Source organism: Thiobacillus sp. (assembly GCA_024235835.1).
Classification (GTDB): domain Bacteria; phylum Pseudomonadota; class Gammaproteobacteria; order Burkholderiales; family Thiobacillaceae; genus PFJX01.
In genome coordinates this window covers 285,518-341,642 of sequence record JACKLQ010000002.1, presented here as the reverse complement: position 1 = coordinate 341,642, position 56,125 = coordinate 285,518, and the positions used below count along the sequence as shown (strand labels likewise).

Genomic DNA, 56,125 nt, shown 5'->3' with positions numbered 1-56,125 from the left:
TGGTATCCCGGGAGGCGGTGGAGAACGTGCGCCCCGCCAAGATCGAGGACGTGGGCGGCATCCTTTCCGTCATCGAGCCCTTGGAGAACGAGGGTGTGCTGGTGCGTCGTTCCCGGGAGCGGCTGGAACAGGAAGTGGAACAATTCTTCGTGGATGAACTTGATGGCCGCATCGTGGGCTGCGTGGCCCTTTATCCCTTCCCCGAAACCCAGGCCGCGGAGATGGCCTGCCTGGCGGTCAACCCCGAATTCCGCCGCGCGGGCCGTGGCGACGCCCTGCTGGCCGCGGTGGAAGAGGCTGCCCTGCAACAAGGGCTGAACCAGATCTACGTGCTCACCACGCGCACGGCCCACTGGTTCATCGAGCGCGGCTTCGAGTTGGTCACTCCCGAGGAGTTGCCCACGCCTCGCAAGGCGCTCTACAACTGGCAGCGGCGTTCCAAGGTGCTGGTGAAATCCCTGGCCGAGGAATAAATGGTCCGGGTCTTGCTGATCCTCTGGCTGACTCTGCAGGAAGGCCTTGTCCAGGCCGCCATGGTCATCGGCGTGCCACCGATCCACAGCATGCGCACGCTGGCGGCGCGCTATGAACCCATGCGGGCTTATCTGGAAAGCCGGCTTGGGGAGCCGGTCTACCTGGAAAGCGCCCTGGATTTCGCCGAATACCAGGCCCGTACCCTGCGTGGCGAGTTCGATCTCACCATCACGCCGGCCCACTTTGGCCGGCTGGCCCAGAAGGATCTGGGGTTCCATCCCCTGGTCCAGTTCCAGCCGGACCACGATGCCTTGCTCGTTTACAGCGCGGACCGCCCACTGGATAACCTGTCGCTCATGCAGGGCCAGCAGCTGGCGGTGATCGACCGGCTGGCGGTCACGGTCATGGCCTCGGTGCATTATCTGGACGAAAAGGGCCTGGAGGCGGGGCGCGACTACAGGGTAGTGGAATACCGCAACCACGCCAGCGTAGGCCAGGCCTTGGTCACTGGCCTGGCCATGGCGGGGGTGACCACCAGCCACGGCATGAAGCAGATACCGGAACCCGTCCGCGTAAAGCTGAAGGTCTATGCCCACATGGCCGACATCCCCGCCTTCGTCATGCTGGCCAAGCCTGGCGTTTCCCGGGCGGACAGGGAACGCCTGCAAAGCGCCGTGCTGGCTTTCGGCCAGGGCATCGCCGGCCAGGGGTTCCTCAAGGGTATCGCTTATTCCGCCCTGATCCCGGCGAATGAACGGATGCTGAAACGTGTGGACGGGTACCTGAAGGAGACGCGCAAAGGACTGGCCCCGTGAGTTCTTCACCCTGGCGTTTTTCAAGGTGGCCGCTCTGGGTCAAGCTCACCCTGTCTGGTGTCCTGGTGGGAGCTGCCATGCTGGCCGCCTTGCTGACCTGGATCAGCAGCCAGGCAGCAAGCGAGCTGGAATCCCGTGCCAGGCAGCAGGTGGAAACCTTGATCCCCCTGCTCAACGCGTCCCTCAGCGGTTCCCTGATGCAGCGCGATTATGCGGAGCTGCAGGCCATCCTGGACGAGGCACGCAGTGCCCGGAGCTTTGCGTATCTGTTGCTTCTGGATCGGGATGGCCGGCGGGTCGCCAGTTCAGGGTTGCAGATCAACAGCCCGCTGCCGCTGCTCAACGAAGAATTTGGCGACGATCCCGCCGATCATGTGTACGACACCACCATGGACATCCGCCTGGTGGGAGTGACCTACGGCAGGCTTTATTACGGGATAGATACCACCTTCCTGGCCCAGACCAGGGCGCGGGTCACCCGCATCGGTCTGCTCGTGGGCCTGGGGGTAATGGGATTGACCATACCCTTGTTCGCCCTGCTGGGGTATGGCCTCACCCGGCGCCTCAGCCAGCTGACCGAGGCCAGCCATGCCCTTGCCTCAGGCAACTTCCGGGCGGAACTCCCCACGCCGGGGGATGACGAGGTGGGGCAACTGGCCCACGCTTTCCAGGTGATGTCCCGCCAGCTGCTTTCGCGGCTGTCCGAGCTGCGGGACAGCGAGCAGCGCTTTTATGCCATTGCCAACTACACCTACGACCTGGAACTGTGGATCGATCCGGCGGCCCAGATCATCTGGGTGAACCCCTCCGTCCTGCGCATGACCGGTTACACGTCGGATGAGTGCATGGACATGGCCGCTTTTCCCCTCTGCCTGGTGGCGGAAGCCGACCGGGACATGGCGGAAAAGCGCTTCGCCGAGGCCTTGCGGGGTTCCACGGGGGAGGGATACCAGTTCCGCATGGTGCGCAAGGACGGCAGCCAGTTCTGGGCAGCCGTGAACTGGCACCCCATTTTCAGCAGCGACAACCATTTTCTCGGAGTGCGCGCCAGCATCCGGGATGTCACCGACCTCAAGGCCTCCGAACAACGTGCCCTGGACTACCTGTCCGCCACGGAGGCGGAACAGGCCCGCCTCATGGCCCTCCTCTCCGCCATGAACCTGGGCATCATGTTCGTGGGTGAAAACGGTCGTGTGATCTACTACAACCCGGCCTTCGAACAGATCTGGAACATCCCCTCCAGCGTGACGCTTGCCGGCATGACCGCAGAGGACATCTACTCACGCAGCGACTGCCAGCTGGCCAACCGGGAAGCCTTCATGCAGCACATGAAAGCTGCCGTGTCTTCCCGGGAAGGCATCGCTCCCCTGGAGATACAGATCAAGGACGGGCGGGTGGTCAACCTGTTGAGCTTCCCGGTGTTCGAGCGGGATGAACGCTTCGTCGGCCATCTCTGGATCTTCGAGGACGTGACCAACGAGCGCCAGACGGCCGAGCAGCTCCTCTACCTGGCGGAGCGGGATTCCCTCACCGGCCTCTATAACCGCCACCGGTTCGAAATCGAGCTGGAGCGCATGCTTGCGGAGTCTGTCCGCCACGATCACTCCTCCGCCCTGCTCTATTTCGACCTGGATGAGTTCAAGGCCATCAACGACCATTTCGGCCACAAGGCGGGGGATGCGCTGCTCATCCGTGTGGCCGGCGAAGTTTCCGGCCTCACGCGCCGGCACGAGATGCTGTTCCGGCTGGGTGGCGATGAATTCGCCGTGCTCATGCCCAATTCCGACGCCCAGCAGGCCCAGGCCCTGGCGGAGCGCATCGTGCGGGCCATCGCCCAGATTCCTTTCCGCTTCGAGGGCCAGATCCTGCACATTTCCTCCAGCCTGGGCATCTCGCTGTATCCTTCCCATGCGGCCGACCAGGAACAGTTGGTGGTGCGGGCAGACGCAGCCATGTACCAGGCCAAGCAGGCGGGCAAGAACACCTGGCGCCTATATCGCCAGGACCTGGACAACACCACGGAGATGGTCAACCGGCTGTCCTGGAACGATCGCCTCAACCGTGCCCTGGAACAAAGCTTGTTCGAACTGCATTTCCAGGGCGTGTACCAGGCCGACACCCGGGAACTGGCCCACCTGGAGGCCCTCATCCGCCTGCGCGACGAGGAAAGCGGCGAACTGGTGCCGCCCGGGCGCTTCATCCCCGTGGCGGAGAAGAGCGCCAAGATCCTGGAAATCGACCGCTGGGTCCTGCGCCAGGCCGTGGGCCTGCTGGCGGAAAAGCCCACCGCGCCTCGAATCGCGGTGAACATCTCGGGCCGATCCTTCGACGACCCCGTATTGCCCCACTACATCGTCGACCTGCTGCGGGAATTCGGCGTGGCGCCAGAGCGCCTCATCATCGAGATCACCGAAACCGCCACCGTATCCGACCTGACTGACGCGGAACGCTTCATCGAGGCTCTCAAGCTGGCAGGCTGCGGGGTATGCCTGGATGATTTCGGCGCCGGTTTCGCCTCTTTCGCCTACCTCAAGCATATCCGCGTGGATACAATCAAACTGGATGGCATGTTCATTCGCAACCTGCCCTTTGATCATGACAACCAGGTGTTCGTGCGGGGCATGGTGGAGGTGGCCCGGGGCCTGGGCAAGGCCACGGTGGCGGAGTGCGTGGAAGATGAGGCCACGCTTCGCCTGCTCACTTCCCTGGGGGTGAACAAGGCCCAGGGATTTTTCCTCGACCGGCCCCAGGCCCGCCATCCCGCACTGTTTCCCGGAGGAACAACATGACCGTCCAGGATCATTCCCATGCCGACATCGTCGCCCGGCTCCAGGAGCTGGACCGGGCCCTGGGGGACCACGCCAAGTGGATGGCCCGCCTCAACCGCCAACTCATCTGCGGTGGCGAACCTGACCCCACCGATCTCGCCAAGGACGCCCACGCACGCTGCGACTTCGGGCTCTGGTTCCATGGCCAGGCCAAGGCCCGGCTTGGAACCGAACCAGACTACGAGGCCATCGCGGTGGCACACCAATCCATGCATGGAATCGCCCGCCACCTGCTGCAAAGCAAGGTGGACGGCCGGGAGATCGCGCCCGAGGACTACGACGCCCTCATGGCCATCTCCGCCCGCTTCCGGCAGTTGCTGCGGCAACTGGAACAGCGCCTCATGGAACGGATGGGCGCCGTGGACAAGCTGACCGGTGTGTGGAACCGCCAGGCCGTCCAGCTTCGGCTTGCCGAGGAGGTGGAGCGCATCCAGCGCACCCGTCAGCCATGCACCCTCAGCCATGCGGATCTGGACGACTTCGCCCAGCACAACCAGCGGCTGGGCCAAAAGGGAGGGGACGAGCTGATCCAGGCCGTGGCGGCGTTTTTCAAGGCCCGCCTTAGGGGATACGACACCCTGTTCCGCATCAAGGGCGAGGAATTCCTGCTCTGCCTGCCCAACACGGACCTGGACCAGGCGGCCACCATGATCAACCGCCTGAGGGAGGAACTGGCGGACACCACATTCACCGTGGGCGGCCAGCCGGCGAAGCTCACCGCCTCCTTCGGCGTGGTGTCCCTGGATCCCATCTTTTTCATCGAGGAAGTGCTGGAACAGGCGGAAAGGGCCCAGCTCATCGCCAAGCGGGAAGGCGGCAATGGCATGTGCGTGTGGCGGGAGGGTTCTGCCCAGGAAGTCGGGCTTGATTGACTGGGCCGGCGGCCATTCTCCATTACAGGATATACCTTGGCCTTGATCGACGCGCCTGGTCCCGGACGGGGCGCCTCGGCTAAGGGGCGTCCGCCAGCCTTCTCATTTTCAATTCACCTTGCCTGAAGGCCCTGAAGGTAGTCTGGTACCAGGCGATGGCCTCGTCCACCAAGGCCGGGTCGTTGGCGGCAGGTGTGGTTTCGTATCTTCCGTCCACGCGGAAAGACTCCAACTTTTGCTTGGGGCCCAACACCACCAGATTGTCTCCCTTCCCCGCCTCGCCTTCCTTGAGATAACCCAACTCCTGGTAATTCGAGATGAAGGCCCGTGGGCTGTCACCCGATTGTTCGAACAATGACTTGCCGAAGAAATGGTCATCACCTGGCAGGCCCATCACGTCCAGAATGGTCGGGGGGATGTCGATCTGGCTGACCAGCCGGTCATTGCGGCCGGGCGGCAGCAACGCCGGGGCGTACAGGATCAGCGGAATGTGATAGCCCCGCACAGGCAGCTTGGTCTTGCCGGCGGCGGAGGCGCAATGGTCGGCCACAATGACGAACAGCGTGTCGTGGAACCAGGGCTTGGCACTCGCCTGCTCGATGAAGCGGCCGATGGCGTAGTCCGTGTACTTTACGGCCCCTGCGCGCCCACCCGGCGAGGGCCTGTCGATCCGGCCTTGCGGATAGGTATAGGGCCGGTGGTTGGACGTGGTCATGATGTGGGCAAGAAAGGGCTTGCCCCGGGCATGGGTCTGGTCCAGGGTCGCCAGGGCGTTGTCGAACAGGAACTCGTCCGCTACGCCCCAGACGTTGGAGAAGCCGACCGTTGCCTTGGGAAAATCCGTGCGGTCGATGATCTGATAATCGTTGCCGGCGAAGTAGGCGTTCATGTTGTCGAAATAACCGTAGCCGCCGTAGATGAAGTAGGTCGCATAGCCCTGGCGCTTCAGGATCTCCCCCACCGTAGCCAGATGTTCGTTGCCGGGGCGGCGTACGATGGCCTGGCCGGGAATGGGCGGCGTGCCCAGGGAAAGGGCCTCAAGCCCGCGCACGGTACGCGTGCCGGTGGCGTAAAGACGGGAGAACAGCAAGCCTTCTCCGGCCAGTCTGTCCAGGTTGGGGGTGAGGCCCTGGGTGTTTCCGAAACGGCCCAGGTATTCCGCGGACAGGCTTTCCACGGAGATCAGGACCACGTTGCGCGGGGGGTGGCGGAAAGGGGTGCGTCGCGGATCGAAGGCTTCCTCCTGATCCTTATCCGGATTGAGGGCCGTGGACAGGGGTTCCCGCTCCACGCCCATTTCCGCCAAGAGCCTGTGGGCGCGGTCCGCGGGAAGGGTACGGTAGAAACGGTCGTAGTCCAGCTCGTTGCGGCGCGCCGCGGCGGCGAAGGTCATGAGGCCGTTACCGGTCAGCTCATTGGCGAAGACGTTGGCGGAAAACTGCATTTGATCCGTATCTCCCGTCTGCCAGGCCGCCCAGGGCAGGGCCAGGGCCAGAATCGCATAGGCGAGACGGAGTCCCCGTGAAGGGGACTTGCAGGGTACGGCCAGGATGGCCCTGCGCAGGGTCCATGTCAGCAGGCCTCCCAGCGTGGCGACAGCTCCCAGCAAGGCGCCCACCGGATAGGACTCCATGATGTTGCCCATGACTTCGTGGGTGTAGATGAGATAGTCCACGGCAATGAAGTTGAAGCGCGTGGAAAACTCGTCCCAGAAGATCCATTCCGCCAATGCGCCAAACAGGAGCAGGCTTGCTGCGAGCCAGAACAGCACCAGACGCACAGCTTTTTGCCACGAAGCAAGCTTGCCGCGCCATCGGCCCACGGCCATGAGCAACAGCAGGGGGGCGCAAAGCCAGGCCAGCACCGTCAGGTCGAACCCCAGGCCACGCAGGAACAGTCCGGGCCAGAGGGGTGGCGGCACCAGGCCGGCACCCGTCTTTAGCAGTAGCAGGAGGCGGGTCAGGGTGGCGATCGCGATAAATATCAGGGCCATGGCCAGGGTCGGGCCACGGGTCAGGGCATGCATGAAAGGCCTTGTCGAATGTGGAGGGGGCGCGGCAGAACCCCGCCAAGATGCACAGCCGGGATTAAAGGGGTCTTAAAGGGTAATATTGCGAAGATTTTTTCCGGGTTTTCTCATGCTCACCGTTTCAAACCTCACCATGCAGTTCGGGGCCAAGCCCCTGTTCGAGAACGTCTCCGTCAAGTTCGGCGACGGCAACCGCTATGGCCTCATCGGCGCCAACGGCTGCGGCAAGTCGACTTTCATGAAGATCCTGGCCGGGGCTCTGGAGCCCTCCGCCGGCAACGTCAGCATCGATCCCCACGAGCGCATGGCCTTCCTGCGCCAGGACCAGTTCGCCTTCGAGGACGTGCGGGTGCTGGACGTGGTGCTGATGGGCCACGCCGACCTGTGGGCCTGCATGCGGGAGAAGGACGCCATCTACATGAACCCGGAGGCGACGGAAGACGACTACATGCGCGCCGCCGAGCTGGAGACCCACTTCGGCGAGATGGGAGGTTACGACGCGGAGGCCCGGGCGGGCGAGCTGCTGCTGGGGCTGGACATCCCCCAGGACAAGCACCAGGGCCCCATGCGGGAGGTGGCGCCGGGCTGGAAGCTGCGGGTGCTGCTGGCCCAGGTGCTGTTCGCCGATCCGGACATCCTGCTGCTGGACGAACCCACCAACAACCTGGACATCAACACCATCCGCTGGCTGGAGAACGTGCTCAACGCCCGCAACTCCACCATGATCATCATCTCCCACGACCGCCACTTCCTGAACCAGGTCTGCACCCATATGGCGGACCTGGACTACCGCACCCTCAAGGTCTATCCCGGCAACTACGACGACTACATGGAGGCCTCCTCCCTGGCCCGCGAACGCCAGAGCCAGGCCAACGCCCGTGCCAAGGAGAAGATCGCCGACCTGCAGAACTTCGTGCGCCGTTTTTCCGCCAACGCCTCCAAGGCCAAGCAGGCCACCAGCCGCCTGAAGCTGATCGACAAGCTCAAGCCGGAAGACGTCAAGCCTTCCAGCCGCCAGTACCCCTGGATCCGCTTCGATTACGACGAGAAGGAGAAACTGCACCGCCTGGCGTGCGAAATCGAAGGCCTGACCTTTGCCTATGAGGCAGACAAAGCGTTGATCACCAACCTTTCCTTCCACATCTCGGCGGGCGACCGTGTGGCCATCATCGGCGAGAACGGCGTGGGCAAGACCACCCTGCTCAAGCTGCTGGTGGGCGAGCTCAACGCGCAGAAAGGCCATCTGAAATGGGCGGACAAGGCCAACCTGGGCTATTTCGCCCAGGATCACTCCGCCGACTTTGATTCGGACAAATCCCTGACCGACTGGATCACCGAGTGGGTGCGGGCCGGGGGTTACGAAGGCGGTGACGTGGAGACGCTGATCCGCGGCACCCTGGGCCGCCTGCTGTTCTCCGGCGACGAGATGAAGAAATCGGTGCGCGTCATCTCCGGTGGCGAGCAGGGGCGCATGCTGTTCGGCAAGCTCATGCTCCTGCGTCCCAACGTGCTGGTGATGGACGAGCCCACCAACCACCTGGACATGGAATCCATCGAATCCCTCAACTCGGGCCTGGACAAGTTCACCGGCACCCTGATATTCGTCTCCCACGACCGCGAATTCGTGGATTCCCTGGCCAACAAGATCATCGAGCTCAAGCTGGACGGCAGCCACGTGGTTTACGAAGGCGGCTACGAGGATTACCTGTCCAGCCAGGGTCTGGAGTAAGCCAACCATCAAGAGGAGCATGGCCATGAAGCGCTGGATGTTGCTGTTTCCCCTCCTTCCGCTCCTGGCGGGCTGTTTCCAGGACACGGCCTCCCATTCCCTCGGGGCCCGGGACCATGCCATCACCCTGGTGCGTAACCAGAGCTTTTTCTGGCAGTCCACCATCGACCTCAGCGTGATCATCACCCGCATGCCCGTGTGCAATGGCGGCGGCGGCATCAAGGGTCTGCCGGAGGACTCCTCTTTCGTGCTCTACAAGGCCCCGGACGAGTATCCGGAGCCCCTGATGCTGCTCAAGATCGGGGAGAGGATATTCGCCCTGAGCGACCAGTCCTGCCGCCTGCAGGAATTCGAGCAGGCCCCGGACAGTCTGGGCGAGAAGCTGGGCACCTTCCGGGTCGAGGACGACAAGTTCCAGTTCATCACCGGCGATGGCCCAGCCGTCGGAGAGGGTTGAGTCGATCCCATGCGCTATGCGGACCTGCGTGACTTCATCGCCCAGCTTGAAGCCAGGGGTGAACTGAAGCGCATCACCCGGGAGGTGGACCCGAACCTGGAGATGACGGAGATCGGTGACCGGGTGCTGCGGTCTGGCGGTCCGGCCCTGTTGTTCGAGCGGCCCAAGGGCAGCGATATCCCCGTCCTGGCGAACCTGTTCGGCACGGTGAGGCGGGTGGCCCTGGGCATGGGCGAGGAAGACCCGGCCAAGCTGCGGGAGATCGGCAAACTGCTGGCCTACCTGAAGGAGCCTGAGCCTCCCCGGGGTCTGAAAGACGCCTGGGACAAGTGGCCCGTGCTCAAACAGGTGCTCAACATGTCGCCCAAGGAGGTCCGTTCCCCCGCCTGCCAGGAAATCGTTTGGGAGGGCAAGGACGTGGACCTGTCCCGCCTGCCCATCCAGACCTGCTGGCCCGGCGATGTGGCGCCGCTCATCACCTGGGGGCTGGTCATCACCCAGGGCCCCCACAAGCCGCGCCAGAATCTGGGCATCTACCGGCAGCAGGTGATCGCACCCAACAAGGTCATCATGCGCTGGCTGGCCCATCGCGGCGGCGCCCTTGACTTCCGCGAGTTCCAGGCCGCCCACCCGGGCCGGCCCTTCCCCGTGGCCGTGGCCCTGGGGGCGGACCCGGCCACCATCCTGGGGGCGGTGACCCCGGTGCCGGACAGCCTGTCCGAATATCAGTTCGCCGGCCTGCTGCGGGGCGCCAAGACAGAGGTGGCCAAGGCCCTGGGCAGCGATCTGCGGATCCCGGCCTCCGCCGAGATCGTGCTGGAAGGGGTGATCCATCCTGGCGAAACGGCGCTTGAAGGGCCCTATGGCGACCACACCGGCTACTACAACGAACAGGAAACCTTCCCCGTCTTCACCGTCGAGCGCATCACCCTGAGGCGGGACCCCATCTACCACAGCACCTACACCGGCAAGCCCCCGGACGAGCCCGCCATCCTGGGGGTGGCCCTGAACGAGGTGTTCGTGCCTCTGCTGCAGAAGCAGTTCCCCGAGATCACCGACTTCTACCTGCCGCCGGAGGGTTGCAGCTACCGCATGGCGGTAGTGAGCATGAAGAAGCAGTACCCGGGCCACGCCAAGCGGGTCATGTTCGGCGTCTGGTCCTTCCTGCGGCAGTTCATGTACACCAAGTTCATCCTGGTGACGGACGAGGACGTGAACGTGCGGGATTGGAATGACGTCATGTGGGCCCTCACCACCCGGGTGGACCCCGCCCGGGACACCTTGCTGGTGGAAAATACGCCCATCGACTATCTGGATTTCGCCAGCCCGGTCTCCGGGCTCGGCAGCAAGATGGGGATCGACGCCACCAACAAGTGGCCGGGCGAGACCCAGCGGGAGTGGGGCACCCCCATTCGCATGACCGACGCGGTCAAGCAGCGGGTGGATGCCATGTGGAACGAGTTGGGACTATAAGACTGGGACCATGGCCATGGTGGATGAAGACCCGGGACTGCCAGCCTTGGACAGCATCCAGGTGACGGAGCTGGAGGCGGATGATCCCCAGTGGATGTTGGAGCTGTTGGGCAATCCGGCCTTCGGCCGGGTGCCGGCCAGCCATTACCAGGCCTTGCTGGAACGCTTCTCGCCCCTGGAGGTGAAGGCGGGGCAAGTCCTGATCCGGCAGGGCGAACCGGGGGACGTGTTCTATTTTCTGCGCGCCGGGCGTGCCCAGGTGACCCGCCTAGCGCCCAACGGGAAGATGGTGGTGCTGGCCGTGCTCGGCCCCGGCCAGACTTTCGGCGAGGAGGCCCTTCTGTCCGGCGCCCCGCGCAACGCCACTGTGTCCATGCTGGAGGACGGTCAGGTCATGTGCCTGGGGGGGGCAGACTTCCGCGATCTGCTGGAAAGCAACCTGGTGCACGGGCTGACGCCCCAGGAAGCGGAAGTCTTGGTCAGGCAAGGTGCCCAACTGGTTGACGTAAGGTCCCGGGAGGAGTTTGTCCGGGGCAGCCTCCTGGGCGCTGTCAATATCCCCCTGGAATTGCTGCGGCTCAGAGTGGCCGAACTGGATCGATCCCGACCATGCATCGCGTTCTGCGACGACGGCCGGCGTTCTGCCACCGCCACCTTCCTGCTGGTGCAAAGGGGCTTCAATGCCCACGTGCTGTTCGGCGGTCTGGCGGAACTCGGCTTGCTGGGTTCCCATACGCGAAATAGTTGAGTAGAATGGTCGGGAATCGTTCGTTCCCGGAGTTACCATGACTGCTTCACTTCAAAGCGCCGCTCTGGCCGGCGACATCCAGCAAGTTAACGACCTCATTTCTGGCGGCGCCGACGTCAATGCCGTTGACGCGGAGGGTAATGCCGCCTTGCATCTGGCCGCCAACCAGGGCCACCTGGAGGTGGTGAACGCACTCCTGGCTGCCGGTGCGGATGCCAACGTGCAGGATGCCCAGGGCTGGACCCCAATCTTCAAAGCCGCCTACAACCATGATCTGGATTGCGGCTTCGCCCCCGTGGCCCAGGCTCTGGTGGATGCGGGCGCGGATGTGAACCACCGCATCTTCTACGGCCTCACGCCCCTCATGCTTGCCGCCGGCGCTGGCGAGGCTGCGGTGTGCGAGGTGCTCCTCAACGCCGGGGCCGAGGTGAAGGCCGCCAACGAGGGCGGTCGCACCGCCCTGGCCATGGCCAAGGAGCGTTTCTTCGTCGACGTGATCAACCTGCTGCACGAGGCCGAAGGCTTCGTCATGGAGACGGAAGGGGTTTCCTGCGCCAGCGGCCTGCGCAAGGGGCCGCCCAGCGAGGCCAAGGTGGTCAACTTCATCAAGCGCCCGACTCACTGACCAACGTTGATCCGGCGGTGGGGCGGGGCTCAGGCAGGCGTTCGTCGCTGGGCGGCGCAATAATAAAAAAAGCCCGCCCGACCAAGGGCCGGGCGGGCTTCAAGGAGAGACAATCGTTGCTTAAGCGGCAGCCTTGATGTTCAGGCTGGTGGCTTCGGCCATCTGTTCCTGGGCCTGCTTGACGCCTTCCTGGGTCATGGTGCTGTACTCGGTGACGGTCTCGTTGGCGAAAGCCATGCTTTCGCGCACCGCGGTGACGCAGCGCTCGCCGTACTCACGCATGATGGCGATCTGGCCGGCCATCAGGTCCTGGTAGCCCTTGGCCTTGGTGAACAGTTCCATGGAACGGGCGCTGGCGTCCATGTAGAAGGCCGCGAAATCGGCCTGCTGCTGGAACAGCTTGTCAAAGGTGCGCAGGTTCAGCTCACTCACCTTGCGGGAAGCTTCCATGGCGGACGCGGTGGTTTTCCCGAACATCTCGATGACATCTTTTTGCATGATCAATCTCCGACTTGGTTGAAGGGGTCAATTGTGCATTGCAGCAATTGTTGCGCTGCACAATATCCAGGGTCGGAGGGATTGTCAACAGGGGGAAAGATAGTTTTTTGTGCGACGCACAAATCGAGGTGACTACGCCTCGTCCTTTTCATCCTTGGGGGCGTTGGCGCCCATGGCTTTCTGGAAGTTGCTTTCCATCTCTTTCCACAAGCCCATGTTTTGCTGGCCGAGTTTCATCCAGAAATCCATGGGATTGCTGGTCCAGGGGCCCTGCATGTGCTCATTGATGGCGTGCTGCTGCTTCAGGAACATGTCCAGGCTCATGTCCAGGAAACTCGTTAGCGCGGCCTGGGTGGCGTCGCCGTAGAATCGGATGAATCGTTCCAGCATGGCCACGGTGAACAGGGGCCGTCCGCCGGATTCCTGCTCCATGATGATTTGCAGCAGGATGGAGCGGGTCAGGTCCGCTTCGGTCTGGGAATCTACCACCCGGAACGGTATGGATGCCATGACCAGCTTTTTCACTTCCTCCAGGGTGATGTAGCGACTTTCTGAAGTGTCGTAGAGGCGGCGGTTCGGGTATTTCTTGATCAGGCGATCATCGGTCATGGCGGTTCCATTAGCGGCGGGCGCCAAGCCCGCCGTATGACACTAATGGCCAAGGTTACATCATGTGCTGGCCACCGTTGGCGGCGATGTTGGCGCCGGTGATGAAGGCGGCGTCCTCGCTGGCCAGAAAGGTCACCAGCGCGGCGATCTCCTCGGGCCTGCCCAGACGGCCGATGGGAATCTGGGCCACGATCTGGTTGCGCACGTCCTCCGGGATCGCCATCACCATCTCCGTGCCGATGTAGCCGGGAGAGATGGAATTGACGGTGATGCCCTTCCGGGCGGTTTCCTGGGCCAGGGCCATGGTGAAGCCATGCATGCCCGCCTTGGCGGCGGAGTAGTTGGTCTGTCCGAACTGGCCCTTCTGGCCGTTGATGGATGAGATGTTGATGACCCGGCCCCAGCCCTTGTTCAACATGCCGTCGATGAACTGCCTGGTCACGTTGAATACCGAGTCCAGGTTGACGCTCAGCACGGCGTTCCACTGGTCGGCGGCCATCTTGCGGAAGGTGCCGTCCTTGGTGATGCCCGCGTTGTTGACCAGGATGTCCACGCCGCCGAAGTCCGCATTCAACTTCTCGCCCATGGACTTGCAGTCGTCGAAGCTGGAAACATCGCACTTCACGATGGCGAAGTCATAGCCTTCGCCAGCCATCCTGGCCTGCCATTCCCTGGCGTGGGCCTCGTCCAGGTAGTTCGCCACCACCTTGCAGCCGGCATCGGCCAGCTTCTTGCAGATGGCGGTGCCGATGCCACCCACTCCCCCGGTAACCAGGGCTACTTTTCCATTCGTTTCGCTCATTCTCAGATCCTTTCCACAGCCAATGCCACACCCTGACCGCCGCCGATGCACAGCGTGGCCAGGCCCTTGTTCGCGCCGGTACGTTTCATGCCATGGAGCAGGGTCACCAGCACCCGGGCACCGGAGGCGCCGATGGGATGGCCGATGGCGATGGCACCCCCGCTGATGTTCACCTTGCTCAGGTCAAACCCCAGTTCCTTGTTGACGGACATGGCCTGGGCAGCGAAGGCCTCGTTGGCCTCGATCAGGTCCAGGTCCTGGACGCTCCAGCCGGCCCGGTCCAGGCACTTGCGCACGGCGGGGATGGGGCCCGTGCCCATGATGGCGGGATCCACGCCGGCGGAACCGAAGCTCACCACCCGGGCGATGGGGGTAAGGCCCAGATCCTTCGCCCGGGCCGCGGACATCACCATGACCGCGGCTGCCCCGTCGTTGATGCCGGAAGCATTGCCGGCGGTCACGGAGCCGTCCTTCTTGAAGGCAGGTCGCAGCTTGGACAGCGTTTCCGCGGTAGTACCGGCACGTGGGAACTCGTCCCGGGCAAACACGATGGGGTCGCCCTTGCGCTGGGGGATTTCCACCGGAATGATTTCCTCATCGAAGACGCCGGCGTTCTGGGCCGCCTCGGTGCGCTGCTGGCTGGTGGCGGCGAACAGGTCCTGCTCGGCCCGGGAGAAGCCGTACTTGTCCGCGATGTTCTCCGCCGTGATGCCCATGTGGCAGTCGTTGAAGGCACACCACAGGCCGTCCTTGATCATGGTGTCCACCAACTCCCAATTGCCCATGCGCTGGCCGTCCCGGGAGCGGGGCAGGATGTGGGGGGAGGCGCTCATGTTTTCCTGGCCCCCGGCAATGACGATGCCGGAGTCGCCACACTGGACCGCCTGGGCGGCCAGGTGCACGGCCTTGAGGCCGCTGCCGCAGACCTTGTTGATGGTCAGGGCGGAAACCTCCTGGGGAAGCCCGGCGGACAACGCGGCCTGGCGCGCGGGGTTCTGGCCGACGCCCGCCTGGAGCACCTGGCCCATGATGACTTCGTCGATCATTTCAGGTGCCAGGCCGCCGGCCCGGGCCATGAGTCCCTTGATGACCCTGGCGCCCAATTCACTGGCGGGTATGCCCGAAAGACTGCCGCCGAACGTCCCCAGCGCAGTACGTCCCGCGGCTACGATGACCACATCGTTGAACATGCATCTCTCCTTTGCGTGGATAGGTTGACCCGCCCCGGGCCGAATTCTAAATCCACGTATTGTGCAGTGCACATATAAAACTTGACTAGATATTGTGCGTTGCACAAAATCCGCCCACCGTGGATGAACCAGGAGGAGATCGTGGCGGATACGAACTGGATGGACGGCTGGATGAATGCCCAGCAGAGCTACTGGAAGGCTTGGACCGATCTGGCGCAGCAAGGCATGAAAGCGCCGGAAGTGCCCAGGAACCCCATGGTGGATGGCCTGAACAAATGGTGGCAGGCCGTATCACCCATGACTCCGCCCGACGGCCGGGACGTGTTCGAAAAGCTCATGGAAGTGAGCCGGGGATACTACTCCCTGGTGGAACGGTTCATGGGGAGCACCCAGGATGCCAAGGGGGCCGAAACCGCCATCAATGGCTGGCTGGATGGGATGCAGAAGATGTGGGGGGAATGGATGCAGGGCGGCCTGCCCCGTTCCTTCACCGACGTGGGCCAGCAGTTCAAGGGCCTTTCCACCTTCTGGGACCTGCCCATGGACACCTGGCAGCGGCTGGCGGCCAATGCCATGCCCATGCCTGGGGACTTCACTAATGCGTTCCATCCGGAAGGTGGCGTGCACGAACAGGTGAACCGATTCCTCTCCATTCCCGCCGTGGGCTATACCCGGGAATCCCAGGAGCAGTTCCAGATCCTGGCCCAGCGCCACATGGACTACGCCATGGCGACCCAGGCCTACCAGATGGCCTTCGGCAAGCTGGCCATGAACACGTCCCAGCAGTTCCAGCAGGCCCTGCGCGAGCGGGGCGAGGAGCGCAAGCCCATCACCAGCCTGCGGGAGTTGTACGACCAGTGGGTGGAGATGAGCGAGGCGGCCTATGCCGACTTCGTCATGACCGAGGAATACCAGGACCTTTACGGCCGCCTGGTGAACACCCTCCTGGCCCTCAAGCACCAGATGGCGCGCATGGTGGACCAGACCCTCGAGGCGCTGCACATGCCTACCCATGCGGAGATCAGCACCCTGCAGTGCCGCCAGCAGGAGATTCGCCGGGAGAACCTGCGCCTGCGCAAGGAACAGAAGGCGATGCAGGCCCAGATAGACGAGTTGCGGGATGCAGTGCTTCGGGCCGCCGTCGAGGAACCCGCTGCCGAGCGGGCCCCGGCGGCCAGGCCGGCCCCGCGCAAGGCGGCCGACGCGAAGCCTGCTGCGAAGAAGCCGGAGGCCAAGGCCGCCCCGGCCAGCCGGGCAACGACACGCATCAAGAAACCTTCGGCCAAATAACCAGGAGAGACGATCATGCTGCCCTTCGACATGCGCCCCGATGCCGTAATGCAGGAAATCACCGCCTACGGCCAGAAGCTCTCCCATGGCATCAAGAACCTGATGGAGGTGGGCGAGATCACCTCCGGCGTCACACCCAAGAATGCCGTCTACCGCGAGGACAAGCTCACCCTGTTCCGCTTCGAGAATCCGGACAAGGCGGCGGTGCCCAACAAGGTGCCCCTGCTCATCGTCTATGCCCTGGTGAACCGGCCCTACATGACGGACATCCAGGAGAACCGCTCCACCGTGAAGGCCCTCATGGATGCGGGCCAGGACGTCTACCTGGTGGACTGGGGCTATCCGGACCGGGCCGACCGCTACCTCACCCTGGACGACTACCTGAACGGCTACCTGGACCGCTGCGTGGACGTGATCCGGGAGCGCCACCGCATCGACAAGATCAACCTGCTGGGCATATGCCAGGGGGGCGCCTTTTCCCTGTGCTACGCCTCCATGCACCCGGACAAGGTCAAGAACCTGGTCACCATGGTCACCCCCGTTGATTTCCAGACTCCGGACAACATGCTGTCCCACTGGGTGCAGAAGGTGGATGCGGACCTGGTGGTGGACACCCTGGGCAACGTGCCCGGCGAGATGCTGAACTGGACCTTCCTCAACCTGAAGCCCTACCAGCTCATGGGCCAGAAGTACCTGGGCCTGCTGGACACCCTGGACGACCCGGAAGCACTGAAGAATTTCCTGCGCATGGAAAAGTGGATCTTCGACAGCCCCGACCAGGCCGGAGAAGCCTTCCGCCAGTTCATCAAGGACTTCTACCAGCAGAACAAGCTGCTGAAGGGGGGATTGATGATCGGCGACGAGGAGGTAAAGCTGAAGAACGTCACCATGCCGGTGCTGAACGTCTTCGCCGAGCAGGACCATCTGGTGCCGCCGGATGCTTCCCGGGCCCTGCGCGGCAAGGTGGGCACCAAGGACTACACCGAGCTGGCCTTCCCCGGCGGGCATATCGGCATCTACGTCAGCGGCAAGGCGCAGAAGACGGTGCCACCCGCCATCGGAAAATGGCTGGACGAACGCAGCTGAAATATTCTCCGGTCCGGCAAAAAGCCCCGCCTGATTGCGGGGCTTTTTCCTTTGGGGCCTCAGAAGAACTGAAAGCCGGAACCGGTGGCGGGAGCCCAGGGGCCAGAAGGCTTGTCCCCGGCGGGAGGTGGATTGGGGGCCTGTGGTGGTGGCGGCGGGTCGGGCTTGTCCACCTGGGGCGGAGGTGGTGCGGGCGGCGGTTCCTTGGCGGGTTCTGGTTCCGTGGGCGCTACAGCCGGGCCGGTTTGTGGCTTGGCGGCGGGGAGCGCGGGCCTGGCCTTCCTGGGCTCCGGTTTGGCGGCCTTGCCCGGGGCGGGCGCGGCAGAGGAGGGCGGCGTGGCCGCCTCCGCACCCGGTGCCGGCAGGGGCGAAGCCAGCGGTGGCTTGTCGCCGCTCCCAGCCTCCGCCTCGAACTCCTGCACCAGGTCCGCCCAGTCGGGTTCCGCCTTGTCGCCGCCCAGGACCAGGGGCCGCAGGGCGGGCTCCATGTCCTTGACGATCTGCACCGCCAGGCCGCTGGTGAAGTGGTAGTCGCCCGCCGCCTCACCGGTCACGAACACGGTCATGACGCCGAAAAAGCGGCTGCCCAGGTAGAAGGCAAATGTGGCGGTACGGTTCATGACCTTGGATTCCAGCACCGTGCCGTTGGCGGCGTAGACCTCGAAGCGGTGGTCGCCGGTGCCCGTCTTGCCGCCAATGGCCAGAAACTTTTCGTCCCCCAGTGGAAAGGTGCCCCGCAGGCGTCGGGCCGTGCCTTCCTGCACCACGTTGGCCAGGGCCTCCTTCACCACCACGGCGATCTCCTGGGGGAAGATGCGCTCGGCCGTGGGGCGGCGGCGCTTCAGGATGGTGTGGTAGGGGGTGTCGGCGGCGAACTCCAGCCCCGTCAGGGTGATGGGGGGCAACTTCACGCCATCGTTGACGATGACGCCCATGAGTTCGGCCAGGGCCGCCGGCCGGTCCGCCGATGAACCGATGGCCGTGGCGTAGGAAGGCACCAGGCTGCCGAAGGGATAGCCCAGGTGGCGCCAACGCTTGTGCACCTCCTGGAAGGCCTCGATCTCCAGCAGGGACAGGATGCGGATGTCCTGGGCATTCTTGTGGCTGGTGTTGATCAGCCAGTCATAGACTTCCACCCGCTCCTTGCGGCTGGCCTTGACGATGTCCTCCCACCCTGCGCCCGGGTGGGCCCGCAGGTAGGCCACGAGCCAAAGCTCCAGGGGGTGTACCTGGGTGATGTAGCCCCGGTCCGAGAGGCTGAATTTCTCCGGGCCGTAGGTTTCGTACAGGTATTTGAAATCTCCCTCGTTGTAGGCGGAGGGATTGCTCAGGCGGTCCCTGAGAAACAGGGTGAACCTGGCGATGTCGGCCTGGGGCTCCAGGTAGCGGTAAACGGCAGCCAGTCGCTTGGGGTTGGCGGTCAGGTGGTTCAGCAGGGCGGCCGTGGCCTCCTCGGGCTTGAGTCCCTTGTATTTCTTGTTGAAGCGGGCCAGGTAGGCCTTGCCCTCCTGGTCAGCGAAACGCTTCAGGTATTCGTCCCGGCGGGGGTCTTCCGTGTTCGCCAGTATCTGGGCGGCGCCCTTGGGATCCCTGTACATGAAGTGCCGCACGATATCCCGCATGAGACGGATGAAGGGCAGGTTCACCGAGTTGCGTGTGGCCTCCCACAGGTCCATCACCTTCTGGTCGTCGTCGCGGTGGAAGTTGGCGAACCGATGCACGCCACCGCCGGTGAAGAAGCTTTCCGCCGGACTGGCGGAATACTGGCGCCCCATGGCCGCCCGCAGCATGGCGTCCAGGCTCTTGTCCTTCGAACTGACCAGGAAGCCCAGGGCCCATTGCAGCAGCAGGTCCTTCTCGGCGGTCTTGACCTTGAGAAGTTCTGATCGGGCCATGGCGCCGTACTGGCGGTGCAGTTCCGCCACCACCTGCAGGTAGGTGAGGAGGGTGCGCAACTTGGAGGAGGAGCCCATGTCCAGCTTGGCCCCCTTGTTGATGTCGAAGGGCTGGTTCAGGTTGTCCGCCTGTACCCGCAGCAGGGCGCCGTCCACAGTGTTCTCGTACAGGGTGAAGCTGTAGATGGGCTTGGTGAGATCGTCGTCCGGTTCCAGCAGGTAGTGGCCGTAAAGCCCGGCGGCATCCACCACGATGGGGTCGGAAAGCCGTTGCAGGAAGTTGGACACGGCGTACTGGGTGGGGCCGTGCAGCGTGGCCCGGGCGGTCAGGTCAAGGCGGTCCAGTTCATATAGCCGCGGAACGCCCAGGCGGCCCATCAATTCCACCCGCAGGGCATTGGCGGCCTTCCTGTCGGCGAAGCTGCCGTTTTCCCGCTTCTTCGAGCCGGTACTGAAAACGATGTGTTCCTTCAGGGCCGCGTCCCGGAAGGCAGGGGAGATGACATTGGCCTGGGCCAGCAGGCGCAGGTGGGCGTCGGCCTGGGCGTCAAGCTGGGCACGTCCTCCCAGCAGGTAGTAGGACGGCTTGCGCTGGGAGATGAGCAGGCCCAGCACGTGCTTGTAGGCCCGGGCGGCCTCCGGCGTGGGCACCGGGCTGCGCAGCATCCGGTTGACCTGCTCGAAGTCCAGGCCGAACCAGGCCACCAGGGCATCGCCGATACCGTTGACCTCGCCGAATCCCGGGGCCGCGGCCAGGGGCACGGTGTTGAGGTAATCCAGCACGATGCGGCGCCGGGTGGCCAGGGTGTCCTGCCCTTCCAGGTAGGCCCGCAGGGAGGCGGACGTCATCTGGCGCAGCTTGTCGCCGGCGGTGAGGGTGAGGCCGTCGGGGGAGTGGCGGTACTTCTCTATCTGGGTGGCCAGGGTGGAGCCCCCCGGCACGTTGCGGGAAGGGTCGATGGTCTGGAGGAATTTCTCCAGTATCGCCGCCCCCAGGCGGTCCCATTCCACTGCAGGGTTGCGCTGGGGGTGGTTGGGATCCAGCAATTCCCGGTTCTCGATGAACAGCAGGGTGTTGGCGACGACCGCCGGCACGGCGTTGAAATCGGTGTAGGTATGGGTGGGAAAACGCAATGTCTTCAGCGGCTGCTGGCCGCAGTCCAGCAGGGTCAGGCCGGCCACGGACTTTTCCCGGTAGGGCATGAACAGGCCGAAGTCGCCGATGCGCGCCATGTCGGGGGAGACGCGGGCCTGGCGGGTGACCTCGAAGCCCTGCCCCTGGAGCCGTTTGATGTAGTCGGGCAGGAAGGGATAGCCCAGGCGCACGTCATAGGGTCCCTGGGGCGATGCCACGGGATCGGCGCTGCCCCCGTCCTCCATGCGGAATGTCAGGCGCTTGCCATAGCCCGCCAGCATCATGGCCTGGAAGGGCGAGGCGATGAGCTCGTAGGCGGCGATGACCGCTCCCGTCAGCAGCAGGAGGAGGATCAGCGGCCATAGCCAGAGGCGGCGCAGGCGGCGCTGTACGATGTCGGCGCTGCTCATTCAGCGGGGGTGTCGAGGTTCAGCCAGTCGCGGGGCCTGAGAAAATCGGAGTAAAGACGGGCCTCCTCGCTGCCCGCTTCCGGGTGCCAGTCATAGCGCCACTTCACCAGGGGCGGCATGGACATGAGGATGGATTCCGTGCGGCCGCCGGACTGGAGCCCGAACAGGGTGCCCCGGTCGTAGACCAGGTTGAATTCCACGTACCGGCCCCGGCGGTAGAGCTGGAAGTCCCGCTCCCGTTCGCCATAGGGCATGTCCGCCCTGGCTTCCACGATGGGCACGTAGGCCGGCAGGTAGTGGTCGCCCACGCTCTCGAGCAAGTTGAAACAGTGCTCGAAATCGCCGGTATCGGATTGTGCCACCGGCGCAGGCATCCTGCGTGAGCCGCCCCCCGTGGGGGCCAGGTCAATCCTGGGGCTGCCCGGCGATTGACCTGAGAGGTCGTCGAAAAAGATGCCGCCGATGCCCCGGGGCTCGTTGCGGTGCTTGAGGAAGAAGTACTCGTCGCACCATTTCTTGAAGCGGGGGTAGTAGTCCTGGCCGAAGGGGTCCAGGGACTTGCGGCACACTGCGTGGAAGTGGGCCGCGTCCTCCTCGAAGCCATAGTAGGGAGTCATGTCCATGCCGCCGCCGAACCACCACACCGGTGCCTCGCCGTCCTTTTCCGCCACGAAGAAGCGCACGTTCATGTGGGAGGTGGGAGCGTAGGGGTTGCGGGGGTGCATGACCAGGGACACGCCCATGGCCTCCCAGCGTCGGCCGGCCAGTTCCGGGCGGTGGGCCGAGGCGGAAGGTGGCAGCCTGTCGCCCATGACATGGGAGAAGTTCACGCCGCCCCGCTCCAGCACATTGCCTTCCTCGATGAGCCGGGAGATGCCGCCTCCTCCCTCGGGCCTTGTCCACGCGTCCTGGCGAAAGGGCTTGCCATCCACCTGCTCCAGGCGTTGCACGATGAGTTCCTGGAGTCCCAGGAGGAATTCCTTGACGCGGCTCGTATCCATGTTTGATCTCGATGTGTGTCGCAATTTTATCGTGTACGCCCTGCCCGTTAACCGGGCTTCACGGGCGCGCCACGCACCCGCTGTATGGATCCAGGATGGTGGAGGGGCGCTTGCGCTTGCCGATGCGCCCCGGCAGAACCCAGACCTTGTCACCGAAGGCCAGGCGGCAGGCCCGCCAGGTCTTCAGTGGTTTCTGCCTGGAACGGTTTGCGCTGGTGGATACCAGGGCCATGCCCAGGGCATGGCAGAGGCGGGCGGCGTCCGGGTGGGCCGTCACCCGCACCGCCAGGGTGCGGTGGTGGCCTTTCAGCCAGGGCGGGCAGCGGCGGGAGACGGGCAACATCAGGGTGTTGGGCCCTGGCCACCATTCCCCCAGGCGGTCCGCCAGGGACTCCGGCAGGGGGGCCAGGAAGCGGCGGAATTGGGCGAAGTCGTTGCCGATGAGGATCAGTCCCTTTGCACGGGGACGCCGCTTAAGCCAGAGCAGGCGTCTAACCGCCCTGGCGTTGCGGGGATCGCAGCCCAGGCCGAAGCAGGATTCCGTGGCGTAGGCGATGATGCCGCCCCGCGCCAGGAAGGCGCGCAGGCGGCGGGTAGGGGGGAGGGGGACTATTTCTTGTTCCTGCGCTTGATGGCGCGCCAGCCGATGTCGGTCCGCATCTGGCGGCCGGCGAACTCGATGCCTTCCGCCACTTCGTAGGCCCGGGCCTGGGCGATCTTCACCGTGTCCCCCAGGGTGGTGACGCACAGCACCCGGCCGCCGGCAGTGACCACCTGGTCCCCATCCACCTTGGTGCCGGCGTGGAAAACATGGAAGTCCTCGCCGCTCACCCCGAGGCCCGTGATGGCGTCGCCCTTGCGGGGCGACTCGGGGTAGCCCGCGGCCGCCAGCACCACGCCAAGGGCGCAGCGGCGGTCCCATTCCGCTTCCACCTGGTCCAGTTTGCCTTCGATGGCGGCCTCGATGAGGGCGGAGAAGTCGGACTTGAGGCGCAGCATGATGGGCTGGGTCTCCGGGTCGCCGAAACGACAGTTGAATTCCAGCACGCCCAGGCCGCCATCCGGGGCGATCATCAGGCCGGCATAGAGGAAGCCGGTATAGGGCGTGCCTTCCGCCTTCATGCCCTGAACCACGGGGCGGATCACCTCCCGCATGGCCCTGGCGTGGATCTCCGGGGTTACGACGGGGGCGGGGGAATAGGCCCCCATGCCGCCAGTGTTGGGGCCCTTGTCGCCGTCCAGCAGGCGCTTGTGATCCTGGCTGGTGGCCATGGGCAGGATGTTTTCCCCGTCCACCATGACGATGAAACTGGCCTCCTCGCCCACCAGGCATTCCTCGATCACCACCCGGTGGCCCGCGTCCCCCATGCTATTGCCTGAGAGCATGGCCTCCACGGCGGCATGGGCTTCCTCGGTGGTGGTGGCCACCACCACGCCCTTGCCTGCCGCCAGGCCGTCGGCCTTCACCACGATGGGAGCGCCGTTGGCGTCGATGTAGGCATGGGCGGCGCCGGCGTCGGTGAAGGTGCCGAACCTGGCAGTGGGGATGTGGTGGCGGGCCATGAACTGCTTGGCGAAGTCCTTGGAAGACTCCAACTGGGCGGCGGCCTGGACCGGGCCGAAGATCCTCAGGCCGGCGGCCTTGAAGGCGTCCACCACGCCCTCCGCCAGGGGGGCCTCGGGGCCCACCACGGTGAAGGAGATACCTTCCTTCCGGGCGAAATCGATGAGGCCGGGAAAGTCGGTGATGGCCAGGTTTTCCAGACCCTCCTCGATGGCGGTGCCGCCATTGCCTGGGGCCACGTACACCTTGTGGATGCGGGGGGACTGGGCCAGGCGCCAGGCCAGGGCGTGTTCACGTCCGCCGGAACCGATGACGAGTAGTTTCATTACAACACCGTGAAATGTGAAATGTGAAACGTGAAACGTGGGGCATGCCGCGACTTATCACCCTTCACGCTTCACCTTTCACGTTTAGTGCCGGAAATGCCGCACGCCGGTGAAGACCATGGCGATGCCGTGCTCGTTGGCGGCGGCGATGACCTCATCGTCCCGCATGGAACCGCCGGGCTGGATCACCGCCGTGATACCCGCCTGAGCGGCGTTGTCCAGGCCGTCGCGGAAGGGGAAGAAGGCGTCGGAGGCCATCACCGAACCGGGCACCACCAGACCGGCATGCTCGGCCTTGATGGCGGCGATGCGGGCGGAGTTGACCCGGCTCATCTGGCCTGCGCCCACGCCGATGGTCATCCTGTCCTTGGCGTAGACGATGGCGTTGGATTTCACGAACTTGGCCACACGCCAGGCGAACAGCAGGTCTTCCATTTCCTTCTCGGAGGGGGCGCGGCTGGTGACCACTTTCAACTCGCCGTGCAGCAGGATGTCCGCATCCTGCACCAGCAGGCCGCCGGCCACCCGCTTCATGTCCATCTGGGCCACGCCGCTGGTCATACCCGGCGCCGGGCCGCCCCAAGCCGGGTATTGCACCCCCTCGGGGGGGAGCGAAGCGATGGGGGGCCACCATTTCCCGCATTCCAGCAGGCGCACGTTCTTCTTGGCGGCCACGGCTTCGCTGGCCTCCGGGCTCACCTCGGGGGCGATGATCACCTCCACGAACTGGCGCTCGACGATGGTCTTCGCCGTCTCGCCGTCCAGGCGGCCGTTGAAGGCGATGATGCCGCCGAAGGCGGATTCGGGATCGGTCTGGTAGGCCCGGTTGTAGGCCTCCAGCAGGTTGGCGCCGTAGGCCACGCCGCAGGGGTTGGCGTGCTTGACGATGACGCAGGACGGCGCGGCGTCGAACAGCTTCACGCACTCCAGGGCCGCGTCGGTATCGGCGATGTTGTTGTAGGACAGTTCCTTGCCCTGGATCTGGCGGGCGGTGGAGATGGTGCCGGCCGGGGCATTGGCCTCCACGTAGAAGGCGCCGTTCTGGTGGGGGTTCTCGCCGTAGCGGCAGGTCTGGGCCCGGCTGAACTGCAGGGTCAGCTTCTCGCCGAACTGGTCCTTGCCGCCGTCGGCATTCAGGGAAGTCAGGTAGTTGCTGATGTGGCCGTCGTACTGGGCGGTGTGGGTGAAGGCCTTCTTCGCCAGGTCGAAGCGGGTGGCATCGGAGAGACTGCCGCCGTTGGCCTTCATCTCCTCGACCAGGGCGGCGTAGTCGGCCGGGTCGGTGACGATGGCCACGTGCTTATGGTTCTTGGCGGAGGAGCGCACCATGGCCGGGCCGCCGATGTCGATGTTCTCGATGGCGTCTTCCAGGGTGTGGAGCTTGGACACGGTCTGCACGAAGGGGTAGAGGTTCACGCACACCAGGTCGATGTAGCCCAGGCCGTGCTCGTTCATGGTGGCCACGTGGGCCGGGTTGTCCCGCACGGACAGGATGCCGGCATGGACCTTGGGGTGCAGGGTCTTGACGCGCCCGTCCAGCATCTCCGGGAAACCGGTGAATTCCGACACGTCCTTCACCGCCAGGCCGGCGTCCCGGATGGCCTTGGCGGTGCCGCCGGTGGAGAGGAGTTCCACGCCCTGGCTGGAGATGGCGCGGGCGAAGTCGATGAGGCCGGTCTTGTCGGATACGGAGAGGAGGGCGCGTTTGATCATGATTTGTCCGTGAAATGTGAAATGTGAAATGTGAAATGTGGGAAAGACTGCGTTTCACCTGAGCCGCGAAGCGGCGAGTCACATTTCACGTTTCACGCCTTACTTGATGCCGTGCTGCTGCATCTTCTTGCGCAGGGTGTTGCGGTTGATGCCCAGCCATTCGGCGGCCCGGCTCTGGTTGCTGCCTGCCCGGTCCAGGATCATCTGCAGCACGGGCTTCTCCACGCAGTTCACCACCATGTCGTAGATGCCGGACGGATGTTCTCCATCGAGATCCTTGAAATACTGGTCCAGCTCCCTGCGAACGCATGCGGCCAGTTCGCTTTCATCGATGTGTTGCTCCATCCTGCTTCCTTGTTGTCGTGTATTCAGGCCGCTTGGCGCTGCGAATCCATCGCATGTGCTTGGGCGTCCAGATAAACCAGCCGGCTCCCGCGTTCCCGCGTGCGCCAGAAAAAATCGTTCACGGCTTCCAGTTGCGTCTCGGGGGTTTCCAACTGGTTCATGGCATGGCGGAACTGGGCGGAATCCGCCAGTCCCCGGGTGTACCAGGCGATGTGCTTGCGCGCCATGCGCAGGCCCGCGGGCTGGCCGTAGAAGCTGTACAGGTCGTCCAGGTGGGCCAATAGCACCTCGTGGATCTCCGCCACCTCGGGCGCCTGAAGCTTTTCACCCGTGGCCAGGTAATGGCCGATCTCCCGGAACAGCCAGGGCCGGCCCTGGGCGGCGCGGCCGATCATGACGGCGTCGGCAAGCGTGTAGTCCAGCACGTGCCTGGCCTTCTCCGGCGTGGTGATGTCGCCATTGGCGATGACGGGAATGCGGGCCTCGGCCTTCACCACCTTGATGGTGTCGTACTCCGCGTCGCCGCTGTAGCCGCAGGCCCGGGTACGGCCGTGGATGGCCAGGGCCTGGATGCCGGACTCCTGGGCGATGCGCAGGATGTTCAGGGCATTCTTGTGCTCCCGGTCCCAGCCGGTGCGGATCTTCAGGGTGACGGGCGTGCCAGGCACCGCGTTCACCACCGCCTCCAGGATGCGGCCCACCAGGGGCTCGTCCTGCAGCAGGGCGGAGCCGGCCATGACGTTGCACACTTTCTTGGCGGGGCACCCCATGTTGATGTCGATGATCTGGGCGCCGCTGTCGGCGTTGTAGCGGGCCGCCTCGGCCATCATCCCGGGCACGCTGCCGGCGATCTGCACGGAGACAGGCTCCACCTCGCCCTCGTGGTTGGCCCGGCGCCGGGTCTTGGCGGAGCCGTAGAGCAGGGAGTTGGAGGTGACCATCTCGCTCACCGCCATGCCCGCGCCCATCTTTTTGCACAACTGGCGGAACGGCCGATCGGTCACGCCCGCCATGGGGGCGACGATCAGGTTGTTCTTGAGCGTGTGGGGGCCGATCTGCATGGGGGGAAGGGCTGGGGGGTACCGGGGAAGGCTGCGCATTTTATACGCAAAGGGGGGGATGAAAAAGCTAAACGATTTGATTGGACTCGGCCCCCTTTTGGTGCGCTCCGGGGCCCCGCCAGTGCCACTCGCCTGGGTGGCTTAGGGCCGACCCGGGCCCCGGAGCGCGCGTCGACCCCGGCCCAGGTGGCGCGTGTTTCAGGCGGCTTCCAGGTAGCCGTTACCGTGGAGTTCGAAGCCCTCTGCGTAGGCGGCCGCGTCGCTGCCGTCCCACATCCGGCCATCCATGAGCAGGGCGCCGCGCATGTCCGACGTCGGCACGGCTACGCTTACCTGGGCGGCGGCTTCCCTGTAGAGGTCGACGCGGTTCACCTGGCGGGCAACGGCCTGGTAGTCGGGATGTCCGCTCAGCATGCCCCAGCGGTAGTGCTGGGTGAGGAACCACATGCCGTCGGACAGCCAGGGGAAGTTGACCTGGCCGTCGTCGAAGAAGCGCATGGCGTGGTTGTCCTGCCAGGCGCGGCCCAGGCCGTCCTGGTATTGTCCGTGCAGGCGGCCCTCGATGAGGTCCACGGGCACGTTGATGAAATCCGGCCCCGCCAGGAGTTGGGCCGCCTCGCCGCGGCCCTGGGGCGTGTCCAGGTAACGGGCGGCCTCCAGCACGGCCATCACCAGGGCCCGGGCCTGGTCGGGCCGGGATTCCGTGAAGCTCCGGCCGCAGGCCAGCACCTTTTCCGGGTGGTCCGGCCAGATGTCCTGGCTGGTGGCCACGGTGAATCCCACCCGTTCCTTGATGGCCAGTGCGTTCCAGGGCTCGCCGGCGCAGAAGCCGTCCAGGTTGCCCACCGCCAGGTGGCCCGCCATCTGGGGGGGCGGCACCACCACGTTGTTGATGTCCCGGAAGGGATGCACGCCATGGCTGGCCAGCCAGTAATACAGCCACATGGCATGGGTGCCCGTGGGAAAGGTCTGGGCGAAGGTGTGGCGGCGGTTGCTTTCGGCAATGTGACGGGCCAGGTCGGCACCGCTGCGGACGCCCAGGTCATGCAGGCGGTTGGCCAGGGTGATGGCCTGGCCGTTGCGGTTCAGGGTCATGAGCACGTTCATGTCCTGGCGCGGGCCGCCGATGCCCATCTGCACGCCGTACACCAGGCCGTAGAGGGCGTGGGCCGCATCCAGCGCGCCGGTGAGGAGCTTGTCCCGCACCGCCGCCCAGGAGGATTCCCGTGACAGCACCAGTTTGATGCCGTGTTTGCGGTCGAAGCCCTTGGCCGCCGCCACCACCAGGGGAGCGCAATCGGTCAGGGGGATGAAGCCCACGTGGATGACATGCCCCCTGGACCGGGCCTTCGGTTTCTCTGCTGTATTCATGACTCCCCTCTGTCCCCTTGCATGCACCATCCTGTCCTGGATTCAACCCACCCTGGCTGACCGGGCCTCCGGTTTCCCGGCTACCCGATCACGCGACTTTTTTGCCGCGCTGAAGTCCTCCACCTTGCGTTGCCGCTCGTAGAGGAAGGCTAGCACTTCATGGCGGAAGTGGTTGTAGCGTGCATCGCCGGCCAGTTCCACCCGGTTGCGGGGCCGGGGCAGGTCGATCTCCAGGATCTCGCCGATGGTGGCGGCGGGGCCGTTGGTCATCATGACGATGCGGTCCGACAGCAGCACCGCCTCGTCCACGTCGTGGGTGATCATGATCACCGTGTTGCCCAGGTCGGCGTGGATCTCCATCACCGAATCCTGCAGGTGGGCCCGGGTCAGGGCGTCCAGGGCGCCGAAGGGCTCGTCCATGAGCAGCACCTTGGGTTCCATGGCCAGGGCCCGGGCGATGCCCACCCGCTGCTTCATGCCGCCGGAGATCTCCTCCGGGCGCTTGTCCATGGCGTGGCCCATGTGCACCAGTTCCAGGTTGTGCACGATCCAGTCCCGCATCTCGGCCTTGGACTTGGTGCCCTTGAACACCTGCTTTACGGCCAGTTCCACGTTCTCGTAGGCGCTGAGCCAGGGCAGCAGTGAATGGTTCTGGAACACCACCGCCCGCTCGGGGCCCGGGGCGTTCACTTCCTTGTCCTCCAGCAGCACGCCGCCCTCGGTGGCCTGGTAGAGGCCGGCGACGATGTTCAGCACCGTGGACTTGCCGCAGCCGGAGTGGCCGATGAGGCTGACGAACTCGCCCTTGGCGATGTTCAGGTTCACCTTGTCCAGGGCGCGGAAGGGGCCCTTGGGGGTGGGGAAGTCGATGCAGACTTCGCTCAGGTTCAGATAGCTATGCATGGTGTGTACTCCTGGATATCGATTGCGTGGTCACCGCAGTACCGCGTTCTTGTCCCAGCTCACCGTGCGCTGCAGCAGCAGCATGGAGCGGTCCAGCAGGAAGCCGATGAAGCCGATCACCAGCACGGCCACCATGATGCGGGAGAGGGAATTGGAGCTGCCGTTCTGGAACTCGTCCCAGACGAATTTCCCCAGGCCCGGGTTCTGGGCCAGCATCTCGGCGGCGATGAGCACCATCCAGGCGATGCCCAGGGACAGGCGCAGGCCGGTGAACATCAGGGGCAGGGCGGAGGGCACGACGATCTTGAACGTATGGGTGAGGGGGGGCAGGCTCAGCACCTTGCTCACGTTGAGCAGGTCCTTGCTCACGTTGGCCACGCCCACCGCCGTGTTCACCACCGTGGGCCACAGGCAGCACAACAGCACCGTGAACATGGAGTTGAGGAAGGACTTGGAGAACATGGGGTCGTTGGTGACGTACACCGCGCTCACCACCATGGTCACCAGGGGCAACCAGGCCAGGGGCGACACGGGCTTGAACAGTTGGATGAGGGGGTTGAAGGCGGCATAGACCGCCTCGTTCAGGCCGATGAGGATGCCCAGGGGAATGGCGATCATGGAGGCCAGGATGAAGCCCGCCATCACCGTGTATAGGCTGGTGAAGATCTGGTCCAGGAAGGTGCGCTTGCCGGTATAGGGCCGGATGGTGACTTCCGCGTCGGGGTCGGCCGCCAGGGTCTCGGCATTGCGTACCTCCTGGCGTTCGTAGAACTCTTCCGCCCGCTGGCGTTCCTCGTTGTGTTCGGCCACCAGGTTGGTGGTCTGCTCCCACACCTGGGTGGGGCCGGGGAACTTGCCCAGGGAGGTGTCGATGAGCTGGGCGACGTTGTGCCAGATGAACAGGAACATGACGATGCCGATGAGGGGCAGCGTGAGGCCCATGGCGAACTGTCTGGCCTGGGCCGCGCTGGGAATCAGGCTCGCGGGGTTCTGGCGGATGCTGGTCAGGGTGGCGATCATGGTGCTTCCTTTACGACTGTTTTTGATCCGCCGCTCCCGCGCAGGCGGGAGCCCAGGTTGCTTCTGGATTCCCGCCTGCGCGGGAATGACGGTATTCAGTTACGGCTTGGCCTTGCCCTTCAGGCCGATCCTGAATTGGTTCAGATAGGCGTTGGGTTTCTTGCCGTCATAGGTGATGCCGTCGATGAACTCCTTCTGGGGCGGCTTGAAGCCGCTTTCCCTGGTGAAGTCGGGGAAATCGCTGGCCTTCATCTTGCCTTCGGCGATGAGTTCCTTGGCCGCCGTGGCGTAGATGTCGGGGCGATAGACCTTCCTGGCGACATCCATGTACCAGCTGTCGGGCTTGTAATCGGCGATCTGGCCCCAGCGGCGCATCTGGGTCAGGTACCAGACGGCGTCCGAGTAGTAGGGATAGGTGGCGTTGTAGCGGAAGAACACGTTGAAGTCCGGCACCGGGCGCTTGTCGCCCTTCTCGTACTCGAAGGTCCCGGTCATGGAGTTGTCGATGACGTCCACGTCGGCGCCCACGTAGTTGGGCTTGGAAAGGATCCGCGATGCCGCGGCGCGGTTGGCGTTGTTGTTCTCATCCAGCCACTTGGCGGCGCGGATCATGGCCTTCACCGTGCGGATGTGGGTGTTGGGGTACTTCTCCGCCCAGGTCCTGCTCACGCCGAAGACCTTCTCCGGGTTGTTCTTCCAGATTTCGTAGTCGGTGATCACCGGCACGCCGATGCCCTTGAAAACGGCCTGCTGGTTCCAGGGCTCGCCCACGCAGTAGCCGTTGATGGTGCCGGCCTCCAGGGTGGCGGGCATCTGGGGCGGCGGGGTCACGGAAAGGAAGGCGTCGGCCTTGATCTGGCCGCTGGTATCGCCCTTGTCCGGCGCGTAGTAGCCCGGGTGGATACCGCCGGCGGCCAGCCAGTAGCGCAGCTCGTAGTTGTGGGTGGAAACGGGGAACACCATGCCCATGTTGAAGCGCTTGCCCTGCTTCCTGTAGGCCTCCACCACCGGCTTCAGGGCGTCCGCCTTGATGGGGTGGACGGGCTTGCCATCCGCGCCCTTGGGTATGTGCTTCTTCATCTCTGCCCACACCGGCTTGGAGACGGTGATGCCGTTGCCGTTCAGGTCCATGGAGAAGGCGGTGATGATGTCCGCCTTGGTACCGAAGCCGATGGTGGCCCCCAGGGGCTGGCCCGCCAGCATGTGGGCGCCGTCCAGTTCGCCGGTGATGACCCGGTCCAGCAGCACCTTCCAGTTGGCCTGGGCCTCCAGGGTGACGTACAGGCCCTCGTCCTCGAAGAAGCGCTTTTCGTAGGCGATGGCCAGGGGGGCCATGTCGGTGAGCTTGATGAAGCCGAACTTCAGATCGGGCTTCTCGGCGGCGCCCACCGCCGCGTGGGCCGCATTGATGCCGCCGGCCAGGGCCAGTGCCAGGGCCAGGGGGGTCAGCAGGGCGGTCTTCAATACTTGTCTACGTTTCATTTCGCTTCTCCTGAAGTTGAGCTACTCGTTACAAATCCGTCCGGAGCACAGTCAAAAAAAAGCGTCCGACCGATGCGCGTTAACGCACGGAGGGACGCCGTTGTCCGAAAGCACCAACCTTGGCGCCGCATGGCGATGGCCCGATCATTGATCGTTTCAGTTACCTTCTAAGCATGAGGTGTGCCAAGGCTAATTGATGAGCTGGAACCCTTGATTTCTCGGTGTTTGCCCGAAATGGCCCGGGTGCGGCTCAGGTAACATGCCCGGTCGTGGTGCGGTGCATGTGGGACATGCACTTCATTTGTGAGGGACTTGGGATGCTCAGCAAAAAAAGCCCTAGCCAGCTTCCTACATCACCGTGGCCAGGGTCGTGTAGGCCTCGGTCCAGGCCGCCCTGGCATCAGGCGTGAAATCGGAACCCAGGCCCTGCTCCAGGGTCCACAGGATGGCGGCGCCCACGGTGTCGTGGTGTCTGGGTTCCTCGGCGTAGCCCGCATGGCGCCTTCCCATCTCCCGGATGCCGTTCACCACCATGTTGAGCGACATCATGAGCTTGCGGCCCTGTTCCTTCATGTCGCCCTTGAACAGGGGTTTCACCTCCGGATCCAGCTCGAACAGCTTGTTGTAGAAAAGCTCGGCGGCGATTTCCCGAATGGGAGCCACCTTGGCTCAGGACGATTGGATACGGGCGATTTTCGTGGGGGTCATGGATTTCCTTCATGGTTGAGTGAGTCTCGGGTCCGGGTAGGTTCATTTCGTGCCTGTTTGCCCGGGGCCGGAGAGGCATGCCCGCCACTCCGGCGCCAGGGATTTATTGTCCGGCGGGGAAAACCCCTGGGGCAGACCCGGACAATTGGTTATCGTGGCCCACGGCACCATCCTCTCCGTTCTATTCCAGCGCCCATGAAACTGATATCTATCCTGCTTGGCGGTCTGCTCATCGCCTACCTTGGTTGTGTGCAGGCCCAGGCTGCCATCGTCTCGGCCAAGCCGAAGCCGCGTAGCGCCAAGGTGGCAAAGCGTTTCGCCGTGCCGGCCCGGGCACCGGTGCCCGCCAGCGTGGCCCCCCAGGGGCTGGCCCTGGCCCTGAGCGTCAGCCTGCGGGACTTGCCCGCAGCACCCGAATCCCCGCCGCCCGCAAGGGTGTCCCAGGCGCGTGCAGCAATGCCCGCCATGGTGGCGCTCATCTCCTACGCGCCTTACCAGGCCCGCAGCTACGTTCCAGGAGGTGACAATCCCTACCTGGCCAAGCCTGCCATTGCACCGGCCCAGGTGTTCGCGCCCATCCAGGTTGTGCCTGAGGTGAAGGACACCGAGCCGGGTAGCCTGTTCGGCGCCCTGAGCCAGGCCATTCCTATCCTCCCGGGCAGCGGCCAGAGCATCCTGCCCAGCATCAAGAAAGTCTATCCTACGGGGGAAAAGCCCCTGGTGGTGGTCTCCTTCAAATGCCCCACCGAGGTCCTGGGGGTGACTCCCCCCACCATCAAGCTGCTGCATAACCTGGTGGACCTGGGTATGGAGGGCATCAACAAGACGGACCTGCTCTCCTTCAACCTGCAGCAGGTCTGCCAGTAGCCCCTAGTCCGGAGGATTCACCTCCTCCGGACTAGGGGCTGGAAGCGGTCTTGCCCGTGTCCGCCGCCGCCAGGGTATGGCGCAGGTGTTCCAGCAGGCCCAGGGAAGGATGCCCGTCCACGGGAAGGCCGGCCTGGCGTTGATAGCCACGGATCGCGGCCTTGGTCCTGGACCCCAGCACCCCATCCGCCTGGCCCGTATAGAGTCCCAGCTGGATCAACTGTTCCTGCATGGCCTGGGCCTCTTCCCTGGGAATGGGACGGTTGTCGGCATCGCGGCCGTTCCGCAACGCCGGCAGGCCCAGGAGGCGATCCGACAGATAGCCTACGGCCAGGGCGTAATTGATGGAGCGGTTCCAGGTCAGGATGGCGTCGAAGTTCCGGTATACCAGGAAGGCGGGGCCGGCGTGGCCCTGGGGCAGCAAGATGGTGCCGGTGATGTTGCCCAGCTTCGGCAGGCGCCTGCCGTCCGCCTGGGTGACGCCCAGGGCTCGCCAGGCGGCCACGTTCTTCTTGACGTCCGGACCTGTCAGGCTCCAGTCGAAGTCCCGTGGCAGCTTTACCTCCCGGCCCCAGATCTCGCCGCCGCGCCAGCCCAGTTCGTTCAGGTAGTTGGCGGCGGAGGAGAAGGCGTCGGGCAGGGAACCCCAGAGGTCCTTGCGGCCGTCCCCATCCCCGTCCACGGCGTAGGCCCGATAGGTGGAGGGCATGAACTGCACGTGGCCCATGGCGCCAGCCCAGGAACCCACCATGGCCTCTGGCGCCACGTTGCCAGCCTGGAGGATGTCCAGGGCATCCAGCAGCTGGCGGCGGAAGAAATCGGCACGGCGATTGTCGTAGGCCAGGGTGGCCAGGGCCGCCGGTACCGGATAGGGCCCCAGGAATTTGCCGTAGTGGGTCTCCAGGCCCCAGAAGGCCACCAGCACGTTGGCGGGGATGCCGTACTGCCGCGAGGCCCGCTTCAGCAGCCTGCCGTGCTTGCGCAGCAGCTTGCGCCCTTCCTCCACCCGCGCGTCGGTGACTCTGCGGTCCAGGTAGTTCAGGAAGGTGTCGGTGAACTCCGGCTGGCGCTGGTCCAGTTCCAGCACCCGGGGGATGGGTTCCAGGCCACCCAGGGCCGTGTCCAGGATGGCCTGGTCCACGCCTCGGGACCGGGCCTCCTGGCGCACGCCTTCGAGCCAGGTCTGGAAACTGCCGGGGGGCTCCGACCCGGCGCCCAGGGCCGGGGTGGCCAGCAGGGACAGGGTGAGCAGGCAGACGCGCGAGAAATGTAAGCGTGGGGAAGTGATAAGCCGGTCTCCTATGGATGTGTGACGGGTTCGCCAGGGTAATGGATACAACAAAATCCCAGGCGTTCCCGGCATGCGGAATATTACGGAACCTTGAGGGCGACATTCACGCGAGGCCCGGGTTTGAATTCTGTCGATACCACTCTTACGGGCTTGGCTTCTGCCCCGGGAAGTCCGGGGCTGCCGGCTGGTCAGAGCAGGTGGGAGGCGGCGATGAGCGTCTCCGCGACCTCGCCCAGGGTCTTGCCCGTCTGCATGGCCAGGTTGCGCATTTCCTTGAAGGCTGCGTCCTCGCTCATGCCCCGGCGCTTCATGAGCAGGCCCTTGGCCTTTTCCACGTTCTTGCGTTCCGCCAGCTGGCGTTCCATGTCCGCCAGGCGGCTGGCCAGTTCCTGGTGGGCCTCGAAACGGGCGCAGGCCACGTCCAGGATGGAACGGATGCGGTCCGGCGCCAGGCCGTCCACCACGTAGGCGGAGACGCCCGCCTTCACCGCCGCGCGGATGCTCTCGCTGTCCCCGTCCTGGGTGAACATGACCACGGGCCGGGGGGCGTTGCGGGTGGTGACGCTGATGTGTTCCAGGGTGTCCCGGTCCGGGGAGTCGGCGGCGACGATGACGATGTGGGGCTTCAAACCCTGCACCGCGTCGGGCAGGGCCAGGGACTCCTTCAGCTCTGCCACCACGTGGTAGCCCGCCAGGGTGAGGGCGCCCCGCAGGTTGCGGCTGCGCTCCACGTCCCCGTCCACCACCATGACGCGGACTTCGGGCTGGTCATCGTTGGCGGTGGGGTCGGACATGGCGGCTAGGGGTACGGCGAAGAGGGCGCTGTCAGCGCCCCATGCTGGAAACGTTGGCGTGGAACAGGGCCTTGTGCACGTCCCCCAGGGACACCATGCCTTCCAGCTGGTCGCCCGTGGCCACGGGGATGCGGCGGAAGTTGTGGCGCGCCATGATGGCGGCGGCCTGGAGGGCGTGCATGTCCGGACGCACGGAGATGACCCGGGAAGACATGATGTCGGCGGTCTTCAGGTTCATGACCTCCTTGTACTGGGACTCCATGGAGGAGTAGTCCACGGTGGCCATGCCTTCCATGAGGTCGCTCAGGCTGGGGAACAGGCGGGACAGCACGTCCTTTTCCGCCACGAAACCCTTCAGCTTGCCGTCCTGCACCACGGGCAGGCCCGAGAGGCGGTACAGGCACATGATGGAGGAGACCTCCAGCAGGGGCGTGTCGGGCTGCACGGTGCGGATGCTGCGGATCATGATGTCTTTCACCAGCATGGGGAGCTCCTCTCTGCTTGAACGGATATTGAACCTGCCGACCGGCTCGGGTCAGCGAGGCTGAAGACGATAGCGGGATGCACGGCCCAGTGCCAGCCGCGTGCCGGGAAATTTTGCGCCATGAGCGAGGGAAGGCTTCACCTGGAACATCTCATCCCGCCTGCAACAGGGCCTTGAGTTCCGGAATGCAGGAGCCGCAGTTGGTGCCCGCCTTGAGCTGGATGCCCAGGGCCTCCACCGACTTGGCGCCGGCGGCGATGGCCCTATCCAGGTCGTTCTCGCCCACGCCGAAGCAGGCGCAGACAATGCGTCCGCAGTCCGGCGCGGACTTGCCCGGGCGGCCCATGAGCAGGGCGGTGCGCTCCTCGCCGCTGATGCTGTCCTTGTCCAGCAGGGCCTCCAGCCAGTGGCGGGGCGGCAGGGCGGCCGCGTCCCGTTCGAAGAAGCACACCATCTCCAGGCGGCCGTCCCTTAGCAGGGCGGCGCGGTAGCGGTTCACGGCGGCATCCCGCAGCTCGATCCAGTCGCCGCTGGCGGCGCTGTCCTCGCCGAACACGTTCCGCACCTGCTCCGGCCAGGGGCAGGCGCCCTCCGGCCCTGCCAGTTCATGGCGCCAGCCGCCCTTGGCCCGCACCCGGGTCCAGTAGCCGTCCATGTCCCGGGCCAGGGGCCGGCGTGAGATCACGAAGCCGTGCCAGCCGGCCGCATAGGGAGCCACCGCCACGGGGGCATGCTTGAACTCGGGCTGGCCGGAAATCCCGTCCACCACGGCGTTCACCAGCACCCCCACCCGGGCCCGGCCGCTGAACTGGCCGTTCCAGTGGATGGGGGAGAACACGGCGCCGGGCCGCTGGCCCTGGCTTTCCATCACCCGCGCCACCATCTCGCCGTGGGCGTTGTGGACGCGGGCCAGGCCGCCATCCGCCACGCCCGCCTTGCGCGCGTCGGCTGGGTGCATTTCCACGAAGGGCTCGGCGATGTGGGCCAGCAGCTTGGCCGTCTTGCCCGTGCGGGTCATGGTGTGCCACTGGTCGCGGATGCGGCCGGTGTTGAAGACGAAGGGATGGTCAGCGTCCGGCGCGTGGGCCGGCGGGCGCGGGGTGATGGCGATCATCCGGGCCTTGCCGGAGGGCGTGTGGAAGTGGCCGTCGGCGAACAGGCGGGGCGTGCCGCCGCCGGACGTGACGGGCCATTGGATGGGCAGGAGGGTGTCATAGGCCTCCGCATGGAAACCACGCGGCTCCCCCCTTTGATAAAGGGGGGGTGGGGGGGATTCCAGCAGCGGTTCCACGGGCACACTCGAATCCCCCCTGCCACCCATTTGGAAAGGGGGGTAAAGGCTCAGCAAACCGCTGATGTCGAAGTCCCTGGAGCCTTCGTTTTCAAACCCCGACAACGCCGCGTGCTCGGCAAAGATCTCCGCCGTCCCCGCGTAGTCGAATTGCTGCCGGTAGCCCAGGCGTTTGGCCACTTCATCCACGATCCACCAGTCCGGCCTGGCTTCGCCGGGCAGGGGCATGAAGGCCCGCTGGCGGGAGATGCGGCGCTCGGAATTGGTGACGGTGCCGTCCTTCTCGCCCCAGGCGGCGGCGGGCAGGCGTACGTGGGCGTGAATACTGGTGTCCGTGCGGGCCGCCACCTCGGAGACCACCACGAACTCGCATTGCTTCAGGGCGGCCACGGCCCGGTCCGCCTGGGGCAGGCTCACCGCCGGGTTGGTGGCCATGATCCACACCGCCTTGATGCGGCCCTCCCTGACCGCTTCGAACATGTCCACCGCCTTCAGGCCCGGCTTGCTGGCCACCCGGTGGCTGTTCCAGAAACGTCCCACCCGGGCCACGTCCGCCGGATCGAAATCCATGTGGGCCGCCAGCTGGTTGGCCAGGCCGCCCACCTCCCGGCCCCCCATGGCGTTGGGCTGGCCGGTGATGGAGAAGGGGCTGGCGCCGGGCTTGCCCACCCGGCCCGAGGCCAGGTGCGCATTGATGATGCTGTTGGCCTTGTCCACGCCGGAAGAGGACTGGTTGGTGCCCTGGGAAAACACCGTCACGGCCTTGGGCATGGTGGTGAACAGGCGGTAGAACTCGGCCACCTCGGCTTCCGCCAGGCCGCATTGGGCGGCCACCTGGGGGATGTTCAGTCCGTCCACCGCATCCAGGGCGCTGCCGAAGCCTTCAACGTGGCTTTCCAGGTAGGACCAGTCGATGCCGCCTTCCCGACGCAGATGATTGAGCAGGCCGTTGAACAGCCAGGCATCGGCGCCGGGCGCGATGGCCAGATGCAGATCCGCGATGTCGCAGGTGGCCGTGCGGCGGGGGTCGATGACCACCACCTTCATCCCCGGCCGGGCCTTCCTGGCGGCGACGATGCGCTGGAAGGCCACGGGATGGGCCCAGGCGGCGTTGGAACCCACCAGGGTCACCAGGTCGGCGATCTCCAGGTCCTCGTAGCAGGCGGGCACCGTGTCCGTGCCGAAGGCACGCTTGTGGCCCGCCACGGCGGATGACATGCACAGGCGGGAATTGGTGTCGATGTTGCCGGAGCCGATGAAACCCTTCATCAGCTTGTTGGCCACGTAGTAGTCCTCGGTGAGCAACTGGCCGGAGACGTAGAAGGCCACCGCGTCGGGGCCGTGCTGCTCGATGATATTGCGGAAGTGGTGGGCCACCGTGTCCAGGGCCTGGTCCCAGCCCACCTGTTTGCCCGCCACCTCCGGGACCAGCAGGCGGTCCTCCAGGCCCAGGGTCTCCGCCAGGGCCGCGCCCTTGGAGCACAGCCGTCCCAGGTTGGCCGGGTGGCCCGGGTCGCCGCGCACGGAGAAGCGAGGGGGGGAGTCATCGGGCTCCCGGCTCACCAGGATGCCGCAGCCCACGCCGCAATAGGGGCAGGTGGTGTGGATTGGAGTGGGGTTGTCTGCCATGGGATGGGACATGTTCAACTCAGCGTGCCGTCGCGTACGGAGAAGCGAGGTCTTTCCCCCCCCTTTCCCAAAGGGGGGAGTCATCGGGCTCCCGGCTCACCAGGATGCCGCAGCCCACGCCGCAATAGGGACAGGTGGTGCGGATGGGTGGTTGTGTCGTCTGCCATGGGATGGGACATGTTCAACTCAGCGTGCCGTCGCGCACGGAGAAGCGAGGTCTTCCCCCCCTTTGGGAAAGGGGGGAGTCATCGGGCTCCAGGCCCACCAGCACGCCGCAGTCAACGCCGTAACAGGGGTAGATGGTGCGGATGGGGATTGGGATGTCTGCCATGAGAGGGAGCATGTTCAAGTCACCGCCTCACCCCGGCGAAAGCCGGGGCCCAGTTTCTATTCCTGGATTCCGGCCTGCGTCGGAATGACGGACTCATCATGTTTGATCAGTGGTTCGGGCAGCCTTCGTCCGGCGCCAGGCACAGGCTCACCAGGCCATCGCTCACCTTCACCGGGAAGCGGGCGGCGCAGCCCTCGTCCGGGGCCACGGCGATGCCGGTGTCCAGGCTGATCTTCCAGTCGTGCAGGGGGCAGGCCACCCGCTTGCCGGAGACGATGCCCTGGGACAGGGGGCCGCCCTTGTGGGGGCACTTGTCCTGCAGGGCGAAGACCTCGCCCTCCACGGTGCGGAAGAGGGCGATATTGCCGGCGGCGGTCTTCACCACCCGGGAGCCCTGGCGGGGGATGTCTTCCACGGGGCCGATTTCAATCCAGTGTTCGTTCATGTTCATGTCCTTAGCCTTTTCCTGATCCTTCGTTCTAAGCCCCTCGCCCTTGAGGGGGCGAGAGGGGAATTCGGTAAGCACTGCTTACCGCCCTCGCAGCCGGCTGGCGATGCAACGCCAGCCGTGGGGCGCGGAGCGGGGGTTGGGGAGAGGGTGGGCTTTTGCGTTCATCTGAATGAAATCAGCCCTACGCTTCACCCTCTCCCCGGCCCTCCCCCCTCAATGGGGAGGGGGAAAACCGTGTTGGCTCACGCCCCCAAAAAACCTCAAGCCAGCACGGCGATAGGCGTGAATTCCCGGGTCAGCTCGCCTTCGGTACGTTCCTTCCACGGGTCCACCTGGGCCGGCTTCTGGGAGACGGCGAAGCGTTCCGCCAACGCCTTGCGGCTGGCCTCGTCCTCCACCACCTTCGCCTTGATGTGGGCCAGGCCCACCCGCTCCACCCAGGGGGCGGTGCGTTCCAGGTAATGGGCCTCTTCCCGGTAGAGCTGGGCGAAGGCGGCGGTGTACTCCAGCACCTGGGCCTCGGTTTCCACCTTGGTGAGCAGGTCGGTGACGCGCACCTTTATGCCGCCGTTGCCGCCCACGTGCAGCTCGTAGCCGCTTTCCACGCACACCACGCCGAAGTCCTTGATGGTGGCCTCGGCGCAGTTGCGCGGGCAGCCGGACACGGCCAGCTTGTACTTGTGGGGCATCCAGGAACCCCAGGTCAGCTCCTCCAGCTTCACGCCCAGGCCGGTGGAATCCTGGGTGCCGAAGCGGCACCACTTGGCGCCCACGCAGGTCTTCACCGTGCGCAGGGCCTTGCCGTAGGCGTGGCCGGAAACGAAGCCCGCGTCGGACAAATCCTTCCACATGGCCGGCAGGTCTTCCTTCTTCACGCCGAACAGGTCGATGCGCTGGCCGCCGGTGACCTTCATCTCCGGCACCTGGAACTTGTCCGCCACGTCGGCGATGGCGCGCAGGTCGGACGGGGTGCACAGGCCGCCGAACATGCGGGGCACCACGGAGAAGCTGCCGTCCTTCTGGATGTTGCCGTGGGCCCGCTCGTTGATGTAGCGGGACTGGGCGTCGTCCACGTATTCCGTGGGCCAGGCGCACAGCAGGTAGTAGTTCAACGCCGGGCGGCACTTGTTGCAGCCGTCCGGGGTCTTCCACTCCAGGAAGCGCATGGCATCCGGCATGCTCTTCAGGCCCTGCTCGGCGATGGCGGCGCGGATTTCGTCATGGGTGTGGTCCGTGCAGCCGCACAGGGGCTTCCTGGAAGGCGCGGTGGAATAGTCGCCGCCCACCGTGGCCGCCAGGATGGTTTCCACCAGGCCGGTGCAGGAACCGCAGGAGGCGGAAGCCTTGGTGTGGGCCCGGACCTCATCCAGGGTGAACAGCTTGTTGGCGCGGATGCTGGCGATGATGTCGCCCTTGCACACGCCGTTGCAGCCGCAGATTTCCGCCGTGTCCGGCAGGGACATGACGCGGCTCTTCTCGTCGCCGCCGCCGGCCCCGGAGTCGCCGATGTGATGGCGGCCGAACAGCAGCTTGTCCCGGTAGTCGGACACGTCGTTGCCGTCCCGCATCAGCTCGAAGTACCAGGCCCCGTCCAGGGTGTCGCCGTAGAGCACGGCCCCCGCCAGCTTGTTGTCCTTCAGCACCAGCTTCTTGTAGGCGCCCCGGCCCGGGTCCTGGAACACGATCTCCTCCGTGCCCTCGCCGCCCATGAAATTGCCGGCGGAGAACAGGTCGATGCCCGTCACCTTCAGCTTGGTGGAGGTCATGGAGCCCTGGTAGCGGGCCACGCCGTGCTCCGCCAGGTGGTTGGCGCACACCTTGGCCTGCTCGAACAGGGGCGCCACCAGGCCGTAGGCAATGCCCCGGTGGCTGACGCACTCGCCCACGGCATAGATGCGCGGGTCGAAGGTCTGCATGGTGTCGTTGACCACGATGCCGCGGTGGCAATGCAGCCCGGCGGACTCCGCCAGAGCCGTGTTGGGGCGAATGCCCACGGCCATCACCACCAGGTCGGCGGGGATTTCAGAGCCGTCCTTGAAGCGCACGGCGCCCACGCGGGGCTTGGAGGAATCCCCCCCGTCCCCCCTTTGGGAAAGGGGGGAGTCAAAACCAGCTCCATCCATCCCCCCCTTTTGTAAAGGGGGGCTAGGGGGGATTCCAGGGGTGATTCCAGCAGCCGGCAAAATCTCCGCCGTCTGCTTCTCCAGCAGGAACTTCAAACCTTTTTCTTCCAGGCTCTGCTGCAACAGTGCAGAGGCTGGCTTGTCCATCTGCCGCTCCAGCAGCCAGGGCGCGATGTGCACCACGGACACGTCCATGCCCCGCACCTTCAGGCCGTTGGCCGCCTCCAGGCCCAGCAGGCCGCCGCCGATGACCACCGCATGCTTGAACCGGGACGAGGCGCGGATCATGGCGTCCACGTCCGCAATGTCCCTGAAGCCCACCACGCCTTCCAGGTCCGCGCCGGGAACGGGCAGGATGAAGGGCTTGGAGCCCGTGGCCAGCAACAGCCGGTCGTAGGGGGCCTGGGTGCCGTCGTCCGCCTCCACGAAGCGGTTCTTGCGGTCGATCTTCACCACCTTCTTGCCCGTGTGCAGGGTGATGCCGTGGGTGTCGTACCACTCCCGGCTGTTGAGCACGATCTGCTCCACCGTCTGCTCTCCCGCCAGCACGGGGGAAAGCATGATGCGGTTGTAGTTGGGGTGGGGCTCGTCGCCGAACACCGTAATGTCGTACTGCTCCGGCGCGGCCTTCAGCAGTTCTTCCAGGGTGCGCACACCCGCCATGCCGTTGCCCACCAGTACCAATTTCATCCTTGCCATGCTTCTGTCCCTCTAGGCAAAAAAAACGGCATCCGACCCCGAAGGGAAGGACGCCGTTGTCCAAGATCGCTTAGGCTGTAATGACCTGGTTAGCTAATAGCAATGGCTGTGCCAGGGAATGTTGGCTATATAAATCAAGGGGATGGCTTGTGGAGGAATAAGGTTGCGCACTGCGGCGGGGCGTGGTGCACTGGATTTGAGCGGAGGGATTGGGGCGCCGGAGCACTGATTTCAGAGTCATCAATGTGCCACAGACTGGTACACAATGTGTATCATGAAAACCTACCCGGTCATATTGAGGCGACCCATGCATACCCCCGTTAATACCGAATCCGTTACCCGCCCCGTGAACCTCCGCGTGCGCGAGGAAATCCGTGACCTCATTGATCAAGCCGCGCGCAGCCAGGGCAAGTCCCGGTCGGAATTCATGATTGACGCAGCCCGACGTGCCGCCGAGGAAACCCTGCTCGACCAAACCCTGGTGCGTGTGGACCGGAAGACCTACGACCACTTTCTGGCCGTGCTCGACCAGCCGCCGGGGGGTGAGGGCTATGCGCGGTTGATGAACGCCAAACAGCCTTGGAAGGCCTGATGCTCCAGGCCCCGGCGCCACTGGGTGACGCCCATGTCCTGGATGGATTTTCCTGCGGTGTAACCAATCTGGATGACTGGCTGAAACGCAGGGCGCGCGCCAACCAGGCATCCGGTGCATCCCGCACCTACGTGGTGGCGGACGAAGCGCAACGGGTGATGGGCTATTACTGTCTGGCATCCGGCGCCCTGGCCCTGAACGAATCGCCTTCCGGACTGCGCCGCAATATGCCCGACCCCATTCCCATGGCCCTGCTGGGCAGACTGGCGGTGGATGGGACGATGCAGGGACAGGGTCTGGGTGTTGCGCTGTTGCGCGATGCGGTGGAGCGCACCCAGGCCGCGGCCGGGATTCTCGGGATTCGTGGCTTGCTTGTGCACGCCTTGTCGGAAGAGGCCAAAGCGTTTTACGAGCGATATGGGTTCGTGGCATCGCCGGTCAGGCCAATGATGTTGGTGATGTCTTTGAGGGTGGGGTAATGAAGTAAAGGCGCCCTTCCATGCCCGAAATTCATTTCGTCGTTGAGGAAGCCCCCGAGGGTGGCTTTGTCGCCCGGGCCATGGGCGTGGACATATTCACCGAGGCGGATGACCTTCATGCCCTGCACGCCCAGGTAAGGGATGCCGTGCGCTGCCACTTTGACGAAGCGGATAGACCCAGGCTCATCCGCTTGCACATTACCCGCGAAGAATTGCTGAAAACCTCGTTGGGATAAAAAGCGGAGGCCTTTCGGTATCTGGGCATTGAAGCCGGCGGCAAATGGCCGTCTCCATGTCTTCGACCGACTTGCTCGGCCCCTTGTAGCCGGTACAGCCGATGACCTCGTTCAGGGTTGACTGCCCAAAGTCCTTGGCAGTCACCGGGGTCAGCCTGGATTGGTTTTTCCGGATCATGAATCTACTCCCTGATCTCTGTCACCCGTTTCAATTTCACCTGTGTAGATCGACGGCCATTCAGACTGCGACTCGGTGCTCGGGCTCCACGGACAGTTTCATGCCCACGGCCTTGAGTACGGCCAGGATGGTCTTGAGGGTTGGGTTGCCCTTGGGTGAAAGGGCTCGGTACAAGGATTCCCGGCTCAGGCCGGCTTCCGCGGCCACGGCCCCCAGACCTCCGTAGGCCTCGGCGATGGTGCGCAGCGCCAGCAGGCCCGCCGCCCGGTCATCGGGATCGTCCAGGGACTCCATGGCGGTCTTGAGATAGGCGACAGCCAGTTCCCTATCGGAGCGCAGTTCTTCTACCTCGCGATCATGGTGGGATACGGCACCCTCTAGCTTCTTGCTCATACCTGCCTCCGTTTCCAATCTGCCCAATATTCCTTCGCTGTCCTGATGTCCGCTGCCTGGCTCTTCTTCGATCCTCCGCAAAGGAGGATTACGACTGTCTGGCCATGGCGCCCGAAATAGACCCGGTAGCCAGCGCCCAGGTGCTCCTTCAATTCGAGAACGCCTTCGCCCACCGGCTCGCTATCACCGAATATGCCTGCTTCCAGACGCTTGAGACGCAACCGGATTTTGGCTTGCGCCTGTTTCTCCCGCAGGGACAGGAGCCAGTCGGTCATGGGCTCCTTGCCATCCTCGGTCTGATAACGGCGAACGCAGATCATGGGGATTATTGTAGCCTATAAGCTACGTAATGGGCCTCAGCCGATATGCTCGTGCAGCCGTCCTGAATACTCGATGTTCCAGCGGAACTGGTCCAGTAGGGCCTGGCGAATCCGCTCCATGTCCAGGTTGTAGATGTCGTCGGGGAAGAGGAACTCGGCCACGCCGGAATCGAAGATGCGCTTCACCTCGTATTCCTCATGGGCGTTTCAAAACTGCGGGCAGGCCTATAGTGGAAAGGAGGTGATGGCCATGGCTGCGCGTCACCTCCATAACAATGAACCGCCAGTTGCGAGATTTGCTTTGGGCCGGGCTTTTACTGATCCTGACGACAGTAGGTGGTGGCCTGTACGCCGGTCCTACTCCCCAACCAGACCGGTTTCCCCCGTCTTCGCCTTTTGCCGAGCCTCCCTTGGCCCTCCAGTTGAACGTGGCGGCGGCCCAGGGAGATGTGGCCCGGGTGGTGGACCTGCTCGGCGCCGGCGTGTCACCTGATGCCGTTATGGCGGATACGGGCATGACGGCCCTGATGGTGGTGGCCGATGCCCGGGTGGCGCGGGTGCTGATCCGGGCGGGTGCGGATGTACGCCGGACGGATACCCAGGGGTGGGCGCCGCTGCACCATGCCGTGACCCGGCCTGGCAGCGCGGGCCTGGTAGCGGTTTTGCTCCATGCCGGCGCCGACGCCGGAAAACGGGATGAGCGGGGTGAAACGCCCCTGCTGCGGGCGGGCCTGTTGTTCACCGAGGCCATCGACCGGTCCGGCGGAGTGTCGGTCCTCAACTTGCTGGTGCAGCAGGGCAGGTCAGATATCAATGCCTGTGACCGGGACGGCTGGACGCTGCTGCACCAGGCCGCCAGCAATGACGAGCCGGCCCTGGCGGGGGTTTGTCTGGCCCTGGGGGCGGGCCCGGATATCCGTACACCCTTGCGGGAAACCCCTTTTGAGATGGCGAAGCGGCTTCACGCCCATGGCTTCCTTGAGGCCCTGGGGCGGTTCCGCGGTGGAAAGGAGAAATGACATGGCAACGCGGTGGATGCGGATTATGCGGTGGATGAAGCGGTTGGTGCCGCTGGCGGCCCTGGTGCTGGCGGGCCTCTCCACCAGCCTGGCGGCGGAGAGCCGGGCCAGTGTGGCTCAGGCGTTCTGGCAGAACGAGGCGAGGATCGAGGCCTATGAGCGGCAGGCCACGGGCACGGATCACATCAACGTGTATGCCGGCCTGTTGCTGGCCGTGGCCGACCCCAACTGGGATAGGCGGGGCACGGGCATGATCGCCACCGACGACGTGCTGATGTTGCCTATGGCTCGGCTGCCGGAAGTGGCACTGGACATCGCCCTGGATAACCAACGCCAGGTGAGCGATGTCACCCGGGATCTGCTGCGGATGGACAAGGAATATCGACTGCACCTGCAGAACGAGGTGTTGCCCGCCCTGCGGGAGAAGAGCCACCGACTGCTGCAGCGCTTGGCTGAACTGACCCCGGTGCCTGCGGGGCGCCGGCCCCCTGGACCCACGAGCCTGAACCCGAACGAGATGATGGTGTGGTCAGGAAATCTGGATGACGGCGCGTTGACCCAGGCCCGCCAGAAGGTGGAGAGCAGAGGCTTCACCAGGCTGCGGGACTACAGGGCGGAGAGTGTTACCTTGCACTTGTACCCGAACGGACGCATCGAGCTGGTGAGACCGCCCACCTGCACCGTGGTGACGTGGACCCCCACCAGCGACCGCCGGGATGCCATTACCACCACCACACGCACGACCTACCAGGTGACCCCGGGGACCAAGCTGAGCGGCGAGCGGTTCAGGGTCCGGGCCAGCGTGCAACGGGATGCCAACTCGGATAGCAAGGTGGTGCGGCAGTCCTTCATGAATACCTCCGACAAGGACGCCAGGCTGGTGAACGTCGAAAACGGCAGGCAAAAGCTGCTGTACCTGTACAACGGCCAGGATTCGGTGCCCCTGGTGCCCTGGCGGCTATTTCCGGAGCTTTTGAGATGATCGTGGTGGGAATCTTGTCCCTGGCCCTGGCGGTGATGATGATGATCCTGGCGGTGACCTATCAGCGGCGGGACATCACCCCCGGCCGGGGCGGCACGATGGGCGGCGAGATGACGGCCGGCCTCATCTGGCTGGTCGCATCCGCGCTCTGTGCCCTTGCGGCCCTGGTGCTCCTGCGCTGGTATTGGGCCGTGCTGGCCTTCGTCCTGACGCTCGGCCTGTCCTTCATGGTCAGGATTCTGCTGGCTCGCATCGGTTGAGCCGGGAGGCGGCCGACGTCTCAGCCAATATGCTCGTGCAACCTTCCTGAATACTCGATGTTTCAGCGGAACTGGTACAGCAGGGCCCGGCGAATCCGCTCCATGTCCGGGGTGTATATGTCGCCGGGGAAGAGGAATTTGGCCACGCCGGAATCGAAGATGCGCTTCATCTTGTATTCCTCGTGGGTGATCTCCCGCTGGTCGATGGCGCCCGCCAGGTTCATGAGCATCAGCTTGCACTTCGCCTCGAAGCGGACCTTCTTGTGGGAGCAGTCATCGGACACGTGCGGCAACGGGCCCACCGGGTCATGGGTGGTCTCGATCTCGTCGTTGGTTTCCACATAGGAGGCATAGGGGCTCAGCAGCTTGTCCCGCAGCAGATTGATGACGGCGTAGGCGGTTTGGGCGTATACCCTCACCAGCCCCTGCAGCTCTTGATCTGCTGGGCAGGCCCGCCGCCGGCATGGACGTTTTCGGTATGCTGCCAGTGCATTTCTGGCCTTGATGGCCCCCTCCAGCACGAACAGGGAGCGATGGCAGTGTATGAACAGGAGGGCGAGTTCTCCGACCTGGCGGGCTTCCGCACTCACTTGTCTGCCCGGGATCATGGGGCCAAGCCATGAGAAGGCATTCAGGGGGTGCGTTTTGCACGGGGTTCACTAGTATGCTGGGTGTGTTCTATCCGTCAGACCGGAGCCCGCCATGACCGACCAGCTTTCCCCGCTTGCCCGTTTCCAGAACATTGTCCTTTCCACCGACGGTACCGACGTGAGCGCGGGTGCCGTCCGCGTGGCCCTTAAGCTGGGCAAGCAGTGCGGCTCCAGGCTCACGGTCATGCACATGGCGCGCACCTATCCGGGTTATGCGATGTTCAATCCGGGGGGGGTGAGCGATGAGGAGAACCGGGCCCAGGAGGTGCTGAAGGGGGTGGAGCAGCAGGCGGGAACCGAGTGCGTCAACTGCGTGCCGGTGATGCGCTATGGCGAGGAACCGGTGCGGGAAATCGTCAGCCAGGTGGAGGAAAGCGACGCGGACCTGCTCATCATGGGGCGGCGGGGCGTGCACTGGCTGGAAAGACTGGTTCTGGGCGAGGCAGCGGCCCGGGTGATTGGCCACGTGAGCCGCAGCGTACTGGTGGTGCCCAAGGAAGCGGACATGTGGAGCAAGGGCATCATGATTGCCGTGGACGGCTCCCGTCATGCCGATGCGGCGGCTTTTTCAGCGGGTTTCCTTGCCAAGTGCACGGGCTTGCCGGTGACGGTGGTGACCGTTTGCGCCAGCGACGACCTGAGCTGCGACATCATCAAGCCCATCGCCGACCGGGTGCGTGACCTGCTCATCGCCGACGGGATTACCGCCAGGAGCGTGGTGCTGGAAGGCCGGCCCGCCGACCAGATCGTACAGGCGGCGCGGGACAATGACTGCGACCTCATCGTGGTGGGCTGCCAGGGCCGCACGGGCCTGGACCGGCTGCTCATGGGCAGCGTGTCCCAGCAGGTGGTGGTGCAGGCCACCTGCCCGGTGCTGGTGGTGAAGGAAAGCTGAGTCGGCGCGGCGCTCTCAGTCGCCGGTCAGTACATCTTGTAGGGCAGGAACTTGCCGCTCATGACGATGTGCACCCGGTCGCCGTTGGGGTTCGGTTCGCGACTGATGTCCATGGAGAAGTCGATGGCGCTCATGATGCCGTCGCCGAATTCCTCGTGGATCAGTTCCTTGATGCTGGTGCCGTACACATTGATCAGTTCGTAGAAGCGGTAGATGAGCGGGTCGGTGGGCACGGCGGTGGGCAGGGAACCCTTGTAGGGCACCACATGCAGCATCTCCACGGCCTCGGTGGGCAGGTCCAGCAGGGCACCCACCTTGCCGGCCTGTTCGGCGGTGAGGGTCATCTGGCCCATGAGGGCGGCGGTCGTCCATTCCTTGCTCTGGCCGGTGGCTTCGGCCAGTTGGCGCCACTTGACCTGCTTCTTGCGCTTGGCGGTGAGGATGAGCTGGGTGACTTCGTCGCGGGTCATGGTGATCTCCTTGGAGTGGACGGGATGGGTTACGTGAGGGTGTGCAGTTTGTAGAGCGCCACGGCCAGGGCGGCGGCCAGGATGAAGGACACGGTCTTCCAGAAGGCCAGGGGGCTGCGCTCCATGAGGGGCGGCCGGGTCTTGCTGAGAAAGGCCTGGTTGGGGTGGGAGAGGTCATAGACGAACTCGGAGAGTTCCTCGTAGCGCTTGTACGGGTCCGGGTGCACGGCCTTGGCGATGGCCTCGTCCACCCAGGCGGGGATGGGGCGCTCGTCCGTGCGGGCGGGTTCGTAATACAGCTTGCGCTGGGCCGCCCGGGTGCGGGCGCGGGGTACCTGGACGCCGTAGGGCAGCTTGCCGGTCAGCATCTGGTAGGCGATGACGCCCAGGGAGAAGAGGTCCGAGCGGGCATCGCCGTTTTCCCCCAGGAAGTATTCGGGGGCGGAGTATTGCTCCGTGCCCAGGATGGGGGCGTCGGCATTTGTGTTGCCGTCCCCGTCCTCCAGTTCCGCCAGGCCGGCGACCCGGGTGGAGCCGAAGTCGATGATCTTCACCGTGCCGGTGCCGTCGATCATGACGTTTTCCGGGCGCAGGTCCTGGTGCAGCATTTCCAGGCGGTGGAAGGCCTGGAGCCCCTTGGCGATCTGTTCGACGATGTTGCGCACGGCCTTCAGGTCCGGCTTGGGGTGGTCGCGCATCCATTGGGCCAGGGTCTGGCCCTCGATGAACTCCATGGCGATGTACTGGAAGTTGCGCCGGCGGGTGATGGCGCGGGGCTTCATCACATGGGGGTTGTTGATGCGCCGGGCGATCCATTCCTCCAGGAGGAAGCGTTCCATGTAGGCCGGGTCGTCCCGGTGTTCCGTGGACGGCACCTTGATGACCACCTGTTCGCCGCTGGCGTTGTCCACGGCCAGGAAGGCGTGGCTGCGGTGGCTGGCGTGCAGGGGCCGGACGATGCGGTAGCCGTCGAACTCCATGCGCGCGTCCAGGTCCGGCGCGAAGGGTAGCTCGGTGAGATGTCGGGTGATGGCATGGGCGTCCTGGCTGGGCAGGGCGTCGATGCGCACGATCTGGAGGGTGAGGTTGTCGCCGCTGCCCTGGGCCAGGGCTTCTGCAACGATGAATTTGGCGGCGGCATCCAGGTCGCCCGGGTGGGCGTGGACGGTCTGGACGATGAATTGGGACGAGGCATGCTCGTACACGCCGTCGGTGGCCAGGACGTAGATGTCGCCCGGCTCGACAGTCTGGGTCTGGTAGTCGATGTCGAGATGCTGGTTGATGCCCAGGGCCCGGGCCAGGTAGCTCTGCTCGCTGGACACCCGGTAGCGGTGGTCCTCGGTGAGCTGTTCCAGGTCGTGGCCCCGCAGGCGGTAGATGCGGGAGTCGCCCACGTGGAACAGGTGGGCGGTGTGGGACTTGAGGACGATGGCGCTGAAGGTGCAGACGTAGCCCTTGTCCTTTTCATAGCGGTAGTGGCTTTGCCGCGTCTGGGCATGGAGCCAGGAATTGGTGGCGCTCAGTACGCGCTGGGCGGATTGCTTGACCGACCAGGCTTCCGAGGTGCAGTAGTAGTCCGCCAGGAAGCCGTTGACGGCGCTCTGGCTGGCGATCTGGCTGACATCGCTGCTGCTGATGCCGTCCGCCAGGGCGATGGCGATGCCCTTGGAACTGAGTTGGGGTTCCTGGGGTATGTGGATGCCGTGGTGATCCTGGTTGGCCTCTTTGCGGCCCTTGTCGGAATGTTGCCCGACGGCGATCTGTAGTGAACTGGACATGGTCATGAAAAGGCCCCAGCCCCTTGCGGAGCCGGGGCCCTTGCCATTGTCGCCGATCAGGCGGTGGCGGGCTTGGTGCTAAGGGTGCGCTTGGCCGCGGTACGCACGTGGGTGGCGTACAGGGTCAGGCCGGTGAAGGCCAGGCCGCCCACCAGGTTGCCCAGGGCGGTGGGGATCTCGTTCCAGATGAAGTAGTCCATGATGGAGAAGTCGCCGCCCATGATCATGGCGAAGGGGAACAGGAACATGTTCACCACGGAGTGCTCGAAGCCCATGAAGAAGAACAGCATGATGGGCATCCACATGGCGATGACCTTGCCGCTGACGTGGGTGGAGATCATGGCGCCGACCACGCCCATGGACACCATCCAGTTGCACAGCATGCCGCGGATGAAGATGGTGAACCAGCCTGACAGGCCGTACTGGGCGTAACCCAGGGTACGGGCCTCGCCGATGCCGGACACCTTGGTGGCCACGTCACCGCCGGGGGTGTTGAAGCCGTAGGTGAAGACGAAGGCCATCATGATGGCCACGGTCAATGCGCCGGCGAAGTTGCCCAGGAACACCAGGCCCCAGTTGCGCAGGATCTGGTTCCAGGTGACGCCGGGGCGCTTGTCCAGCCAGGCCAGGGGCGTGAGCATGAACACGCCGGTGAGCAGGTCGAAGCCCATCAGGTACAGCATGACGAAGCCCACCGGGAACAGGATGGAGCCCACCAGGTGGGAGCCGGTGGCGACGCCCACGGTGACCGCGAACACGGCGGCCAGGGCCAGGGTGGCGCCGGCCATGTAGGCGCGCACCACGGTGTCCCGGGTGGACATGTAGATCTTGGATTCACCGGCATCCACCATCTTGGTGGCAAATTCGGAAGGCAGCAGGTAGGCCATGACGATTCCCCTCAGTTACGAAAAAAAACCAAAAAAAATGGCGTCCATCCCCGCGCCTCGAAAAAACGTGAGACGCGGAAATGAACGCCGTTGTCCATTTGTCTGTGTGGCGGCGAGTTCATCGCCGCGCTTCCACCAGGCCGCCGTTAGCCTGGCGACCCTTGTTTAGCACGTGCCGTGCCAAAGATTAAAACGCCCTGTTCATGCGGGTTTGCGGGGATTGCTTGTTTTGGGCAGGAGGTTGTTTGCGCCAGGATGGTGCGTTTTTGTCCGCGGCTTGCACGCCATGGTGCAAGGCCGGATGCCCGTCCGGCATCAATCCGGGGATGACATAAACGACTTACCTGAGAGGGGTGCGACTTGTATCCGTGACGCAGGATGGGTTGCCAAGGTGGTCAGCACTAATACGGTGCGTCATGCACCGGGTGCTTGCGCACCAAGCCCGTGCCTGGCCAGTCGCTATTTCCAGGTGGGGCGCCCGGAAGCCCCATGGACAAGGCTCTGCCGGTGCCCATGGACACATTTGGGGCAGCGGGCGGCGAGCTGGCATGAGTTCTGCGTTACACAAATACATGACATGCCAATCCTGAACCATGAAACTTGCCGCCAAAGCCTACGCCCTCAGCCAGTCCTACGATGAGCTGATCGATCCCGAGGGAGTGCCCAGGCCCGCGGCGCGGCCCTTGTTCCAGTATCTGGACTCCCTGGGGCCGGGCACCCTGGAGTCCCGCCGCCAGGCGGTGGACGCGGCCATCATGGCCATGGGCATCACCTTCACCGTGTACAGCGACGGCACCAACATCGACCGGGCGTGGCCCTTCGACGTGATTCCCCGCATCATGGCCCGGGACGAGTGGGAGCACATCGAGGCGGGCCTGAAGCAGCGCCTGACGGCCCTGAACCTGTTCATCAACGACCTTTACAACGAGCAGAGGATCGTCAGGGACGGGGTGTTCCCCATCGAGGTGCTGGCGGGCTCCAAGAACTTCCGCGAGCAGTGCCGGGGCATCACGCCGCGCTTCGGGGTGTGGGCCCATGTGTGCGGCACCGACCTGGTGCGGGACCGGGACGGCACGGTCTACGTGCTGGAGGACAACCTGCGGGTGCCTTCGGGCGTGTCCTACATGCTGGAGAACCGCCAGCTCATGAAGCGCATGTTCCCGGAGATGTTCCAGGCCACCCGCATCCTGCCGGTGGACGATTACCCCACCCGCCTGTACGACACCCTGGCGGCCCTGTCGCCCCGGGAGAACGAGCGCCCCAGCATCGCCGTGCTGACGCCGGGTATCTTCAACTCCGCCTATTTCGAGCACAGCTACCTGGCCCAGCAGATGGGCGCGGATCTGGTGGAGGGCTCTGACCTGGTGGTGAAGGACGACGACTGCGTCTACATGAAGACCATCTCCGGCCTGCGCCGGGTGGATGTGATCTACCGCCGCATCGACGACGATTTCCTGGACCCGGAGGCCTTCCGGCCCGATTCCGCCCTGGGGGTGAAGGGCCTGATGCGGGCCTGGCGCAACGGCAAGGTGGGCATCGCCAACGCGCCGGGGGCAGGGGTAGCGGACGACAAGGTGGTCTATACCTTCGTGCCCCGGATCATCAAGTACTACCTGGACCAGGACGCCATCATCCCCAACGTGCCCAGCTGGCTGTGCATGGTCGAGGACCAGCGGGACTACGTGCTGGCCAACCTGGACAAGCTGGTGGTGAAGCCGGCCAACGAGTCCGGCGGCTACGGCATGATCATTGGCCCCCGGGCCAGCCAGGCGGAGCGGGACAGGTTCGCCAGCCTGATCCGGGAGAACCCCCGCAACTACATGGCCCAGCCCACCCTGGACATTTCCACCGCGCCCACCCTGGTAAACGACGAGCTGGCGCCGCGACACCTGGATCTGCGTCCCTTCGTGCTCCAGTCCGACAAGCTCTACGCCACCACCGGCGGCCTGACCCGGGTGGCCATGGTGGAGGGTTCCCTGGTGGTGAACTCTTCCCAGGGCGGTGGCAGCAAGGACACGTGGATCGTCGATGTGGACAAGGACGCGGACAAGGGGTCCGACAAAGAATCGGACAAGGAGTAAGCCATGCTGTCCCGAGTCGCCGAGAACCTTTACTGGATGGCCCGCTACCTGGAGCGGGCCGAGAACACCGCCCGCCTGATCAACAGCACCACCCAGGTGCTGCTGGACCTGCCCCGGGGCGCCACCTTCGGCTGGGACGTGATGCTGCGGGTGGCGGGCCTGGATGCCCTGTACAGCAAGCATTATGGCCAGCCCAACGAGGCGGACATCATGCGCTTCCTCATCCAGGACGAGGACAACCCCAGCTCCATCGTGTCCTGCGTGCATGACGCGCGGGAAAACACCCGCACGTTCCGGGAGGTGCTGCCCATGGAGCTGTGGGAACGCATCAACAGCATGCACCTGTTTGTGAAGGCCAACGCCGCCCGGGCCACCCTGGGGCGCAGCCAGCGCTACGAGGTGCTGAGCGGGGTGATCGAACGGCGCCAGTCGGTGGTGGGCCTGCTCATGGGGTCCATGAGCCACGACATCGCCTACCAGTTCATCAAGCTGGGCCGCAACATCGAGCGGGCGGACATGACCACCCGCATCGTGGACGTGAACTCGGCGGTGCTGCTGCCTAGGGATACCGCCGCTTCCCACGCCACCCTGGAGCGCCTGTGGATGAGCACCCTGAACGCCTTGTCCGCCTACCAGATGTACCGGCGCCACGTGGGGGTGCACGTGAACGGCGCCTCGGTGGTGCACTTTCTGCTGAACAACCCCCATTTCCCCCGCAGCGTGGTGCATTGCCTGGGCGAGATCGAGACCTGCCTGGCCGTGCTGCCCGGTTTCGGCCAACCCATCAAGTCCGTGCGCCGGGCCTGGAAGCGGCTGGAGGGCATGCGCTTTCACGACCTGCCGCCGGTGGTGCTGCATGAGTACCTGGACCAGATCCAGGCGGACCTGGGGGACCTGCACGAGACCTTGTCGCGGCAGTACTTTCACCTGCACCACGAGCACGCGCCCGAGATGGCGGCGTCACAACAGGAATGACCATGGGTAACTCCCTGAGCTTTCCCCGTTACGGGGACAAACAGAATTCACCGTTCTTCGAGGAGTTCCTGATCAAGTTGCTGGAAGAGCGGGACCGGGTGGGCCTGACGGAATCCATCCGCCAGATCGACGCCCTGATGATCACCGTGGAGCCGGGCAACTCCCTGGCCTACGTGGGCGAGCTGTGCCTGATGACGCCATACAATTATCTGGTGACCCTGGAGTCAGAGAGCCACGACACCCATGTCCTGCGCATCGACATGAGCGCGCCGGACATCCTGGTGCGGGAGGTGAAGGACCCCAACACCCGGGGCATCTTCCGCAGCCTGAACGAGGTCTATCCCATCGGCGCCCACAAGCCCAACTCCCGCTACATGGGGGAGATCTTCCGGGTGCGGAACCTGCACGACGTGGTGGAGACCCAGAAGGCCCGGGACGTGCGCTTCTTCAACCAGGACCAGGTGCGCAGGCTGGAACTGCCGGGCAACATGGCCATCGTCAAACCCAGCCCCTACACCCACAACATCGTCGGCTACTGGGAACGGCCGGAGTCGGACATCCGGGTCTACGCCCTGGGCTGGAGCGTGATCCGGGAGGACGTGAACGCCGCCTACCAACGGGCCAAGGAGACCCAGGCCAAGCTGGGCCTGGACAAGATGCTGCTGCCCATCGACCATCTGGCCACCCGGGTGTATTCGCAAAACCGGGAGGCGGCCATCCTGGAGTACCTGTCCCTCACCAGTTATTACTACTGGGGCTCCTACGACATCGCCGACCAGAACTCGTCCACCAACGTGACCAAGAGCGTGCACCACGCCAACGAGCTGGAATGCCCGGCCAAGGTGTTCACCGCCGCGAATCATCCCTACTTCGTCAACCACCTGCTGAAGCTGCCCAGCCCCACCGAGCAGTTCGTGCGCAACTTCGGCCCCCGCCTGCACCACGTGGCCGTGGCCGTGGCGGACGGGGAGGTCAATGGCAAACCCCATATCGACTACGTGGTGGAAAGCCTGCGCGATTGCGGCCAGGACTTCCTGCTGGACGTGATCGGCTCCAAGGAGGAGGGCCTGAAGCAGATCTTCTCCAGCGCCTCGGAATACTCCAGCCTCATCGTCGAATACGTGCAGCGCTTCGGCGACTTCCAGGGCTTCTTCACCAAGGACAACGTGGCGGAACTGACCCACGCGGCCGGGGTGGAGGAAAGCCTGCGGGCCATGGACGAAGCGGCCCGCAAGGCGGATACGCCGGCCTGACCAGGGCCGCACACTACGGGGGCGGAAATAAGCCTCAGCGCCGCATCCTGGCCCACATCCAAGGACATGATCCGAGGGGCTGGCAGGGATGCGGGTATCACCCTGGACCTGGCCTATACCTCGGTGTTCAAGCGTTCCATCCGCACCCTGTGGGAGGTACAGGAAGTGATGGACTGCCTGTGGCCGCCGGTGGAATAGGACTGGCGTCTCAACAAGCGTCACTTCGGTGACCTGCAGGGGCTCAACATGGCGGAGCAC

Annotated in this window: 52 protein-coding genes and 3 pseudogenes (2 of these 55 cut by a window edge); 23 read left to right on the top strand and 32 right to left on the bottom strand. The window is 64.6% G+C overall.

The window, feature by feature from the left end; all coding sequences use genetic code 11:
* The 4 genes from argA to H6935_09800 form a co-directional block, all read left to right on the top strand.
* On the top strand, positions 1–473 hold the 3' end of the coding sequence (gene argA, locus H6935_09815; protein MCP5278642.1) for an amino-acid N-acetyltransferase. Its footprint begins 859 nt before the window's first position; only the last 473 of its 1,332 coding nucleotides appear in the window; the start codon falls outside the window, past its left edge; the stop codon is at positions 471–473.
* Positions 474–1,289 (top strand): PhnD/SsuA/transferrin family substrate-binding protein, encoded by an 816-nt coding sequence (locus tag H6935_09810; GenBank protein MCP5278641.1) that lies wholly within the window; start codon positions 474–476, stop codon positions 1,287–1,289. It abuts the gene before it with no gap.
* A 77-nt stretch (positions 1,290–1,366) separates the two neighbouring features.
* Positions 1,367–4,078: an EAL domain-containing protein gene (locus tag H6935_09805; GenBank protein MCP5278640.1), complete on the top strand. Its 2,712-nt coding sequence runs from the start codon at positions 1,367–1,369 to the stop codon at positions 4,076–4,078.
* Entirely contained in the window at positions 4,075–4,989 is a 915-nt protein-coding gene (locus H6935_09800) for a diguanylate cyclase (GenBank protein MCP5278639.1), read from the top strand. Before H6935_09805 ends, H6935_09800 begins: the two co-directional genes overlap by 4 nt.
* Positions 4,990–5,068: 79 nt before the next feature.
* On the opposite strand, the gene H6935_09795 is transcribed toward H6935_09800, so the two are convergent.
* Positions 5,069–7,015 (bottom strand): sulfatase-like hydrolase/transferase, encoded by a 1,947-nt coding sequence (locus tag H6935_09795; protein ID MCP5278638.1) that lies wholly within the window; start codon positions 7,013–7,015, stop codon positions 5,069–5,071.
* Between the two features lie 112 nt (positions 7,016–7,127).
* On the opposite strand from H6935_09795, the gene H6935_09790 reads away from it, so the two are divergent.
* From H6935_09790 to H6935_09770, 5 genes are read left to right on the top strand one after another with little or no spacing between them, the layout of a single operon-like run.
* A complete protein-coding gene (locus H6935_09790) occupies positions 7,128–8,747 on the top strand; it encodes an ABC-F family ATPase (protein MCP5278637.1) in 1,620 nt (539 codons plus the stop codon).
* A gap of 25 nt (positions 8,748–8,772) precedes the next feature.
* A complete protein-coding gene (locus H6935_09785; GenBank protein ID MCP5278636.1) occupies positions 8,773–9,204 on the top strand; it encodes a hypothetical protein in 432 nt (143 codons plus the stop codon).
* Positions 9,205–9,213: 9 nt separating this feature from the next.
* Positions 9,214–10,677, top strand: coding sequence for a 4-hydroxy-3-polyprenylbenzoate decarboxylase (ubiD, locus tag H6935_09780; protein MCP5278635.1), 1,464 nt, complete (start codon positions 9,214–9,216; stop codon positions 10,675–10,677).
* A gap of 10 nt (positions 10,678–10,687) precedes the next feature.
* Positions 10,688–11,425: a cyclic nucleotide-binding domain-containing protein gene (locus H6935_09775; GenBank protein ID MCP5278634.1), complete on the top strand. Its 738-nt coding sequence runs from the start codon at positions 10,688–10,690 to the stop codon at positions 11,423–11,425.
* Positions 11,426–11,462: 37 nt separating this feature from the next.
* Positions 11,463–12,050 carry an ankyrin repeat domain-containing protein gene (locus tag H6935_09770; protein ID MCP5278633.1) on the top strand — a complete coding sequence of 196 codons (588 nt, stop codon included), beginning with the start codon at positions 11,463–11,465 and terminating at the stop codon, positions 12,048–12,050.
* Between the two features lie 120 nt (positions 12,051–12,170).
* Here the strand turns inward: H6935_09770 and H6935_09765 are convergent, their stop codons facing one another.
* The 4 genes from H6935_09765 to H6935_09750 all read right to left on the bottom strand — a co-directional run bounded on the left by H6935_09765 (position 12,171) and on the right by H6935_09750 (position 15,149).
* Positions 12,171–12,548, bottom strand: coding sequence for a phasin family protein (locus H6935_09765; GenBank protein MCP5278632.1), 378 nt, complete (start codon positions 12,546–12,548; stop codon positions 12,171–12,173).
* A gap of 132 nt (positions 12,549–12,680) precedes the next feature.
* A complete protein-coding gene (gene phaR, locus H6935_09760) occupies positions 12,681–13,157 on the bottom strand; it encodes a polyhydroxyalkanoate synthesis repressor PhaR (GenBank protein ID MCP5278631.1) in 477 nt (158 codons plus the stop codon).
* 55 nt (positions 13,158–13,212) lie between these two features.
* Positions 13,213–13,959 carry an acetoacetyl-CoA reductase gene (gene phbB, locus H6935_09755; GenBank protein ID MCP5278630.1) on the bottom strand — a complete coding sequence of 249 codons (747 nt, stop codon included), beginning with the start codon at positions 13,957–13,959 and terminating at the stop codon, positions 13,213–13,215.
* Between the two features lie 2 nt (positions 13,960–13,961).
* The gene (locus H6935_09750) at positions 13,962–15,149 is read right to left on the bottom strand and encodes an acetyl-CoA C-acetyltransferase (GenBank protein MCP5278629.1); all 1,188 of its coding nucleotides are present in this window, start codon (positions 15,147–15,149) and stop codon (positions 13,962–13,964) included.
* Between the two features lie 141 nt (positions 15,150–15,290).
* On the opposite strand from H6935_09750, the gene phaE reads away from it, so the two are divergent.
* Positions 15,291–16,439, top strand: coding sequence for a class III poly(R)-hydroxyalkanoic acid synthase subunit PhaE (gene phaE / locus H6935_09745; protein MCP5278628.1), 1,149 nt, complete (start codon positions 15,291–15,293; stop codon positions 16,437–16,439).
* Between the two features lie 15 nt (positions 16,440–16,454).
* On the top strand, positions 16,455–17,525 hold the full coding sequence (locus H6935_09740; protein MCP5278627.1) for a class III poly(R)-hydroxyalkanoic acid synthase subunit PhaC: 1,071 nt from the start codon (positions 16,455–16,457) through the stop codon (positions 17,523–17,525).
* 452 nt (positions 17,526–17,977) lie between these two features.
* Here H6935_09740 and H6935_09735 read toward each other — a convergent pair.
* From H6935_09735 to H6935_09680, 12 genes and pseudogenes are all read right to left on the bottom strand, one after another.
* Positions 17,978–20,965: pseudogene (locus tag H6935_09735) on the bottom strand (transglycosylase domain-containing protein).
* The gene (hemF, locus tag H6935_09730; GenBank protein ID MCP5278626.1) at positions 20,962–21,966 is read right to left on the bottom strand and encodes an oxygen-dependent coproporphyrinogen oxidase; all 1,005 of its coding nucleotides are present in this window, start codon (positions 21,964–21,966) and stop codon (positions 20,962–20,964) included. The pseudogene H6935_09735 and the gene hemF overlap by 4 nt, the downstream one beginning before the upstream one ends.
* A 58-nt stretch (positions 21,967–22,024) precedes the next feature.
* Positions 22,025–22,579 (bottom strand): Sua5/YciO/YrdC/YwlC family protein, encoded by a 555-nt coding sequence (locus H6935_09725; GenBank protein MCP5278625.1) that lies wholly within the window; start codon positions 22,577–22,579, stop codon positions 22,025–22,027.
* A complete protein-coding gene (purD, locus tag H6935_09720; GenBank protein ID MCP5278624.1) occupies positions 22,576–23,856 on the bottom strand; it encodes a phosphoribosylamine--glycine ligase in 1,281 nt (426 codons plus the stop codon). The genes H6935_09725 and purD overlap by 4 nt, the downstream gene beginning before the upstream one ends.
* A gap of 84 nt (positions 23,857–23,940) precedes the next feature.
* Positions 23,941–25,569 (bottom strand): bifunctional phosphoribosylaminoimidazolecarboxamide formyltransferase/IMP cyclohydrolase, encoded by a 1,629-nt coding sequence (purH, locus tag H6935_09715; GenBank protein ID MCP5278623.1) that lies wholly within the window; start codon positions 25,567–25,569, stop codon positions 23,941–23,943.
* Positions 25,570–25,668: 99 nt separating this feature from the next.
* Positions 25,669–25,914 carry a Fis family transcriptional regulator gene (locus H6935_09710; GenBank protein MCP5278622.1) on the bottom strand — a complete coding sequence of 82 codons (246 nt, stop codon included), beginning with the start codon at positions 25,912–25,914 and terminating at the stop codon, positions 25,669–25,671.
* Positions 25,915–25,937: 23 nt separating this feature from the next.
* Entirely contained in the window at positions 25,938–26,975 is a 1,038-nt protein-coding gene (dusB, locus tag H6935_09705) for a tRNA dihydrouridine synthase DusB (protein MCP5278621.1), read from the bottom strand.
* Positions 26,976–27,173: 198 nt separating this feature from the next.
* Complete coding sequence (locus H6935_09700; protein ID MCP5278620.1) at positions 27,174–28,376, bottom strand: ABC transporter substrate-binding protein; 1,203 nt, start codon at positions 28,374–28,376, stop codon at positions 27,174–27,176.
* A 12-nt stretch (positions 28,377–28,388) separates the two neighbouring features.
* Positions 28,389–29,249, bottom strand: a complete 861-nt coding sequence (locus tag H6935_09695) for an ABC transporter ATP-binding protein (protein MCP5278619.1) — start codon at positions 29,247–29,249, stop codon at positions 28,389–28,391.
* A gap of 30 nt (positions 29,250–29,279) precedes the next feature.
* A complete protein-coding gene (locus H6935_09690) occupies positions 29,280–30,269 on the bottom strand; it encodes an ABC transporter permease (GenBank protein MCP5278618.1) in 990 nt (329 codons plus the stop codon).
* Between the two features lie 99 nt (positions 30,270–30,368).
* Entirely contained in the window at positions 30,369–31,751 is a 1,383-nt protein-coding gene (locus H6935_09685; GenBank protein MCP5278617.1) for an ABC transporter substrate-binding protein, read from the bottom strand.
* A 348-nt stretch (positions 31,752–32,099) separates the two neighbouring features.
* A pseudogene (locus H6935_09680) lies at positions 32,100–32,459 on the bottom strand (hemin receptor).
* Positions 32,460–32,654: 195 nt separating this feature from the next.
* Between H6935_09680 and H6935_09675 the strand changes: the two are divergent.
* Entirely contained in the window at positions 32,655–33,326 is a 672-nt protein-coding gene (locus tag H6935_09675; protein ID MCP5278616.1) for a hypothetical protein, read from the top strand.
* Positions 33,327–33,357: 31 nt separating this feature from the next.
* Here H6935_09675 and H6935_09670 read toward each other — a convergent pair whose 3' ends face one another.
* From H6935_09670 to H6935_09635, 8 genes are all read right to left on the bottom strand, one after another.
* Positions 33,358–34,689: a lytic murein transglycosylase gene (locus H6935_09670; GenBank protein MCP5278615.1), complete on the bottom strand. Its 1,332-nt coding sequence runs from the start codon at positions 34,687–34,689 to the stop codon at positions 33,358–33,360.
* A gap of 116 nt (positions 34,690–34,805) precedes the next feature.
* Positions 34,806–35,411, bottom strand: coding sequence for an ANTAR domain-containing protein (locus H6935_09665; protein ID MCP5278614.1), 606 nt, complete (start codon positions 35,409–35,411; stop codon positions 34,806–34,808).
* 31 nt (positions 35,412–35,442) lie between these two features.
* Positions 35,443–35,895 carry a CBS domain-containing protein gene (locus tag H6935_09660; protein MCP5278613.1) on the bottom strand — a complete coding sequence of 151 codons (453 nt, stop codon included), beginning with the start codon at positions 35,893–35,895 and terminating at the stop codon, positions 35,443–35,445.
* Between the two features lie 151 nt (positions 35,896–36,046).
* Positions 36,047–38,815, bottom strand: coding sequence for a molybdopterin-dependent oxidoreductase (locus tag H6935_09655; protein ID MCP5278612.1), 2,769 nt, complete (start codon positions 38,813–38,815; stop codon positions 36,047–36,049).
* Positions 38,816–38,834: 19 nt separating this feature from the next.
* Positions 38,835–38,933, bottom strand: coding sequence for a hypothetical protein (locus H6935_09650; GenBank protein MCP5278611.1), 99 nt, complete (start codon positions 38,931–38,933; stop codon positions 38,835–38,837).
* A 63-nt stretch (positions 38,934–38,996) separates the two neighbouring features.
* Entirely contained in the window at positions 38,997–39,146 is a 150-nt protein-coding gene (locus tag H6935_09645) for a hypothetical protein (protein ID MCP5278610.1), read from the bottom strand.
* Positions 39,147–39,252: 106 nt separating this feature from the next.
* Entirely contained in the window at positions 39,253–39,597 is a 345-nt protein-coding gene (gene nirD, locus H6935_09640) for a nitrite reductase small subunit NirD (GenBank protein ID MCP5278609.1), read from the bottom strand.
* Positions 39,598–39,857: 260 nt separating this feature from the next.
* Entirely contained in the window at positions 39,858–42,419 is a 2,562-nt protein-coding gene (locus tag H6935_09635) for an NAD(P)/FAD-dependent oxidoreductase (protein MCP5278608.1), read from the bottom strand.
* Positions 42,420–42,726: 307 nt separating this feature from the next.
* Between H6935_09635 and H6935_09630 the strand changes: the two genes are divergently transcribed.
* The 3 genes from H6935_09630 to H6935_09620 are packed head-to-tail and all read left to right on the top strand — an operon-like array spanning position 42,727 to position 43,726.
* Complete coding sequence (locus H6935_09630; GenBank protein MCP5278607.1) at positions 42,727–43,011, top strand: DUF1778 domain-containing protein; 285 nt, start codon at positions 42,727–42,729, stop codon at positions 43,009–43,011.
* Positions 43,011–43,490, top strand: a complete 480-nt coding sequence (locus tag H6935_09625; GenBank protein ID MCP5278606.1) for a GNAT family N-acetyltransferase — start codon at positions 43,011–43,013, stop codon at positions 43,488–43,490. Before H6935_09630 ends, H6935_09625 begins: the two co-directional genes overlap by 1 nt.
* 20 nt (positions 43,491–43,510) lie before the next feature.
* Positions 43,511–43,726 carry a 2-oxoisovalerate dehydrogenase gene (locus H6935_09620; protein ID MCP5278605.1) on the top strand — a complete coding sequence of 72 codons (216 nt, stop codon included), beginning with the start codon at positions 43,511–43,513 and terminating at the stop codon, positions 43,724–43,726.
* Positions 43,727–43,964: 238 nt separating this feature from the next.
* Here H6935_09620 and H6935_09615 read toward each other — a convergent pair whose 3' ends face one another.
* From H6935_09615 to H6935_09605, 3 genes are read right to left on the bottom strand one after another with little or no spacing between them, the layout of a single operon-like run.
* Positions 43,965–44,297, bottom strand: coding sequence for a putative addiction module antidote protein (locus H6935_09615; protein MCP5278604.1), 333 nt, complete (start codon positions 44,295–44,297; stop codon positions 43,965–43,967).
* Positions 44,294–44,617 carry a type II toxin-antitoxin system RelE/ParE family toxin gene (locus H6935_09610; GenBank protein MCP5278603.1) on the bottom strand — a complete coding sequence of 108 codons (324 nt, stop codon included), beginning with the start codon at positions 44,615–44,617 and terminating at the stop codon, positions 44,294–44,296. Before H6935_09610 ends, H6935_09615 begins: the two co-directional genes overlap by 4 nt.
* Positions 44,618–44,653: 36 nt before the next feature.
* A complete protein-coding gene (locus tag H6935_09605) occupies positions 44,654–44,803 on the bottom strand; it encodes a hypothetical protein (GenBank protein ID MCP5278602.1) in 150 nt (49 codons plus the stop codon).
* 224 nt (positions 44,804–45,027) lie between these two features.
* Here H6935_09605 and H6935_09600 point away from each other — a divergent pair, with 224 nt between their 5' ends.
* The 3 genes from H6935_09600 to H6935_09590 are packed head-to-tail and all read left to right on the top strand — an operon-like array spanning position 45,028 to position 46,878.
* Complete coding sequence (locus H6935_09600; GenBank protein MCP5278601.1) at positions 45,028–45,636, top strand: ankyrin repeat domain-containing protein; 609 nt, start codon at positions 45,028–45,030, stop codon at positions 45,634–45,636.
* A gap of 34 nt (positions 45,637–45,670) precedes the next feature.
* A complete protein-coding gene (locus H6935_09595; GenBank protein MCP5278600.1) occupies positions 45,671–46,618 on the top strand; it encodes a hypothetical protein in 948 nt (315 codons plus the stop codon).
* A complete protein-coding gene (locus H6935_09590; GenBank protein MCP5278599.1) occupies positions 46,615–46,878 on the top strand; it encodes a hypothetical protein in 264 nt (87 codons plus the stop codon). The genes H6935_09595 and H6935_09590 overlap by 4 nt, the downstream gene beginning before the upstream one ends.
* Before the next feature lie 62 nt (positions 46,879–46,940).
* Here H6935_09590 and H6935_09585 read toward each other — a convergent pair whose 3' ends face one another.
* Positions 46,941–47,297: a hypothetical protein gene (locus tag H6935_09585; protein MCP5278598.1), complete on the bottom strand. Its 357-nt coding sequence runs from the start codon at positions 47,295–47,297 to the stop codon at positions 46,941–46,943.
* 283 nt (positions 47,298–47,580) lie between these two features.
* Between H6935_09585 and H6935_09580 the strand changes: the two genes are divergently transcribed.
* A complete protein-coding gene (locus H6935_09580) occupies positions 47,581–48,423 on the top strand; it encodes a universal stress protein (GenBank protein MCP5278597.1) in 843 nt (280 codons plus the stop codon).
* A 26-nt stretch (positions 48,424–48,449) separates the two neighbouring features.
* On the opposite strand, the gene cynS is transcribed toward H6935_09580, so the two are convergent.
* Genes cynS through H6935_09565 form a run of 3 tightly spaced genes read right to left on the bottom strand, consistent with a single transcriptional unit; the run spans position 48,450 to position 51,558 of the window.
* On the bottom strand, positions 48,450–48,893 hold the full coding sequence (cynS, locus tag H6935_09575) for a cyanase (protein MCP5278596.1): 444 nt from the start codon (positions 48,891–48,893) through the stop codon (positions 48,450–48,452).
* A gap of 29 nt (positions 48,894–48,922) precedes the next feature.
* Positions 48,923–50,671, bottom strand: a complete 1,749-nt coding sequence (locus tag H6935_09570) for a bifunctional protein-serine/threonine kinase/phosphatase (GenBank protein ID MCP5278595.1) — start codon at positions 50,669–50,671, stop codon at positions 48,923–48,925.
* Between the two features lie 56 nt (positions 50,672–50,727).
* Positions 50,728–51,558, bottom strand: a complete 831-nt coding sequence (locus H6935_09565; GenBank protein ID MCP5278594.1) for a formate/nitrite transporter family protein — start codon at positions 51,556–51,558, stop codon at positions 50,728–50,730.
* Positions 51,559–52,151: 593 nt separating this feature from the next.
* On the opposite strand from H6935_09565, the gene H6935_09560 reads away from it, so the two are divergent.
* From H6935_09560 to H6935_09545, 4 genes and pseudogenes are all read left to right on the top strand, one after another.
* Complete coding sequence (locus H6935_09560; protein MCP5278593.1) at positions 52,152–53,639, top strand: circularly permuted type 2 ATP-grasp protein; 1,488 nt, start codon at positions 52,152–52,154, stop codon at positions 53,637–53,639.
* A 3-nt stretch (positions 53,640–53,642) separates the two neighbouring features.
* A complete protein-coding gene (locus H6935_09555) occupies positions 53,643–54,614 on the top strand; it encodes an alpha-E domain-containing protein (GenBank protein ID MCP5278592.1) in 972 nt (323 codons plus the stop codon).
* Positions 54,615–54,616: 2 nt separating this feature from the next.
* On the top strand, positions 54,617–55,867 hold the full coding sequence (locus tag H6935_09550) for a hypothetical protein (GenBank protein MCP5278591.1): 1,251 nt from the start codon (positions 54,617–54,619) through the stop codon (positions 55,865–55,867).
* Positions 55,868–55,933: 66 nt separating this feature from the next.
* Positions 55,934–56,125, top strand: a pseudogene (locus H6935_09545) (2,3-bisphosphoglycerate-dependent phosphoglycerate mutase) (it continues 447 nt past the right edge of the window).

What these genes read in the sequence shown, in the direction of transcription:
- H6935_09765 (MCP5278632.1), bottom strand. Translation starts at nt 12,548, where the DNA reads ATGCAAAAAGATGTCATCGAGATGTTCGGGAAAACCACCGCGTCCGCC.
- H6935_09610 (MCP5278603.1), bottom strand. Translation starts at nt 44,617, where the DNA reads ATGATCTGCGTTCGCCGTTATCAGACCGAGGATGGCAAGGAGCCCATG.
- H6935_09595 (MCP5278600.1), top strand. Translation starts at nt 45,671, where the DNA reads ATGAAGCGGTTGGTGCCGCTGGCGGCCCTGGTGCTGGCGGGCCTCTCC.
- H6935_09625 (MCP5278606.1), top strand. Translation starts at nt 43,011, where the DNA reads ATGCTCCAGGCCCCGGCGCCACTGGGTGACGCCCATGTCCTGGATGGA.
- H6935_09790 (MCP5278637.1), top strand. Translation starts at nt 7,128, where the DNA reads ATGCTCACCGTTTCAAACCTCACCATGCAGTTCGGGGCCAAGCCCCTG.
- H6935_09750 (MCP5278629.1), bottom strand. Translation starts at nt 15,149, where the DNA reads ATGTTCAACGATGTGGTCATCGTAGCCGCGGGACGTACTGCGCTGGGG.
- H6935_09550 (MCP5278591.1), top strand. Translation starts at nt 54,617, where the DNA reads ATGGGTAACTCCCTGAGCTTTCCCCGTTACGGGGACAAACAGAATTCA.
- H6935_09805 (MCP5278640.1), top strand. Translation starts at nt 1,367, where the DNA reads ATGCTGGCCGCCTTGCTGACCTGGATCAGCAGCCAGGCAGCAAGCGAG.
- H6935_09740 (MCP5278627.1), top strand. Translation starts at nt 16,455, where the DNA reads ATGCTGCCCTTCGACATGCGCCCCGATGCCGTAATGCAGGAAATCACC.
- H6935_09565 (MCP5278594.1), bottom strand. Translation starts at nt 51,558, where the DNA reads ATGGCCTACCTGCTGCCTTCCGAATTTGCCACCAAGATGGTGGATGCC.
- H6935_09690 (MCP5278618.1), bottom strand. Translation starts at nt 30,269, where the DNA reads ATGATCGCCACCCTGACCAGCATCCGCCAGAACCCCGCGAGCCTGATT.
- H6935_09665 (MCP5278614.1), bottom strand. Translation starts at nt 35,411, where the DNA reads ATGTCCGACCCCACCGCCAACGATGACCAGCCCGAAGTCCGCGTCATG.
- cynS (MCP5278596.1), bottom strand. Translation starts at nt 48,893, where the DNA reads ATGACCCGCGACGAAGTCACCCAGCTCATCCTCACCGCCAAGCGCAAG.
- dusB (MCP5278621.1), bottom strand. Translation starts at nt 26,975, where the DNA reads ATGCAGATCGGCCCCCACACGCTCAAGAACAACCTGATCGTCGCCCCC.
- purD (MCP5278624.1), bottom strand. Translation starts at nt 23,856, where the DNA reads ATGAAACTACTCGTCATCGGTTCCGGCGGACGTGAACACGCCCTGGCC.
- H6935_09800 (MCP5278639.1), top strand. Translation starts at nt 4,075, where the DNA reads ATGACCGTCCAGGATCATTCCCATGCCGACATCGTCGCCCGGCTCCAG.
- nirD (MCP5278609.1), bottom strand. Translation starts at nt 39,597, where the DNA reads ATGAACATGAACGAACACTGGATTGAAATCGGCCCCGTGGAAGACATC.
- H6935_09795 (MCP5278638.1), bottom strand. Translation starts at nt 7,015, where the DNA reads ATGCATGCCCTGACCCGTGGCCCGACCCTGGCCATGGCCCTGATATTT.
- H6935_09615 (MCP5278604.1), bottom strand. Translation starts at nt 44,297, where the DNA reads ATGAGCAAGAAGCTAGAGGGTGCCGTATCCCACCATGATCGCGAGGTA.
- H6935_09710 (MCP5278622.1), bottom strand. Translation starts at nt 25,914, where the DNA reads ATGGAGCAACACATCGATGAAAGCGAACTGGCCGCATGCGTTCGCAGG.
- H6935_09770 (MCP5278633.1), top strand. Translation starts at nt 11,463, where the DNA reads ATGACTGCTTCACTTCAAAGCGCCGCTCTGGCCGGCGACATCCAGCAA.
- H6935_09785 (MCP5278636.1), top strand. Translation starts at nt 8,773, where the DNA reads ATGAAGCGCTGGATGTTGCTGTTTCCCCTCCTTCCGCTCCTGGCGGGC.
- H6935_09670 (MCP5278615.1), bottom strand. Translation starts at nt 34,689, where the DNA reads ATGCCGGGAACGCCTGGGATTTTGTTGTATCCATTACCCTGGCGAACC.
- H6935_09675 (MCP5278616.1), top strand. Translation starts at nt 32,655, where the DNA reads ATGAAACTGATATCTATCCTGCTTGGCGGTCTGCTCATCGCCTACCTT.
- H6935_09685 (MCP5278617.1), bottom strand. Translation starts at nt 31,751, where the DNA reads ATGAAACGTAGACAAGTATTGAAGACCGCCCTGCTGACCCCCCTGGCC.
- H6935_09695 (MCP5278619.1), bottom strand. Translation starts at nt 29,249, where the DNA reads ATGCATAGCTATCTGAACCTGAGCGAAGTCTGCATCGACTTCCCCACC.
- H6935_09580 (MCP5278597.1), top strand. Translation starts at nt 47,581, where the DNA reads ATGACCGACCAGCTTTCCCCGCTTGCCCGTTTCCAGAACATTGTCCTT.
- phbB (MCP5278630.1), bottom strand. Translation starts at nt 13,959, where the DNA reads ATGAGCGAAACGAATGGAAAAGTAGCCCTGGTTACCGGGGGAGTGGGT.
- H6935_09655 (MCP5278612.1), bottom strand. Translation starts at nt 38,815, where the DNA reads ATGGCAGACAACCCCACTCCAATCCACACCACCTGCCCCTATTGCGGC.
- H6935_09775 (MCP5278634.1), top strand. Translation starts at nt 10,688, where the DNA reads ATGGCCATGGTGGATGAAGACCCGGGACTGCCAGCCTTGGACAGCATC.
- H6935_09635 (MCP5278608.1), bottom strand. Translation starts at nt 42,419, where the DNA reads ATGGCAAGGATGAAATTGGTACTGGTGGGCAACGGCATGGCGGGTGTG.
- ubiD (MCP5278635.1), top strand. Translation starts at nt 9,214, where the DNA reads ATGCGCTATGCGGACCTGCGTGACTTCATCGCCCAGCTTGAAGCCAGG.
- H6935_09630 (MCP5278607.1), top strand. Translation starts at nt 42,727, where the DNA reads ATGCATACCCCCGTTAATACCGAATCCGTTACCCGCCCCGTGAACCTC.
- hemF (MCP5278626.1), bottom strand. Translation starts at nt 21,966, where the DNA reads ATGGATACGAGCCGCGTCAAGGAATTCCTCCTGGGACTCCAGGAACTC.
- H6935_09570 (MCP5278595.1), bottom strand. Translation starts at nt 50,671, where the DNA reads ATGTCCAGTTCACTACAGATCGCCGTCGGGCAACATTCCGACAAGGGC.
- purH (MCP5278623.1), bottom strand. Translation starts at nt 25,569, where the DNA reads ATGATCAAACGCGCCCTCCTCTCCGTATCCGACAAGACCGGCCTCATC.
- H6935_09555 (MCP5278592.1), top strand. Translation starts at nt 53,643, where the DNA reads ATGCTGTCCCGAGTCGCCGAGAACCTTTACTGGATGGCCCGCTACCTG.
- H6935_09660 (MCP5278613.1), bottom strand. Translation starts at nt 35,895, where the DNA reads ATGCTGGTGAAAGACATCATGATCCGCAGCATCCGCACCGTGCAGCCC.
- H6935_09700 (MCP5278620.1), bottom strand. Translation starts at nt 28,376, where the DNA reads ATGGTGCATGCAAGGGGACAGAGGGGAGTCATGAATACAGCAGAGAAA.
- H6935_09645 (MCP5278610.1), bottom strand. Translation starts at nt 39,146, where the DNA reads ATGGCAGACATCCCAATCCCCATCCGCACCATCTACCCCTGTTACGGC.
- phaR (MCP5278631.1), bottom strand. Translation starts at nt 13,157, where the DNA reads ATGACCGATGATCGCCTGATCAAGAAATACCCGAACCGCCGCCTCTAC.
- H6935_09560 (MCP5278593.1), top strand. Translation starts at nt 52,152, where the DNA reads ATGAAACTTGCCGCCAAAGCCTACGCCCTCAGCCAGTCCTACGATGAG.
- H6935_09620 (MCP5278605.1), top strand. Translation starts at nt 43,511, where the DNA reads ATGCCCGAAATTCATTTCGTCGTTGAGGAAGCCCCCGAGGGTGGCTTT.
- H6935_09590 (MCP5278599.1), top strand. Translation starts at nt 46,615, where the DNA reads ATGATCGTGGTGGGAATCTTGTCCCTGGCCCTGGCGGTGATGATGATG.
- H6935_09810 (MCP5278641.1), top strand. Translation starts at nt 474, where the DNA reads ATGGTCCGGGTCTTGCTGATCCTCTGGCTGACTCTGCAGGAAGGCCTT.